The 57,671-nt window shown below is 73.4% G+C and carries 43 protein-coding genes and 3 pseudogenes (1 of these 46 running past the window's edge); 31 read left to right on the top strand and 15 right to left on the bottom strand.

Annotated features, from left to right (window positions below; genetic code table 11):
- Positions 1-392, top strand: the 3' portion of a protein-coding gene (locus OO57_RS27730; RefSeq protein ID WP_033255416.1) for a PH domain-containing protein. Its footprint begins 286 nt before the window's first position; 392 of the gene's 678 nt are visible here — the last part of the coding sequence; the start codon falls outside the window, past its left edge; its stop codon occupies positions 390-392.
- 201 nt (positions 393-593) lie between these two features.
- Here OO57_RS27730 and OO57_RS46980 read toward each other — a convergent pair whose 3' ends face one another.
- Positions 594-1,583 (bottom strand): quinone oxidoreductase family protein, encoded by a 990-nt coding sequence (locus OO57_RS46980; protein WP_033255415.1) that lies wholly within the window; start codon positions 1,581-1,583, stop codon positions 594-596.
- A 102-nt stretch (positions 1,584-1,685) separates the two neighbouring features.
- On the opposite strand from OO57_RS46980, the gene OO57_RS27720 reads away from it, so the two are divergent.
- From OO57_RS27720 to OO57_RS27705, 4 genes are all read left to right on the top strand, one after another.
- Positions 1,686-2,057: an ArsR/SmtB family transcription factor gene (locus tag OO57_RS27720; protein ID WP_033255414.1), complete on the top strand. Its 372-nt coding sequence runs from the start codon at positions 1,686-1,688 to the stop codon at positions 2,055-2,057.
- 451 nt (positions 2,058-2,508) lie between these two features.
- Positions 2,509-6,852: a ricin-type beta-trefoil lectin domain protein gene (locus OO57_RS27715; protein WP_081974010.1), complete on the top strand. Its 4,344-nt coding sequence runs from the start codon at positions 2,509-2,511 to the stop codon at positions 6,850-6,852.
- A gap of 406 nt (positions 6,853-7,258) precedes the next feature.
- Entirely contained in the window at positions 7,259-14,482 is a 7,224-nt protein-coding gene (locus OO57_RS27710) for an RHS repeat-associated core domain-containing protein (RefSeq protein ID WP_081974009.1), read from the top strand.
- A 115-nt stretch (positions 14,483-14,597) separates the two neighbouring features.
- Positions 14,598-15,236, top strand: coding sequence for a hypothetical protein (locus tag OO57_RS27705; protein WP_051778318.1), 639 nt, complete (start codon positions 14,598-14,600; stop codon positions 15,234-15,236).
- A gap of 99 nt (positions 15,237-15,335) precedes the next feature.
- Here the strand turns inward: OO57_RS27705 and OO57_RS27700 are convergent, their stop codons facing one another.
- The 3 genes from OO57_RS27700 to OO57_RS27690 all read right to left on the bottom strand — a co-directional run bounded on the left by OO57_RS27700 (position 15,336) and on the right by OO57_RS27690 (position 18,911).
- Positions 15,336-17,033: a phospho-sugar mutase gene (locus OO57_RS27700; RefSeq protein WP_033255412.1), complete on the bottom strand. Its 1,698-nt coding sequence runs from the start codon at positions 17,031-17,033 to the stop codon at positions 15,336-15,338.
- A gap of 449 nt (positions 17,034-17,482) precedes the next feature.
- Entirely contained in the window at positions 17,483-18,316 is an 834-nt protein-coding gene (locus tag OO57_RS27695; protein WP_033255411.1) for a purine-nucleoside phosphorylase, read from the bottom strand.
- Between the two features lie 157 nt (positions 18,317-18,473).
- Positions 18,474-18,911 (bottom strand): gamma-glutamylcyclotransferase, encoded by a 438-nt coding sequence (locus tag OO57_RS27690; protein ID WP_033255410.1) that lies wholly within the window; start codon positions 18,909-18,911, stop codon positions 18,474-18,476.
- Positions 18,912-19,044: 133 nt separating this feature from the next.
- On the opposite strand from OO57_RS27690, the gene OO57_RS44170 reads away from it, so the two are divergent.
- From OO57_RS44170 to OO57_RS46020, 4 genes and pseudogenes are all read left to right on the top strand, one after another.
- On the top strand, positions 19,045-19,629 hold the full coding sequence (locus OO57_RS44170) for a hypothetical protein (protein WP_158715244.1): 585 nt from the start codon (positions 19,045-19,047) through the stop codon (positions 19,627-19,629).
- A 55-nt stretch (positions 19,630-19,684) separates the two neighbouring features.
- Complete coding sequence (locus OO57_RS27680; protein WP_033255409.1) at positions 19,685-21,139, top strand: NAD(P)H-quinone dehydrogenase; 1,455 nt, start codon at positions 19,685-19,687, stop codon at positions 21,137-21,139.
- Between the two features lie 197 nt (positions 21,140-21,336).
- Positions 21,337-22,176 (top strand): annotated as a pseudogene (locus tag OO57_RS46025) (DeoR/GlpR family DNA-binding transcription regulator); the annotation flags it as partial.
- Between the two features lie 273 nt (positions 22,177-22,449).
- Positions 22,450-23,802 carry a condensation domain-containing protein gene (locus tag OO57_RS46020; RefSeq protein WP_234337530.1) on the top strand — a complete coding sequence of 451 codons (1,353 nt, stop codon included), beginning with the start codon at positions 22,450-22,452 and terminating at the stop codon, positions 23,800-23,802.
- A gap of 56 nt (positions 23,803-23,858) precedes the next feature.
- Here OO57_RS46020 and OO57_RS27670 read toward each other — a convergent pair whose 3' ends face one another.
- Positions 23,859-25,637, bottom strand: coding sequence for an acetyl/propionyl/methylcrotonyl-CoA carboxylase subunit alpha (locus tag OO57_RS27670; protein WP_033255408.1), 1,779 nt, complete (start codon positions 25,635-25,637; stop codon positions 23,859-23,861).
- Positions 25,638-25,854: 217 nt separating this feature from the next.
- A complete protein-coding gene (locus OO57_RS27665; protein ID WP_199811341.1) occupies positions 25,855-26,607 on the bottom strand; it encodes a hypothetical protein in 753 nt (250 codons plus the stop codon).
- A 253-nt stretch (positions 26,608-26,860) separates the two neighbouring features.
- Here OO57_RS27665 and OO57_RS27660 point away from each other — a divergent pair, with 253 nt between their 5' ends.
- Positions 26,861-27,613 carry an alpha/beta hydrolase gene (locus OO57_RS27660; RefSeq protein ID WP_033255406.1) on the top strand — a complete coding sequence of 251 codons (753 nt, stop codon included), beginning with the start codon at positions 26,861-26,863 and terminating at the stop codon, positions 27,611-27,613.
- Here the strand turns inward: OO57_RS27660 and OO57_RS27655 are convergent.
- Both OO57_RS27655 and mmpB read right to left on the bottom strand, forming a co-directional pair.
- On the bottom strand, positions 27,610-28,230 hold the full coding sequence (locus OO57_RS27655; RefSeq protein WP_033255405.1) for a Maf family protein: 621 nt from the start codon (positions 28,228-28,230) through the stop codon (positions 27,610-27,612). The two genes, OO57_RS27660 and OO57_RS27655, sit on opposite strands and share 4 nt — an antisense overlap.
- Positions 28,231-28,256: 26 nt before the next feature.
- A complete protein-coding gene (gene mmpB / locus OO57_RS46975) occupies positions 28,257-28,382 on the bottom strand; it encodes a morphogenic membrane protein MmpB (RefSeq protein WP_267884990.1) in 126 nt (41 codons plus the stop codon).
- 262 nt (positions 28,383-28,644) lie between these two features.
- Between mmpB and OO57_RS27650 the strand changes: the two genes are divergently transcribed.
- Positions 28,645-29,064, top strand: a complete 420-nt coding sequence (locus OO57_RS27650) for a DoxX family protein (RefSeq protein WP_033255404.1) — start codon at positions 28,645-28,647, stop codon at positions 29,062-29,064.
- A gap of 91 nt (positions 29,065-29,155) precedes the next feature.
- Here the strand turns inward: OO57_RS27650 and OO57_RS27645 are convergent, their stop codons facing one another.
- Both OO57_RS27645 and OO57_RS27640 read right to left on the bottom strand, forming a co-directional pair.
- Complete coding sequence (locus OO57_RS27645) at positions 29,156-29,356, bottom strand: acyl-CoA carboxylase subunit epsilon (protein ID WP_033255403.1); 201 nt, start codon at positions 29,354-29,356, stop codon at positions 29,156-29,158.
- Positions 29,357-29,377: 21 nt separating this feature from the next.
- A complete protein-coding gene (locus OO57_RS27640; RefSeq protein WP_033255402.1) occupies positions 29,378-30,967 on the bottom strand; it encodes an acyl-CoA carboxylase subunit beta in 1,590 nt (529 codons plus the stop codon).
- A 200-nt stretch (positions 30,968-31,167) separates the two neighbouring features.
- Here OO57_RS27640 and OO57_RS27635 point away from each other — a divergent pair, with 200 nt between their 5' ends.
- From OO57_RS27635 to OO57_RS46970, 3 genes and pseudogenes are all read left to right on the top strand, one after another.
- Positions 31,168-32,064 carry a biotin--[acetyl-CoA-carboxylase] ligase gene (locus tag OO57_RS27635; RefSeq protein WP_418909914.1) on the top strand — a complete coding sequence of 299 codons (897 nt, stop codon included), beginning with the start codon at positions 31,168-31,170 and terminating at the stop codon, positions 32,062-32,064.
- A gap of 233 nt (positions 32,065-32,297) precedes the next feature.
- Entirely contained in the window at positions 32,298-33,362 is a 1,065-nt protein-coding gene (locus OO57_RS27630; RefSeq protein WP_033255401.1) for an adenylate/guanylate cyclase domain-containing protein, read from the top strand.
- Positions 33,363-33,457: 95 nt separating this feature from the next.
- Positions 33,458-34,672: pseudogene (locus OO57_RS46970) on the top strand (diguanylate cyclase domain-containing protein); the annotation flags it as partial.
- A 577-nt stretch (positions 34,673-35,249) separates the two neighbouring features.
- Here OO57_RS46970 and fdhD read toward each other — a convergent pair.
- A complete protein-coding gene (gene fdhD / locus OO57_RS27620; RefSeq protein ID WP_033255400.1) occupies positions 35,250-36,065 on the bottom strand; it encodes a formate dehydrogenase accessory sulfurtransferase FdhD in 816 nt (271 codons plus the stop codon).
- Between the two features lie 456 nt (positions 36,066-36,521).
- Here fdhD and hutH point away from each other — a divergent pair, with 456 nt between their 5' ends.
- The 9 genes from hutH to hutI all read left to right on the top strand — a co-directional run bounded on the left by hutH (position 36,522) and on the right by hutI (position 45,913).
- On the top strand, positions 36,522-38,084 hold the full coding sequence (gene hutH, locus OO57_RS27615) for a histidine ammonia-lyase (protein ID WP_033255399.1): 1,563 nt from the start codon (positions 36,522-36,524) through the stop codon (positions 38,082-38,084).
- Between the two features lie 179 nt (positions 38,085-38,263).
- Positions 38,264-39,136, top strand: coding sequence for a MurR/RpiR family transcriptional regulator (locus OO57_RS27610; RefSeq protein WP_033255398.1), 873 nt, complete (start codon positions 38,264-38,266; stop codon positions 39,134-39,136).
- A 125-nt stretch (positions 39,137-39,261) separates the two neighbouring features.
- Complete coding sequence (locus OO57_RS27605) at positions 39,262-39,591, top strand: hypothetical protein (RefSeq protein ID WP_158715243.1); 330 nt, start codon at positions 39,262-39,264, stop codon at positions 39,589-39,591.
- 43 nt (positions 39,592-39,634) lie between these two features.
- Positions 39,635-39,907, top strand: coding sequence for a hypothetical protein (locus OO57_RS44165; RefSeq protein WP_158715242.1), 273 nt, complete (start codon positions 39,635-39,637; stop codon positions 39,905-39,907).
- The gene (locus OO57_RS42960) at positions 39,832-40,227 is read left to right on the top strand and encodes a hypothetical protein (protein ID WP_033255396.1); all 396 of its coding nucleotides are present in this window, start codon (positions 39,832-39,834) and stop codon (positions 40,225-40,227) included. Before OO57_RS44165 ends, OO57_RS42960 begins: the two co-directional genes overlap by 76 nt.
- 131 nt (positions 40,228-40,358) lie before the next feature.
- A complete protein-coding gene (hutU, locus tag OO57_RS27595) occupies positions 40,359-42,026 on the top strand; it encodes a urocanate hydratase (RefSeq protein WP_033255395.1) in 1,668 nt (555 codons plus the stop codon).
- Between the two features lie 11 nt (positions 42,027-42,037).
- Positions 42,038-43,225, top strand: coding sequence for an allantoate amidohydrolase (locus OO57_RS27590; RefSeq protein WP_033255427.1), 1,188 nt, complete (start codon positions 42,038-42,040; stop codon positions 43,223-43,225).
- On the top strand, positions 43,210-44,562 hold the full coding sequence (locus tag OO57_RS27585) for a formimidoylglutamate deiminase (protein ID WP_033255394.1): 1,353 nt from the start codon (positions 43,210-43,212) through the stop codon (positions 44,560-44,562). The genes OO57_RS27590 and OO57_RS27585 overlap by 16 nt, the downstream gene beginning before the upstream one ends.
- Positions 44,563-44,746: 184 nt before the next feature.
- Positions 44,747-45,913, top strand: coding sequence for an imidazolonepropionase (hutI, locus tag OO57_RS27580; protein WP_033255393.1), 1,167 nt, complete (start codon positions 44,747-44,749; stop codon positions 45,911-45,913).
- A gap of 47 nt (positions 45,914-45,960) precedes the next feature.
- On the opposite strand, the gene OO57_RS27575 is transcribed toward hutI, so the two are convergent.
- Entirely contained in the window at positions 45,961-47,469 is a 1,509-nt protein-coding gene (locus OO57_RS27575; RefSeq protein WP_033255392.1) for a peptide MFS transporter, read from the bottom strand.
- 316 nt (positions 47,470-47,785) lie between these two features.
- Here OO57_RS27575 and OO57_RS27570 point away from each other — a divergent pair, with 316 nt between their 5' ends.
- The gene (locus tag OO57_RS27570) at positions 47,786-48,460 is read left to right on the top strand and encodes a response regulator transcription factor (protein ID WP_033255391.1); all 675 of its coding nucleotides are present in this window, start codon (positions 47,786-47,788) and stop codon (positions 48,458-48,460) included.
- Between the two features lie 65 nt (positions 48,461-48,525).
- The gene (locus OO57_RS27565) at positions 48,526-49,767 is read left to right on the top strand and encodes an ATP-binding protein (protein WP_033255390.1); all 1,242 of its coding nucleotides are present in this window, start codon (positions 48,526-48,528) and stop codon (positions 49,765-49,767) included.
- Between the two features lie 8 nt (positions 49,768-49,775).
- On the opposite strand, the gene OO57_RS27560 is transcribed toward OO57_RS27565, so the two are convergent.
- Positions 49,776-50,318: a GtrA family protein gene (locus OO57_RS27560; protein WP_033255389.1), complete on the bottom strand. Its 543-nt coding sequence runs from the start codon at positions 50,316-50,318 to the stop codon at positions 49,776-49,778.
- 248 nt (positions 50,319-50,566) lie between these two features.
- Between OO57_RS27560 and OO57_RS27555 the strand changes: the two genes are divergently transcribed.
- Genes OO57_RS27555 through OO57_RS27540 form a run of 4 tightly spaced genes read left to right on the top strand, consistent with a single transcriptional unit; the run spans position 50,567 to position 54,272 of the window.
- A complete protein-coding gene (locus OO57_RS27555) occupies positions 50,567-51,658 on the top strand; it encodes a 5-(carboxyamino)imidazole ribonucleotide synthase (protein ID WP_051778319.1) in 1,092 nt (363 codons plus the stop codon).
- The gene (gene purE / locus OO57_RS27550; RefSeq protein ID WP_033255387.1) at positions 51,655-52,179 is read left to right on the top strand and encodes a 5-(carboxyamino)imidazole ribonucleotide mutase; all 525 of its coding nucleotides are present in this window, start codon (positions 51,655-51,657) and stop codon (positions 52,177-52,179) included. The genes OO57_RS27555 and purE overlap by 4 nt, the downstream gene beginning before the upstream one ends.
- Positions 52,180-52,191: 12 nt before the next feature.
- Positions 52,192-53,385, top strand: a complete 1,194-nt coding sequence (locus OO57_RS27545) for a dipeptidase (protein ID WP_033255386.1) — start codon at positions 52,192-52,194, stop codon at positions 53,383-53,385.
- Entirely contained in the window at positions 53,382-54,272 is an 891-nt protein-coding gene (locus OO57_RS27540; protein WP_234337527.1) for a MerR family transcriptional regulator, read from the top strand. Before OO57_RS27545 ends, OO57_RS27540 begins: the two co-directional genes overlap by 4 nt.
- Positions 54,273-54,289: 17 nt before the next feature.
- Here the strand turns inward: OO57_RS27540 and OO57_RS27535 are convergent, their stop codons facing one another.
- Both OO57_RS27535 and OO57_RS27530 read right to left on the bottom strand, forming a co-directional pair.
- A complete protein-coding gene (locus OO57_RS27535; protein WP_033255385.1) occupies positions 54,290-54,697 on the bottom strand; it encodes a CoA-binding protein in 408 nt (135 codons plus the stop codon).
- Between the two features lie 52 nt (positions 54,698-54,749).
- Positions 54,750-56,093, bottom strand: a complete 1,344-nt coding sequence (locus OO57_RS27530; RefSeq protein ID WP_033255384.1) for a UDP-glucose dehydrogenase family protein — start codon at positions 56,091-56,093, stop codon at positions 54,750-54,752.
- Positions 56,094-56,233: 140 nt separating this feature from the next.
- Between OO57_RS27530 and OO57_RS27525 the strand changes: the two genes are divergently transcribed.
- Positions 56,234-57,436 carry an LCP family protein gene (locus OO57_RS27525; protein ID WP_033255383.1) on the top strand — a complete coding sequence of 401 codons (1,203 nt, stop codon included), beginning with the start codon at positions 56,234-56,236 and terminating at the stop codon, positions 57,434-57,436.
- Between the two features lie 116 nt (positions 57,437-57,552).
- Positions 57,553-57,671: pseudogene (locus OO57_RS42955) on the top strand (acyl-CoA dehydrogenase family protein); the annotation flags it as partial.

Below are 57,671 nucleotides of genomic sequence, written 5' to 3'. Positions count from 1 at the left end.
TCGCGCCCTGGTCCACGGTCGAGGGGCTCAAGGCCGGGTACTCGGTCGAACTCTTCGCCTCCGGGCGCAAGTTCCAGGTCTGGGCGATCCCGGTCTCGATCCGCCAGCGCAAGAAGGCCACCCGCCGGGCGACCCGCGCCACCGCCGAGGGCGACCCCGCGCTGCGCGGTCCCGCCCGCCCCGGCAAGGCCCCGCGCACGCCCCGACCCGACCAGCTCGACCCCACCCGCGCCTGGTCCGACGCGGTCGTCAACGCGCTCCAGGACCAGGCCGAGCGCAACGCGCACAAGCCCTCGGCGGGCGGCGAGCTCCAGGCCACCTGGTGCTGGTGGATCATCGCCCCGACCCTGGCCGGGCTGGTCGCGCTCGTCTCGGTGATCGCGGCGACCTGAGCCCCGCCAGGGGCTCGGGGAACGGCGAGCCCGGATCTGCTGACGGTGCACTGCCGCCCAGCGCATCGGCTTCTGGTTCTGTCCACGGCACGCAGCAGCACGGACACTTCGATGGGCTCCGGCCGTCAGCAGCACGGACCCGCCGTTCCCCGGGCCCCTGAAGGTGCATCCCGCCGTTCGCACCGGGCCCCAACGGTGTTTCTAGAGAGCGACGACGTACTTGCCCTCGCCCTGGCCGGTGGCGAGCAGGTCGTGGGCGGCGGGGACGGCGCTGAGGCCGGGGAGGACGGTCACCGGGGTGTCGAGGATGCCGGTGGCGAGCAGGTCGAGGGCGCGGCGGATCGCGGCGGCGACCTTCGCGGGGGCGCTGGTGAGCAGTCCGTTGTGGCTGAAGCCGGTGAGGGTGGCGTTGGCGGCGAGCAGCCGGGGGAGGGTCGGCAGCGGGTCGGGGGCGCCGCCGCCCGCGTTGCCGAACAGGACGATGCGGCCGCCGGGGGCGAGCAGGTCGAGGTCGAGGTCGACGGCGGCGGTGCCGAGCGGGTCGAGGACGAGGTCGATGCCGCGTCCGTCGTTGGCCGCGCGCAGACGGGCGGCGAGGTCGGCGGGGTCGGTGCCGCGGGCGTGCACCGCGTGGTAGCCGTGGCGCAGGGCGGCGGCGGCCTTCTCGGGGCGTCCGACGGTGCCGAGCAGGCGGCCGCCGCCGAGGTGGGGGAGCAGGCGGGCGACGGCGGTGCCGATGCCGCCGCCGGCGGAGTGGACGAGGACGCTCTCGCCGGGGGCGAAGCGTCCGGCGTCGGTGAGCAGCAGGAGGGTGGTGGCGAGCCCGAGCGGGACGGTGGCGGCGGCCTCCAGCGGGACGCCGGCGGGGACGGGGACGGTGAGGACGGCGTCGGCGACGGCGGTCTCGGCGAGGCCGCCGGCCCGGGTGGCGGCGACCACGGGGGTGCCGACGGCGAGGTGGGTGACGCCCGCGCCGAGGGCGCGGACGGTGCCGGCGACCTCCTTGCCGGGGTGGTGCGGCCAGGCGGCGCCGTAGCCGCCGTCGCCGCGGCGGGCCATCACGTCGACGAAGTTGAGCCCGGCGTGGGCGACGTCGATCGCGACCTGGCCGGGGCCGGGCTCGGGGGCTTCGACGTCGAGGACGTGGCTGTGCTCGGAGCCGCCGGCCTCGGTCATGACGAGTGCGCGCATGGTTCCCCCCTGGGGCGTCTGCATCTACGATGTTCTACGAACGTCGAAATTGATACCACGCTTATTCGAGACCTGTCGAACATCCCTGGAAGGAGGCGTCCCGTGCCCCGTCCCGGTCGCCGCCGCGAGGCGCCGCACTACCCCGACACCGCCGACATCGACCTACTGGACGTGCTGCACGCGCTGGCCGACCCGACCCGGATGACCATCGTGCGGACGCTCAGCGTCGAGCCCGAACGGGCCTGCGGCACCTTCCCGGTGGACGTCGCGCCGTCCACCCTCAGCCACCACTTCAAGGTGCTGCGCGAGGCGGGCGTGATCCGCCACCGCGAGGAGGCCAACCGCCGGCTGACCATGCTGCGCGCGGCCGACCTGGAGGAGCGCTTCCCGGGCCTGCTGTCCACCGTGGTGGCGGCGTACCGGGGCGAAGCGGTCGAGAAGGTCGCAGGCGGGGGCGAAGTGCGTGAGGGGTGAGCGGTCCTGCCGTAGTGGGACAAGTCAGGCGGTCGGCACATATGCGCCGACCGCTTTCTGATGCACGGTCAGTTCGTCCAATGCGCTTGGAAGTGACTTGATCTGACCGTCCATCGGAATCTGACGATGCGTCTCCAATCTTCGCTCCCACCCACTTTCCCGAAGTGCCTTGATCTGTCAACGAACTCATCGTCAATGCAGGTCAGCGGCATTCGGTCGTGCCGCGAAATCGGTTGAAGAAGGCGCCCGAGAGGATTCATTGACGAATATTCGGGGCAATATCGGGCATCTCGTTGCCGGGGCTTGACCCCCTCTTCGTGGAGGCTGCATTGTTCCCGTTCGAATGCCTGCTCATCGAGGGCGGGCAGCTCGGAGGGAGACCGCGCGCGCCATGTCCGATACGACCTCACCGAGACACCGTCCCCGGTGTGCCGGAACCGACCGGAGGGGCGTGCTCGGTCGCGCGACGGTGGCCGCGGCCACGGCGCTCGTGCTCACCGCGCTCTGCTCCCCGGCCGCCCGGGCCGTCGACCAGACGCCCGTGCCGGCGTCCACCGCGGGCGCGGACAGCGCGCAGCCGCAGGCCGAGAGCGAGCAGACCAGGGCGATCCGCTCGGCGCTCCGGCAGGCCCAGGAGACCGGCAAGCAGGTCCGGATCGACTCGATGACCAACGAGACGACCGAGGTCTTCGCCAACCCCGACGGCCGGACGCTGTCCTCGGAGGCCAACGCCCAGGACGTCCGGACCAAGCGCAACGGCACCTGGCAGGAACTCGACGCGAGCCTGCGGGCCAACGCGGACGGCACCGTCACCCCGGCGCTGACCGGCTCCGACCTGGTGCTCTCCGGCGGCGGCAGCGGCCCGCTGGCGAAGATCACCACGGCCGACGGCACCTCGATGGCGATCAGCGCCCCGTTCCCGTTGCCGAAGCCGACCCTGGACGGCCCGACCGCGACCTACGCCTCCGTGCTGCCCGACGTGGACCTGCTGGTGACGGCCCGTCCGGACGGCGGCTGGCGCGACGTGATCGTGGTCAAGACCGCGCAGGCCGCCGCCGACCCGCGGCTGAAGAGCCTGCGCTTCCCGCTGGAGACCACCGGCGTGAAGGCCGACACCGACGAGGCAGGCAACGTCTCGTTCAAGGACGCCCAGGGCAGGACGCGCTTCCACGCGCCGACCCCGTTCCAGTGGGACTCCACCCCCGTCCCCGAGCCTGCCCCCGTGGTCAAGTCCGATGGCGTCCAGGCCAAGTCGCTGTTCGCCGCGCCCGGCGCCGCCGAGGCGGAGGCCGAGGCCGAGTCCTCGAACGCCGAGCGGCCCGGCGCCGCCGCCGCGGTCTCCGAGATCGGGATCTCCGTCAGTGACACCGAGCTGGTGCTGACCCCGGACCCGGCCACCTTCGGCCAGGGCACCGGCCCCTGGTACCTCGACCCCGAGACCAGCGTCGACAAGGGCGCCACGGTCAACGCGCAGGTCCAGGAGAACCACCCCGACACCGCCAACGTCAACACCCTCAGCTCGCTGGGCGTCGGCTACTGCGGTTACTCGGACTGCACCGGCTACGGCCGCTACCGCGCGTACTACCAGATCCCCAGCCCCGACGGCCTGTTCGAGGGCGGCGGCCACGGCACCGCGACCGTCAACCGCGCCACCCTGTCCACCACCGTCGTCGACGCCTCCTCCCCGTCCACCAAGTCGACGCTGAACGTGTACAGCGCCCCGGCCTTCCAGGGCACCACCACCTGGAACAACCAGCCGTGCGGCACCAACGGCAAGATGACCGGCTGCACCTGGGCGTCCAACGCCGACGTCACCGGCACCGGCACCGGCACCATCAGCTGGGACGTCACCTGGTGGATGCAGAAGATCGTCAACGAGAAGACCCCCAACTGGACGATCGGCATCTCGGCCGAGAACGAGACCGACAAGCTGCTGCGCCACCACATCGGCTCCAACGCGCACATCAGCACCGTCTACGACATCACGCCGACGATCTGGTACCCGCGGACCACCCCGATGCCCGGCTTCACCAACGACCCGACCTTCGGCACCCAGGGCAACGACTGCCAGACCCCGGGCGGCAACGCCTGGGACAACGCGGGCTGGGTCGGCGCCAACCAGTACGTCTACCTGAACGCCAGCGCCTGGTCGCCGATCGGCGCCGGCACCACCGTCAACTTCCACATCTGGGACGACAACGACAGCACCTGGCACGCCTACCCCAGCAGCGGCGGGGCCGGCAGCTACGGCAGTGCCACGGCCTCCGTCGACCGGATGACCGACGGCCACCAGTACGGCTGGCTGGCGAACGTCACCGACGGCTCGCTGACCTCCGGTGACACCCCCTGGTGCTACTTCCGGGTCGACAAGACCCCGCCCCGGGTGGGCGTCTCCTCCGCCGACTTCCCGGCCAGCGGCACCATCGGCGCCGTCCCGAAGAAGAAGGCCGGCGAGGACGGCACCCTCACCCTCACCGCCAGCGACCCGGCTCCCGCGTCCGGCCTGCGCGCCTCCGGCCCGGCCTGCATCCGCTGGAGCACCGACCCGACCGCCGTCACCGGCTGGTCCTGCGACGCCACCGGTACGGCCAACAAGGACGGCGTGGTGAAGACCCGGGACCTCAGCGACGCCACCCGCGTCACCGGAACCATCTCCTACCGGCCGCCCCGCTGGGGCACCAACACCCTGTACGTGCAGGCGATGGACGTGGCCGGCAACTACAGCCAGCCGCTGCCCTACACCTTCTACGCCCCCTGGGACGCCAGCAGCGCCGCCGGTGCCCCCGGCGACCTCGACGGCGACGGCCGCGGCGACGTCCTCGCCCCGGACGCCCTCGGCAACCTGCGGGTCATCGGCCTGGACAGCGACATGACCGCCATCCAGGGCGCCCCGGTCGGCCTCGCCCCCGGCGGCACCTCCTGGAAGGGCGACGCCACCACGACCGTCCGCACCACCCACCTCGGCGCCCTGCGCCAGACGCCCACCCCGGTGGACGACACCGTCGCGTGGACCAACGCGGTCTCCGGCACCACGCCCCTGGCCTCCAACCTGTACCTGTACCAGAACAACGGCGACGGCACCTTCAAGGCGCCGGTGCTCCTCGCCAAGCCGGACTACCCCGACTTCGTCGGCGCGGACGGCACTGTCTCCCAGACGGAGCCGGCCAACTGGACCTACGACTGGAGCAAGCTGACCCAGGTGGTCGCGCTCGGCCGTACCAGTGCCCCCGCCGCCAAGGGCGAGACCAGCAAGGTCCCGCAGGACCAGACCGCGCTGCTCACCGTGGAGAACGGCAACCTCTGGCTCTACCGCACCCTGTTCACCAACGACGTGGCGGCTCCGGTCGTCAAGGTCTCGGCCGCGAACTGGGACAACTACGAGCTGATCAACCCCGGCAAGGCCTCCGGCACCGCCCAGCCCACCGTGTGGACCCGGGACAAGGCCGACGGCACCATCCGGGCCTACGACATCAAGCTCGACGCCAACGGCCGCCTGGACTTCGGCAACCTGGTCGACCCGACCAGCAAGGCCCGGACCGTCGGCACCCAGAAGTTCACCGTCGCCGCCTACCCGCAGATCGGCTCCAGCGGCGACGCCACCAAGGACGGCCTGCCCGACCTCTGGGCCCTGGACACCACCAACCGCCTCAAGGTGTGGCCCGGCACCGCCGCCACCGGCTCCACCGTGGTGAACGGCTTCGCCACCACCCCGTACGACCAGGGTGACAGCCGCCGCACGGTCGCCCGGCTGAAGCTCACCAACCCCGGCGGCTCCATCGTCACCGACGTCTACGGCAAGAGCCCGATGACGGCCGGCAGCGCGGTCACCTTCCCGGCCGACACGGTCAACGGCAGGAGCACCACCGTCGCGCACTTCGGCGGCGGTACCGGCGCGGCCGGTGCCAACTCGGTGATCTCCTACGGGGCCGGCCAGACCCAGCAGGTCAAGGTCGACACCTCGAAGTCGTTCACCGTCAGCGTCTGGGCCAAGCCGGCCGGCGTGAGCGGTTCGGTCCTGTCCAGCAAGGGCGCCACCTCCAGCGGGTTCATCCTCTGGCCGGACAAGGACGGCACCTGGCGCTTCGGCATGGCCACCACCGACAACGCCAGCCCGAGCTACCACCAGACGGCGGACGCCAGCACCAGCGCCGCCCGCTACCAGGCGGACCGCTGGGACCGGCTGACCGCCAGCTACAACGCCACCACCGGAGGCATGTCGCTGTACGTCAACGGGGTGCTCGCGGGCAGCAGCTACCACGCCGGCAAGTTCGGCTACAGCGGACCGCTGGTGATCGGCAACTCCCAGGAGGCGGGCGCGCTCTCCGCCGCGTTCAACGGCAACGTCAGCGACGTCGAGGTGTTCGACGTCCCGACCGACCCGAGCACCGCCGCCAGCCGGATCATGGCGAACCTGCCGACCGCCGTCGGCTCCAACAAGTGCCTGGACGCCAACAGCAGCGTGGACGCCAACGGCACCGCGATCCAGCTCTGGGACTGCAACCCGAGCACCGCCCAGCAGGCCACCGCGCAGTCGGACGGCTCCATCAAGGTGCTCACCCGCTGCCTCGACGTGACGGGCGCGGCCACCGGCAACGGCACCAAGATCCAGCTCTGGGACTGCAAGGGCAATGCCGCCCAGCAGTGGCTCTACCGCGCCGACGGCTCGCTCTACAACCCGATGTCCGGCCGCTGCCTGGACATCCCGAACGGCACCCTCACCAACGGGACGCAGCTCCAGATCTGGGACTGCAACCAGACCTACCCGCAGCGCTGGGGCATGGGGGCGATCGCCTGACCGGACCGGCCTGACCAGCCCGGCCGGGGGTGCCACTCGCGCCCCCGGCCCGGCCCACCGCCCCGGAAATCCGCCCGGAATTCGCTGGAGGAATTCCGCCGGGGCGGTATCAGGCGCATCTTCCCCATGGTTTCCCGGGGGGATTTCGAGAAAGTTCTCGGCCGGTCGGGGTCGGCGGTAACAGAATGGTTAAGTTGCCTGTTGGGGGCTGGTGTTGACAGTCCCATGATCTCTAGTTTCGGTGTCGACCATCGCGCATGCAATTCATGGCGTCCTGTTTCCTGACGGGGCGTCTTTTGTGCGTGGTCCCACATAATCTGGGGAGATTCATATGGGGGCACAGCGTGAACGCACCCCGCGCCACCGGTTGAGAGGCCGGTCGAGGGCGCTGGGGTTGCTGACGCTCATGGCAGTGACCGGGTCACTGCTCGGCGCGCCGCCGGCGTTCGCCGAGAAGCCGCCGAAGATCTGGGTGCCGCCGACCACGCCGCTGCAAGAGGCGGACTCGGTGGCCGGGCGCTCGGACGGCGCGGGCGGGACGGCCGCCACCGGCGGCGTGCCGCGGGAGTGGAAGCGCTCGGCGGTGGCTCCGGCGAAGGCCGGCAGCGCGACCGTCGAGGTCGTCGACGTGTCGGCGGACCAGGAGGCGGCGCGCCGCCTGGGTGGCGGGGCCGCTCCGGCGGCCGGCGGCAAGGCCAGGGTCAAGGCCGGCGACCTGCCGGTGTTCCTGACCGACCTGGGCACCGCGAAGGACAAGGCTGCGGGCACGCCCTCGGTCAAGGTCGACCTGCTGGACGAGGGCAAGGCCAAGGCGGCCGGCTCGACCGGTCCGGTGGTCCGGCTGGAAGGGGCCGGCGGCGCCGCCAAGGGCGGCCACAAGCTCCAGGTCTCGCTCGACGTCAAGGCGCTGACCGGCAACGCGATGTGGTCCGACCGGGCCCGGCTGGTGCTGCTGCCCGAGTGCGCGCTCACCACGCCGGACGCCCAGGAGTGCCGCACCAGCACCCCGGTGCCCTCCAGCGTCGACCCGCTGTCGGGCCTGCTGACCGCCGACGTGCAACTGCCCGAGGCACCCGCCGCGGGCACCACCCGCGCCTCGGCCGAGGGCGGCTCGACCAGCGCCGTCGTGCAGGCCGGGTTCGTCCAGCAGACCGCCGCCGCGTCCTCGGGCGCGATGGTGCTGGCCGCGCAGGCCGCCCCGTCCGGCTCCTCGGGCTCGTTCGCGGCGACCGCGATCGCCCCGTCCGCGGCCTGGAGCGCCGGCTCGAACGCCGGCAACTTCACCTACTCGTACACCTTCGACATGCCGACCGCGGTCGGCGGGTCCGCTCCCAGCGTGGTGCTGGGCTACGACTCCTCGTCGGTGGACGGGCGCACCGCGTCGACCAACTCGCAGTCGGGCTGGATCGGTGACGGCTGGGACTACTCGGCCGGCTCCATCTCCCGCTCGTACAAGCCCTGTGCCAAGGCCGGCATCGACATGTCCGGCGACGAGTGCTGGGCCGGGCAGTCGCTCCAGCTCAACCTGGCCGGCCACTCCGGCGTCCTGGTCAAGGACGACACCACCGGCGTGCTGCGGCTGCAGGGCGACGACGGCACCCTGGTCACCCCGCTGACCGGCCTGGCCAACGGGGCCTGGAACGGCGAAGGCTTCAAGGTCACCACCACCGACGGCACCCAGTACTACTTCGGTGCCAACCACCTGCCCGGCGGCGACAACACCGATCCGGCCAGCAACTCGGTCAACACCGTCCCGGTGTACCACCCGCACGCCGGCGACCCGTGCTACAACTCCTCGACCGGCCTGGCCTCCTGGTGCCAGATGGGCTGGCAGTGGAACCTCGACCACATCGTCGACCTGCACGGCAACCTGATCAAGTACAAGTACGCGAAGGAGTCCAACTACTACGCGCGCGGCGGCGGCCAGAACAACGGCACCGGCACCCGCACCGCGTACGACCGGTACTCCAACGTCTCCTCGATCCAGTACGGCCTGCGGCTGTCCGACCAGATCGCCTCCAAGGGCGCGGGCAACCCCGCTTCGAAGATCGACTTCACGACGGCGGAGCGCTGCTTCGCCTCGGGTTCGATCACCTGCAGCGACGCCCAGCGCGTGGTGGCCAACCAGTCCTCCTGGCCCGACACCCCGCTCGACCAGGCCTGCACCGCCTCCGGCACCTGCACCAACTACGGCCCGTCGTTCTGGACCTCCAAGCGCCTGACCGGCATCCAGACCACCGTGTACGTGGGCGGCGCCGCCCGCGTGGTGGACTCCTGGGCGCTCAACCAGGTCTTCTCGGACCCGGGTGACGGCAACGCGCCGACGCTGTGGCTGAGCTCGATCCAGCGCACCGGCAAGAACGGCCAGGCGGACATCGCGCTGCCCGCCGTGTCCTTCACGGCGATGCAGATGGCCAACCGGGTCGACGGCCTGGTCCCGGCGGCCCCGCAGTTCAACCGGCCCCGGATGAAGGAGGTCACCACCGAGACCGGTGGCCGGATCACCGTCAACTACAAGCCCGCCGAGTGCTCCCGCGTCAACAACACCATGCCGGCCTCCGAGGCCGGGAACACCATGGCGTGCATGCCGGTGAAGTGGGTCCCCCCGGGCTCGCAGGCCGGCACCAAGCCGATCGACGACTGGTTCCACAAGTACCTGGTCTCCTCGATCGTCGAGTCCTCGCCGGTCACCAGCTCCACCGTGGCCAAGGAGACCCAGTACGCCTACGGCGGCGGCGCCGCCTGGCACCGCAACGACTCCGAGTTCGCGGACGACGACACCCGCACCTACGACAACTTCCGCGGCTACCAGACCGTCACCACCACGACGGGCTCCGGCTCGGACGGCCCCCGCACCAAGTCGGTCAGCACCTACCTGCGCGGCATGGGCGGCCAGGTCACCGACAGCTGGGGCGAGTCGATCACCGACGCCGAGGAACTGGCCGGATTCGTCCGGGAGACCCAGAACTACGAGTCGGACGCGGCGGGCGCCAAGGTCGTCGGCGGCGAGCTCACCACCCCGTGGCTCTCCAAGATCACCGCGACCCACACCCAGCCCGGCACCCTGCCCAAGGTCACCGCCCGCTACATCAACACGGCCAACGTGAAGAACCGTTCGCTGCTGTCCAACGGCCAGTGGCGGACCACCGAGCGCAGCGCCACCTACGACGAGGACCACGCCGGACGCGTCGTCACCATGGACGTCCTCGGCGACACCACGCTCAGCGGCTACCCGCAGCGCCAGTGCACCTCGATGACGTACGCCTCGGGCAGCAACCCGGCCCTGGTCGAGCTGCCCTCGCGCATCCTCACCCTGGCCGGCGCCTGCGGCCAGACGCCCACCCAGGCCAACACCGTCTCCGACGCGCTGACCATCTACGACGGCCAGGCGCTGGGCACCATCGGCGACAAGGCCGACCAGACCGAGACCCGCGTCCTGGAGTCCTACGGCGCCAACAACACCCCGAACTACCGGGTGACCGCCAAGGCGCAGTTCGACGCCTACGGCCGCCAGGTCTCCACCACCGACCCCAACCGCACCGACACCGCCCACCCCAACGGCGCGACCACCACCACGGCGTACACCCCCGCCACCGGTGAGCTGCCCTCCCAGGTGGACGTCACCAACCCGCTCGGCTGGAAGTCCACCACCGTCGTCGACCCCGCTCGCGGCCTGCCCACCAAGGCGACCGACGAGAACGGCCGCACCACGCTGGAGACCTACGACGCCCTCGGCCGCCTCACCGCGGTCTGGCTGCCCGGCCGCGACCCGAACAGCACGGACGCCCGGAAGACCGCGCCCAACCGGAAGTTCACCTACGCGCTGAACGGCTCGACCTCCCCGTCGGTCGTCACCAGCGAGAGCATCCGCGAGGACCGCACCTACGCCAAGAGCCTGCAGATCTACGACGGCCTCGGCCGCGTCCGCCAGTCGCAGTCGATGCCGGTGCAGGGCCAGGTCGGCCGACTGATCTCCGAGGCGACCTACGACTCGCACGGCTGGCAGATCAAGTCCACCCCGGCGTACCACAACGCCGACTCGGGCCCGATCGCGACCGTGTTCCTGCCGCAGGACTCGCAGGTGCCGACCCAGACCTGGAACGAGTACGACGGCCTCGGCCGGATCACCGCCAGCAAGTTCATCTCCTACGGCCAGGAGCAGTGGCGCAGCACGGCCTCCTACCCGGGCGCCGAGCGCACCGACGCCACCCCGCCGCCCGGCGGCTACGCGACCACCACGATCACCGACGCCACCGGCTCCCCGGTCGAGATCCGGCAGTACAAGGCCGGCACCCCGACCGGCGTCTACGACGCGACGACCTACGGGTACGACGTCGCGGGCAAGCCGCTCTGGATCCAGGACAGCAGCACCCCGGCCCACCGGTGGACGTACACCTACGACCTGCTCGGCCAGCAGACCAGCTCGACCGACCCGGACGCCGGCACGTCGACCATGCTCTACGACAAGGCCGGACACCCCGTCACCACCACCGACGCGCGCGGCAAGTCCACCAGTGTCACCTACGACCTGCTCGGCCGACAGGTCGCCTCGTACGACGGGACCGGCACCACCGACGCGAGCAAGAAGCTCGCCGAGTGGACGTACGACTCCCTGGTCCTGGGCAAGCCCACCAGCACGACCACCTACGCCGACGCCCCCGACGGATCCGGCAAGGTGGCGTACGTCAGCGCGGTCACCGGCTACGACCTCGGCTACCGGCCGACCGGGACGTCGATCACGATCCCGTCGGTGGCCAAGGAAGAGAAGCTGGCCAAGACCTACAGCTGGACGAACAGCTACTCGCTGGTCCTCGGGCTGGCCAGGAGCACCACGCTGCCCGCGGTGGGCGGTCTGGCAGCCGAGACCGTCGGCAACTCCTACGACGTCGACGGCAACTTCCAGACCTCCAGCGGCCTGGACTACTACGTCCAGGACATGCAGTACGACGCGTTCGGCCGCCCCACCCGCACCACGGTGGGCGCGTCCGGCAAGCAGGTCGTCTCCACCCAGCAGTACGACCCGGGCACCGGCAACGTCGTGCAGTCCACCCTGGACAAGCAGACCGCGGCCACCACCCACGTCGACCTCACGAACTACACCTACAACAAGGTGGGTTCGATGACCTCGGCGAAGACCGTCCAGGACGGTACCTCCACCGACCTGCAGTGCTTCACCTACGACTACCTCGGCCGCCTCAGCTCGGCCTGGACCGACAAGGGCACCACCACCACCGCCCCCGCACCCTCCGTGCAGGGCATCGGCAGCTGCACCAACGCCACCGAGCCCACCGCGGCCACCGCCTCGGCCCGGATCGGCGGCCCAGCCCCCTACTGGCAGACCTACTCCTACGACCTGACCGGCAACCGCACCAAGCTGGTCCAGCACGACATCACCGGCGCGGTCGTCAACGACCGGCAGACCGACCAGACCTTCGCCCCCGGCCCCAACACCGCCACCAACGACCCCACCACGGGCGGCGGCACCGGCGGACCCCACGCGCTGCTCACCTCCAAGACCAGCGCGAACGGCACCAGCAAGGTCACCACGTCCACCTACGACGCGACCGGCAACACCACGTCCGTCACGGACACCACCGGGACCAAGACGCTGACCTGGGACAACCAGGGCAAGCTCACCAAGGTCCACGACACCGCGGCCCCGGCCGCCGACACCAGCTACGTCTACGGACCGGACGGTAGCCAGCTGATCCGGCGCGTGGGCGGCAAGACCACCCTCAACCTGGGCACCGACGAGGTCACCCTCGACACCGCCACCGGCAAGACCACCGCCACCCGGTACTACCCGGCTCCGGGCGGCCTGACCATCACCCGAACCGCCGACGACGCCGGCGCCACGGTGCTCTACTACCAGGCGTCCGACCCGCACGGCACCGCCGGCGTCCAACTGGACGCCGCCAACCTGACCGTCGCCCGACGCCCCACCGACCCCTTCGGCAACGCCCGCGGCACCCAGCCCGGCAACGGCGTCTGGGCCGGCGACAAGGGCTTCGTCGGCGGCACCATCGAAGGCACCGGATTCACCAACCTCGGCGCCCGACAATACGACCCGAAGACAGGGCGCTTCCTGTCCGTCGACCCGGTCTTCAACGGCTCGGACCCGCAGTCGTGGAACGCCTACGCCTACGCCGACAACAACCCCGTCGACCACGCCGACCCGGACGGCACCTGCATCCCCGACGACACCGGCCGCTGCATGTCGGCCGCCGGCTGGGACGCCTACGCCGCCGGGAAGACCGGCCTCGACCAGGGCAACGGTGGAAGCGGCAAGGATTCCTCGAGCACCACTCCGGCCTCCAAGGCCGCGCAGGGCGCCAAGAACGAGGCCCTGCGGCAGAAGCAGGCCGCCGACGCGGCGCTCGCCAAGGCCAAGCAGGCCCGCGAGGAACTGGTCAAGCAGATCATCGACGTCGTCGGCGACCTGATCGGCTTCAACGACGCCCGCGACTGCTTCACCAAGGGCGACGTCATGGGCTGCGTCAACACGGCCCTGAACTTCGTTCCGTGGAGCAAGGTCTTCAAGGCCGTCAAGGTCGGCATCAAGGCATTCAAGCTGTGGCGCGAGGGCGAGAAGGCCTACGACGCCATCCGTAGCGCGGAACGCGTGGCCAAGGGAGCCGAGGAAGCGCTCTCCGTCGCCCGCAAGACCGAGAAGGAGGTCGCGGAGGCCGAGGCGCAAGCGGCCAAGGCCGCTGAAGCGGATGCCGCGAAGGCGGTGGAAGCGGATGCCGCGAAGGCGGACAGCGGTGGTTCATGCCCGATCAACGGCAACAGCTTCCCTGCGGGGACGCTGGTCCAACTCGCTGACGGAAGCACCGAGCCGATCAACCAGCTCGAACTCGGCGACCTGGTTCTGGCCACCGATCCGCAGACCGGTGAGACCAGGCCCGAACCGGTCGTGGCCACCATCGTCGGCCACAACGACATCGATTTCACCGATCTGACGGTTCGCGGGAGTTCCGACTCCGAGCTTGAGAAGATCACGTCCACGGCCCACCACGCCTACTGGGACGAGACGTCCCGGAGCTGGGTGGACGCCACCGACGTTCCCGTCGGTCACGAGCTCCGCACGGTCGATGGCACCGATGTCACCGTCATCGCGACCCGGAGCTACGGCACCCCGCCGAGCAGCGCGTACAACCTCACCGTCGCAGACCTCCACACGTACTACGTGCTGGCCGGCGCGACACCTCTGCTGGTCCACAACTGTCCGACCGCAGAGGAAGGCGCCCACGCGAGGGCGTCGGAGAGTGCGGCGCGTTCCTCCAACCCCGGTGGTTCCACCGGGGACGAGGGTGCGACCGGCGGCTTCCTCAGGCTGCAGGGCCACAGCGACCACGACCTGGTGTCGAGCAAGCCGTACCCCGGCTACAAGCCCCCCAAGGGGGCCAAGGAAGGCTGGGAAACCCACGTCGAGGCGCAAGCCGCGGCGCTCATGCACAAATACAAGGACGAGGTGAAGAGCGGGATCCTGATGATCACCCACCCGCGCGGTGTCTGCTACACCTGCCTCGCCACCATCCGGGACATGCTGCCGACGGGATCAACACTCACCGTCTACTTCCAGAGGGGCAGGAAATTCTACAAGGCGGGGACATTCGTGGGGAACTAGCCGACGGCTCGTTTTCATCCGTTGAATCCCTGACCGACGGCCCGCCCGTCTCCCCCGCTTCGGGGGGCGGGCGGGCCCGATCCGATTCCACCCCGCTGTGTGAGAGGATAATTCCGTGGAAAGTAGAATCCCCGACCCCCGTGCGATCCTCGCGGAGACCGATTGGTCCGGCCTTGAGCACGCCTACGGCCCGGCTGCCCCCGAGACCCCCCTGAAGCTGGCCGGACTGCTGTCCGGCGAGCCTGCCGCCGCAGAAGCCGCCCTTGACCACCTGTGGGGAGAGGTCCTCCACCAGGGTTCCCTCTGCTCCGCCACTGCCCCGGTCGCCTGCTACGTCGCCGCGCTGCTGTACGACGCCGGTAGCGGTGAATTCCTGGACCCCAAGCACCGGCGGCGGCTCCTGTCATGGCTGGCCGAATCGGCATACACCGTAAGCGACCACCGGGAGCGGCAGTTGGAAGAGTGGTTCGGGCCGGATCGCACTACCCTTTTCAGGGAGTTTCAGGAAATCCGTCCGAGGATTTTCCTCGGCGTCGCTCCCCATCTGCATTCCCCGGCAGGGGAAGTCCAGGAAGCCGCCCTTCTCGCGGCCGCCCACCTTTTGGACGACCCCAGGCTCCACTCGTACCGCTCCGAAGTCTCGCCGATGATTCGGACGGTCCTGGCCGAAAGCGTTCACGACGGCCACCGGGAAGTCGCTGCCCGGGCCCTCGCGTCCTGGGAGGGGGACGCGGGGGGCGCGCGGAACGAGTAAGCACGGGAAGCGCGACCGCGCCGCCCGCAGGCCGGGCGGCGCCGACCGAGGGCTCGGGGGCCGAAGCCCCCGAGCCCTCGGTGCGGATGCGGCGGCTCGTCAGGCCAGCCCCGCCGCCGTGGCGAAGTCGCGCTTGAGGGCGTCCAGCAGCTCCTGGGCGGTGGCGCGGGCGGCCGGGAGGTCGGCGGGGGTGGCAACCGGGAGGACGGTCTCCAGGTAGCACTTGAGCTTGGGCTCGGTGCCGGAGGGGCGGACGACGACGCGGGCGGAGGTGACGGCGGGGCCGGTGAGGAGGTAGCGGAGGCCGTCGGTCGGGGGGAGGTCGGGGGCGCCGGCGGTGAGGTCGTCGGCGCGGGTGACGGTCAGGCCGGCGAGTTCGACGGGGGGCTTGTCGCGGAGGGTGGTCATCGCGTCGGTGATGACGGTGAGGTCGTCGACGCGGACGGAGAGCTGGTCGGTGGCGTGCAGGCCGTGCGCGAGGGCGAGGTCGTCGAGGAGGTCGGTGAGGGTGCGGCCGTCGCGCTTGAGGCCCGCGGCGAGTTCGGCGATCTGGAGGGCGGCGGTGATGCCGTCCTTGTCGCGGACGCCTTCCGGGTCGACGCAGTAGCCGAGCGCCTCCTCGTAGCCGTAGCGGATGTCCTCGGCGCGGGCGATCCACTTGAAGCCGGTGAGGGTTTCGGCGTAGCCCAGGCCGGCCGCGGCGGCGATCTTGCCGAGCAGGGTGGAGGAGACGATGGTGGTGGCGAAGACGCCGGTGGCGCCCTTGGCGGCGACGGCCGCGCCGAGCAGCGCGCCGACCTCGTCGCCGCGCAGCATCCGCCAGTCGCCGTCGGTGGTGGGGACGGCGACGGCGCAGCGGTCGGCGTCCGGGTCGTTGGCGATCACCAGGTCGGGGCGGGCCGCGCGGGCGGTGGCGAAGGCGAGGTCCATCGCGCCCGGCTCCTCCGGGTTGGGGAACGCGACGGTGGGGAAGTCCGGGTCCGGCTCGGCTTGTTCGGCGACCACGGTCGGTGCGGGGAACCCGGCGGCGGCGAACGCGGCGAGCAGGATGTCGCGGCCGACGCCGTGCAGCGGGGTGTAGACGGTGGTCAGCTCGCGCGGCCCGTCGGCGTCCAGAACGGAGACGGCGCGGGCCAGGTAGGCGGCGAGCACGTCGTCCCCGAGCACCTCCCAGCCGCCCCCCGCGCGCGGGACGTCGGCGAGCGCGCCCAGCGCGTCGATCTCGGCGGCGATGTCGACGTCCGCGGGCGGGACGATCTGCGAACCGTCGCCCAGGTACACCTTGTAGCCGTTGTCCTGCGGCGGGTTGTGGCTGGCGGTCACCACCACGCCGGCCGCCGCGCCCAGCTGCCGGATCGCGAACGCGAGGACGGGCGTGGGCAGTGCGCGGGGCAACAGCGCGGCGCGCAGCCCGGCGCCGACCACCACGGCGGCGGTGTCCAGCGCGAAGTCGTACGACTTGTGCCGGGCGTCGTAGCCGATCACCACCAGGTCGCCGAGTTCCGGGTGCTTGCGGACGTACCCGGCCAGTCCGGCGGCGGCCCGGATCACCACGGCCCGGTTCATCCGCATCGGCCCGGCGCCCAGCTCGCCGCGCAGCCCGGCGGTGCCGAACTGGAGGCGTCCGGCGAAGCGTTCGGCCAGCCGGGACCAGGCGATCCGCTCCTCCGCCTCGGCCTCCGGGCCCTCGGCGGCGGCCAGCAGCGCGGTCAGCTCGGCCCGGGTCTCCGGGTCGGGGTCCTCGGCCAGCCAGGCGCGGGCCCGGTCGAGGAGGTCGTTGGTGGGTGCCTGCGACATGCGGACCGCTCCCTGGGGGTGTGAGGACGAGGGGTGAGAGAGGTGTGAGGACGAGGGCGGAGAGGTACGGAGGGTGCGGACGGGAACGAGGGCGAGGACGTGCGGTGGGGCGCGGTGCGGGGCCGGGCGGCCGGCGCCGGGCCGCTCCGCCGGTCGTCCGGCTCCGGGCCGCTCCGCGCCCGGCGAGCGGCATGGCCGCGGTGCCGCGGGCCCGGTTTCCGTTCGCCCGGCGCCGGCGCCGGCGCCGGTTCCGGTTCTGCGGACCGGCGTGCTCCGGCCGGTCGCCCGGCCGCCCGGTCGCGGGGCCGGCCGTCGTCGCTCCGCCTCCGGCCCCGTCCCGGTGCGGCGGTCCGGCTCCCGCCCCGTCGCCCCGTGCTGCTGCTCGCCACATCACCCGATTCTCCGTCAGGCGGGCGGCGCGGGGCGGGAGTCCGGCCCCCGCCGGGGTGTCAGATCCGCTCCAGGACCTTCGCCAGCAGCGCGCCCATCCGCTCGGCGGAGGCCTTGCCGGCCTCCAGCACCTCGGCGTGGTTGAGGGGCTCGCCGGTGATGCCCGCGGCCAGGTTGGTGACCAGCGAGATGCCGAGCACCTCGGCGCCGGCCTCGCGGGCGGCGATGGCCTCCAGGGTGGTGGACATGCCGACGAGTTCGCCGCCGATCACCCGGGCCATGTTGACCTCGGCCGGGGTCTCGTAGTGCGGGCCGCGGAACTGCACGTAGACGGCCTCGTCGAGGGACGGGTCGATCTCGCGGCAGAGGGTGCGCAGGCGCTTGGAGTACAGGTCGGTGAGGTCGACGAAGTTGGCGCCGACGATCGGGGAGTCCGCGGTCAGGTTGATGTGGTCGCTGATCAGCACCGGCTGGCCGGGGACCCAGCCCTCGCGCAGGCCGCCGCAGCCGTTGGTGAGCACGATCGTCCGGCAGCCCGCCGCGGCGGCGGTGCGCACGCCGTGCACCACGGTGGCCACGCCGTGGCCCTCGTAGTAGTGGTTGCGGCCGAGGAAGACCAGGGCCCGGCGCTCCTCGCCCGCGCCGGGGATCCGCACCGAGCGGATGGTCCCGGCGTGGCCGGCCACCGCGGGGGCGGGGAAGCCGGGCAGGTCGGTGACCGGGAACTCCGCGAGTGTCTCGCCCAGGGCGTCGGCGGCCGGCACCCAGCCGGAGCCCATCACCAGGGCGACGTCGTGGCGCTCGGCGCCGGTGAGTTCGCGCAGCCGGTCGGCGGCGCCCCGGGCGGCGGCGTAGGGGTCGGCGGAGACGACCGTCTGAGGAGATGCGTTCACACGGTCGAGGATAGGTCAAATCTGCCTACGCGCGTAGACAGCACGCCCAGGCCATGCCGGATCGTTACCCGGATTGCGTGGAAGCACGGCATTCGTCCCCGCGGCGGCAAGGGTTCCCGGCGGAACCCACCACGGCCGGCGAGGGGCGGCGCGCCCGTCAGCAGGGGCGGCGGCGCAGGTCCAGCACGTAGTCGTCGGGGGCACCGGCGCTCTCCGCCGCGTCCGCGATCAGGCCCAGGTAGCGGGCGGCGGGCAGCCCGCCCTCGTAGTCGTTCAGCACGTACGTCCAGACCGCGACCTCGCCGTCCAGGGTCTGCGCGCGCAGCTTCACCTTGCGGTAGATGCCGAGCTGCACGCCCTCCCAGCGGTCCAGGCCGTCCGCGTCCATCGGGGCGACGTCGTAGAGCGAGACGAAGACCTGCTCCTTCTCGTCCTCCACCACGGTGGCCAGCGAGCCCTCCCAGCCGAGCTGCTCGCCGCCGAAGGTCAGCCGCCAGCCGGGCAGCCAGCCGGTGCCGCGCAGCGGGGAGTGCGGGGCGCGGCGGGACATCTGCCGGGCGTCGAGGTTGGTGGCGTAGGCGGCGTAGAGCGACATGGCGCCAGCCTACGGGAGCGGGACGGTCCACCGGGCTGCGCGTCCGGAGCGGGCCTACCGTGGAGGGAGGTCTCACCCCGCGGGCGGACCCGTCGGGTCGGGGGCGGGGTGCGCGCCGGACGGGAGCGTCCTGATGCGACAACTACCGGTGGTGGCGGGTGTCCCGGTCGTGGCGGCGGTGCTGCTGGCGACCGCGGTCGGCTGCGGGTCGAACGGCGGCAGCGGCGGGCAGGCGGGAGCCAGCCCGCCGGCTGCGGTGACGGTCACCGCGACGCCGACCCCGACGCCGACGGTCACCGTCACCCCGACCCCGACCCCGACGGTCACCGTCACCCCGCGGACGGTCACCGCCACGCCGAACCCGACCGTCACGCCGAACCCGACCGTCACGGTCACCACCGCGCGGGGCGGCAACCCGACGCTCACCAACGCCACCGCCGTGGTCACCCAGTACTACGAGGACATCACCGACCACGACTACGCCGCGGCCTGGGCGCTGGGCGGGAAGTACATCGGCGGCAGCGACTACGACGGCTGGGTGAAGGGCTACGCCACCACGGCGAGGATCTACCTCGGCACCAGCAGCGAGTTCGGCTCGGGCCAGGTCCGCGCGGTGATCTACGCGGTGCAGACCGACGGCAGCACGAAGACCTACGAGGGCACCTACACGGTGTCCAACGGGCTGCTCGTCGGGGCCTCGATCCGGCAGACCGGCTGACCGGGAGGGGAACAACAACGGCCCCGGCGTGGAATCGGTTCCGGCATGCGGGACAATGGGGCACGTGACTCGGATCGTGATCATCGGTGGCGGACCAGGCGGATACGAGGCGGCCCTCGTGGCCGCCCAGCTCGGCGCGGAGGTGACCGTCGTCGACCGCGACGGTCTGGGCGGATCGGCGGTGCTGACGGACTGCGTGCCGTCGAAGACGCTGATCGCCACCGCCGAGGTGATGACCAGCTTCGACAGCTCCTACGAGGAACTCGGCATCCTGGTCGCGGACGGCACGCCGGACCCGGCCGACCCGGCCCGGGTGGTCGGCGTCGACCTCGGCAAGGTCAACCGGCGCGTGAAGCGCCTGGCGATCGCCCAGTCCCACGACATCACCCAGGCGGTCACCCGCGCCGGGGTCACCGTGCTGCGCGGCCGCGGCCGGCTCGGCACCGGCGGCCAGGCGATCGACGGCTCCCGCGAGGTGCTGGTCGACCTCGCCGACGGCGGCGTCGAGTCGGTGCGCGCCGACGCGGTGCTGATCGCCACCGGCGTCCGCCCGCGCGAGCTGCCCGACGCCCAGCCGGACGGCGAGCGGATCCTCGCCTGGACGCAGGTGTACGACCTGGAGGAGCTGCCGCGCGAGCTGATCGTGGTCGGCTCCGGCGTCACCGGCGCCGAGTTCGCCGGCGCCTACCAGGCGCTCGGCTCGGACGTCACGCTGGTCTCCTCGCGCGACCGGGTGCTCCCCGGCGAGGACCCGGACGCCGCCGAGGTGCTGGAGGACGTGTTCCGCCGCCGCGGCATGAACGTGATGAGCCGCTCCCGCGCGGAGAGCGCCAAGAGGATCGGCGACCGGGTGGAGGTGACCCTGGCCGACGGCAAGGTGATCACCGGCACGCACTGTCTGATGGCGGTCGGCTCCATCCCCAACACCGCGGACCTGGGCCTGGAGGAGGCCGGGGTCGCGGTCAACGACTGGGGCCAGATCAAGGTCGACCGGGTCTCCCGCACCTCCGCCCCCGGCGTGTACGCGGCGGGCGACTGCACCGGCGTCTTCATGCTGGCCTCGGTGGCCGCCATGCAGGGCCGGATCGCGATGTACCACGCGCTCGGCGACGCGGTGCAGCCGCTGAACCTGAAGACCGTGGCGTCCAACGTGTTCACCGACCCGGAGATCGCCACCGTCGGCTACACCCACGCCGACGTGTCCTGCGGGAAGATGGACGCCGTCGAGGTCAAGCTCCCGCTGCGCGGCAACCCGCGCGCCAAGATGCAGGGCATCCGGGACGGCTTCGTGAAGCTGTTCGCCCGCCCCGGCACCGGCATCGTGGTCGGCGGCGTGGTGGTAGCCCCGCGCGCCTCCGAGCTGATCCACTCCATCTCGCTGGCGGTGGACAACAACCTGACGGTGGAGCAGGTCGCGAGCGCCTTCACGGTCTACCCGTCGCTGTCCGGCTCGACCGCCGAGGCGGCCCGCCAGCTGCACATCCGCAAGCGCGAGGGCGCGGGGTCCTAGGGGCGCGCGGGTCCGCAGGAGTGAGCCGGGCGCACCCTGCCCGGCTCACCCGGTCGGCGGGGCGCGCATTGTACGGTCGTGCGCCGTTCCGAGGTGAGCAAATCCCGTTACCAGGTGCAAACGCCTGAAAGCAGACGGTCACTCGGGTTACCGTCGGTCCTGTGTTTGCAGCAGAACGTCGCCAGTTGATCCTCGAGATGGTGCGCGCCAACGGAGCCGTGTCGCTCCGCGAACTGGCCCGCGTCGTCCAGACCTCCGAAGTCACCGTCCGCCGGGACGTCCGGGCGCTGGAGTCCGAAGGGCTGCTCGACCGCCGCCACGGCGGAGCGGTGCTGCCCGGCGGGTTCAGCCGTGACCCGGGCTACCCGCAGAAGACCCACCTCGCCACCGCCGAGAAGAGCGCCATCGCCGACCTCGCCGCGGACATGGTCGAGGAGGGCGACGCCATCGTGGTCGGCGCCGGCACCACCACCCAGGAGCTGGCCCGCCGGCTCGCCCGGGTGCCGGGGCTGACGGTGGTCACCAACTCGCTGCTGGTCGCCCAGGCGCTGGCGCACGCCAACCGGGTCGAGGTGGTGATGACCGGCGGCACCCTGCGCGGCTCCAACTACGCCCTGGTGGGCAGCGGCGCCGAGCAGTCGCTGGCCGGGCTGCGGGTCACCAAGGCGTTCATCTCCGGCAGCGGCCTGACCGCCGAACGCGGCCTGTCCACCGCCAACATGCTCTCCGCCTCGGTGGACCGGGCGCTGGTGCAGGCCGCCAGCGAGGTGATCGTGCTGGCCGACCACACCAAGCTCGGCGCGGACAGCATGTTCCAGACCGTCGCCACCGAGGCGATCACCCGGCTGGTCACCGACGAGCGCACCCTGCTGGACGACCTCACCTCCCGCGAGCAGCACGCGCTCGCCGACTGCGGGGTGCAGGTCTCGGTGGCCTCGCTCGGCCTGGCCGCCGCCGAGTCCGGGGCGCACCAGCAGGCCGCCCGCCGCCCGGCCGGGCCGCCCGGCCTGGCCCCCGGCAGCCCGCTGCCCGGCCAGCCACCGCCCGGCTCCCCGCCGACCACCGCACTGCCCCCGGTTCCCCGCCGACCGCCGCCCGGCTCGCCGGGCGGATCCGCTGACGGGCGGCCCCGCCGACCACCGCCCGGCTCCCCGCCGACCACCGCACTGCCCCCGGTTCCCCGCCGACCGCCGCCCGGCTCGCCGGGCGGATCCGCTGACCCCCGGCCTGCCCGCCCCGCTGACCGGTTCCGGCCCGCCCGTCGCCGACCCCTGGCCGCCCCGACCGCCCCGCTTGTAGCGTCTGCCCCCATGGACGCAGCGAGCGAAACACTCGACCGCACGACCGAACTGACGGTGCGTCGGGCCCGCGGCGGCCGCGGCCCCGCGACCTGGGGCCAGCGCGCCATCCACTCCGCCCTGGTCCGGCTCGGCACCGAGGCGCCCCGCTACAACCTGCGGCTGGCGGCCCCCGTCGGCCCCGGCACGGAGCCGGCGGCGGTGCTCCGCGCCTACGCCGAACTGCTGGACCTGCACGACGCGTTGCGCACCCGGCTGGTCGTGGAGGACGGCGACCTGGTGCAGGTCGTCGACGCGGACGGCGTCCTCCCGGTGGCGCTGCTGCACCGGGACACGCCCGAACGGGCCGCCGCGGACGCCGCGGACCTGGCCGCCGCGTACGCCGCCGAGCCCTTCGACCTGGCCCGCGGCTGGCCGCTGCGGCTGGCCCTGGTGCTGGTCGACGGCCTGGTCCGGCAGGCCGTGATCGTGCTCTCGCACACCGCCGCGGACGGCTGGGGGATGCGCCGGATGGTCCGCGACCTGATGCTGCTGACCGCCGGGCGCACCGCCGGGGAGCTGCGCGCCGAACGGGAGTTCGCCCAGCCGCTGGAGGAGGCCGCCGAGCAGTGCTCGCCGCGCGGCCGCCGCCGGGACGCCGCCGCCCGGCGGCACTGGCGGGAGAAGCTGGCGCTCGGCCCGCGCGCCCTGCTGCCCCGCCCGGCCGCCGAGCCCGACCCGGAGCGGCCCTTCCCGTACGCGCTGCTGCGCTCCCCGGCGCTGGCCGCCGCGCTGCCGGTGGCCGCCGCCCGGCTGCGCAGCAGCGACGCCACGGTGCTGCTGGCCGCCGCCGCCACCGAGTTGGCGCGGCTCGGCGGGCAGCGCGGCTTCCTGTGCCAGGTGGTGGTCGGCAACCGGTTCACCGGGCAGGCCGCCGAGGCCGTCACCACGCTCGCCCAGGAGGGCCTGTTCCACCTCCCGGAGGTCGCCGACGAGTTCGCCGAGACCGTCCGCCGCGCCCACGGCCCGGCGCTCACCGCCTACCGCCACTCCGGTTACGACAAGCCGAAGTTGGACGCCGACCTGGCGGAACTGCGGTCCGCGGGCGTCGAGTTGGCCGACCACTCGGTGTTCTGGAACGACACCCGGGACCCCCTGGCCGCGCTGATGCCCGACGGGACGGAGCAGGCGGCGGCGGTGGAGCGGGAGTTGAGCTTCCCCGACGTGTTCCCGGCCCGCCCGGGGGTGTCCGTCGCGGTGGACGTGGTCATGGTGCCCGGTGCGGTGGAGCTGCGGATGGTGGTGGACGGCGCGCTGCTGGACCGCGAGCAGATGGCGCAGTTCCTGTGCGGCGTCGAGGAGTTGGTGCTGGGCGCGGCCGGGTAGCCGGAAGGGCGGCGGGGTCCGGGGACCCCGCCGCCCTTCCGTCGTGCGTCCGGTGCTCAGACGTCCTTGATCTCGCAGAGCGCGGCGCCGCTGGAGACCGAGGCGCCGACCTCGGCCTTGAGGCCGACGACGGTGCCGGCCTTGTGGGCGTTCAGCGGCTGCTCCATCTTCATCGCCTCCAGGACGACGATCAGCTCGCCCTCGGCGACGACCTGGCCCTCCTCCACGGCGACCTTCACGATGGTGCCCTGCATCGGCGAGGCCAGGGTGTCGCCGGAGACCGCCGAGCCGGCCTTCTTGGCGGTGCCCGCCCGGCGCTTGGCCTTGGCGGCGGACGCACCGGCCGCGGGGGCCGCGGCGACGCCCAGCGAGGACGGCAGCGAGACCTCGATCCGCTTGCCGCCGACCTCGACGACCACGGTCTCCCGGCCCTCGGGCTCCTCGCCGTCGGCACCGGCACCGGCGAACGCCGGGATGGTGTTCTCGAACTCGGTCTCGATCCACCGGGTGAAGACCTTGAACGGCTCGGTGGAGCCGGTCAGTTCGGGGGCGAAGGCGGGGTCGGTCACCACGGCCTGGTGGAACGGGATGGCGGTGGCCATGCCCTCGACCTTGAACTCCTCCAGGGCGCGCCGGGCGCGCTGCAGGGCCTGCTTGCGGTCGGTGCCGGTGACGATCAGCTTGGCCAGCAGGGAGTCCCAGGCGGGGCCGATCACCGAGCCGGACTCGACACCGGCGTCCAGCCGGACGCCCGGGCCGGACGGCGGGGCGAACAGCGTGACGGTGCCGGGCGCGGGCAGGAAGTTGCGGCCCGGGTCCTCGCCGTTGATCCGGAACTCGAAGGAGTGGCCGCGGACCTCCGGGTCGTCGTAGCCGAGCTCCTCGCCGTCCGCGATCCGGAACATCTCGCGGACCAGGTCGAGGCCGGTGACCTCCTCGGAGACCGGGTGCTCGACCTGCAGGCGGGTGTTGACCTCCAGGAAGGAGATCAGGCCGTCCTGGGAGACCAGGAACTCGCAGGTGCCGGCGCCGACGTAGCCCGCCTCGCGCAGGATCGCCTTGGAGGCGCGGTACAGCTCGGCGTTCTGCTCGGGGGTGAGGAACGGCGCGGGCGCCTCCTCGACCAGCTTCTGGTGGCGGCGCTGCAGCGAGCAGTCGCGGGTGGAGACGACCACCACGTTGCCGTGCTGGTCGGCCAGGCACTGGGTCTCCACGTGCCGCGGCTTGTCCAGGTACTGCTCGACGAAGCACTCGCCGCGGCCGAACGCGGCGACCGCCTCGCGGACCGCCGAGTCGTACAGCTCGGGGATCTCGTCCAGCGTGCGGGCGACCTTCAGGCCGCGGCCGCCGCCGCCGAACGCCGCCTTGATGGCGACCGGCAGGCCGTGCACGGCGGCGAAGGCCACCACCTCCTCGGCGCCCGAGACCGGGTCGGCGGTGCCCGCGACCAGCGGGGCGCCGGCGCGCTGGGCGACGTGCCGGGCGGTGACCTTGTCGCCCAGGTCGCGGATGGCCTGCGGCGGCGGGCCGATCCAGGTCAGGCCCGCGTCGATGACGGCCTGCGCGAACTCGGCGTTCTCGGACAGGAAGCCGTACCCGGGGTGGACCGCGTCCGCCCCCGAGTCCGCGGCGGCCCTGAGCACCTTGGCGATGTCCAGGTAGCTGGTGGCGGGGGTGTCGCCGCCCAGCGCGTACGCCTCGTCGGCCGCCCGCACGTGCAGCGCGTCCCGGTCAGGCTCCGCGTACACCGCGACGCTGGCGATACCCGCATCCCGGCAGGCCCGGGCGACGCGGACGGCGATTTCTCCGCGGTTGGCGATGAGCACCTTGCGCACTGTGGCTCCCTTCTCGAACCTCGTCGAGTCTATGGATTGGAGGGCGCTACCGGCGAGTAGTCCCTGGTGGTGAGCGTGCTCACACGCTCGGTGGTCGGACTCCCGTACGGGCGGCGGAGGTTGGCGCCGCGCCGCAGGCAGCGGGGCCGGAGCGCCCGCGCGCCGCGGTGCGGGAGGGTCCGCGGGGTCGGGGTGGCCTTGGCCACACCGGGTCGGTTCAGACGGCCGCCGGCTGGGGGCGGGTGGTCGCCGCGGCCGTCACGTCGGCCTCGAACTCGACCACGTCCGGTCCGTAGGCCCTGGCGTTCACCAGGCGCAGCACCACCGCGAACGCGCCGTCCCGGCCGTGCCTGCGGGCCAGCGTCCGGTGGTGCGAGGCCAGGTAGCGGGCCGCCGCGTGGTTGGACACCGCCGTCTGCCCGGCTATCACGAACACCGGACGGCTGCCCGCGCGCAGGTGCACCCGGGCCAGCAGCACGTACGCCTGCCCGCCCGGCTGCTCCGCGGACGTCCGGAAGGCGTACTCCCGCGGGCCGACCACCAGCGTCGGCACCGGGTGCCCGGCGTCCGGCAGCGGGTCGCGGTAGGAGATCCCGGGCAGCCAGGACGCCAGGTGCGCGGCCGTCCGCTTGTTGCTGGTCGGGCCGCCCACGCAGAACTCGGTCTTGTCGCCCAGCCCCTGCCGGACCTCGTCGTGCCCGGTCAGCGTCGCCTGCGCGCCGCAGCCGCGCACCAGCGCGGCCAGCTCCATCAGCGCGTACACGTCGTCGCGGGCCACGCTCGCCCGGTCCGGCGCACCGGCCTGACGGTTCACCACCAGCAGCGCCTCACCGGCGGCCGGGAGGCCGAAGAAGGCCCGCTCCCGCTCCAGGCGGCGGCGCCGGCGCAGCGACTGGGCCAGCCAGCCGAGCCCGCCGCTGACCGCCGAAGCGACCACCCCCAGAACGACGTTGAGCACACCATCGGTCATCTTCCGCTCCTCGTCGCTCCTCTCCGGCCCGGCTGCGTCAGCCTAACGGGGCCCCGCGGGCAGCGGAGTGGAACTCTGCGACAGATGTGCGGGCCCGGTTCTGTCCGATTCCGCACCCCGGAAGCGGAACACGGCGCTCCATTTCCCGCCGCGCCCCCGCGATAACGGAATGGTCCGGACCATTGACCCCGATCCGCCCGCTCCCTAGCGTCTCAGCCACCACCGCACCGTCCGCACGATTCACGGGGGAAACGTGAAGCGTTCCACGCTGCCCGTCGCGCTGGCCGCGACCGCGCTGCTGCTCACCGCCTGCTCCGGCGGCTCCGGCTCCGGCGGGGCCGCCGCCCCGCCCAGTCCGAGCGTCAACACCTACGGCTGCCTCACCCGGGACCAGGCCGCCGCGGGCGCCTTCACCCTCGACGGCGGCACCGCCGCCGGGAACTACCTGGACGCCTACTACCGCGACTCCGACGCCGGGCACGCCAAGGTCGGCGTGATCTTCTCGCACCAGGCCGAGGGCTCGCTCTGCGAGTGGGCCCCGGACTTCGACCGGTTCACCGGGGCCGGGTACGCGATCCTCGCCGTCACCTGTTCGGGCGACGTCACCGAGGCCATCAAGGCCGCCGAACGCTACTACCAGGGCAAGGGCGTCACCCAGGTCGTCCTGGTCGGCGCCTCCAAGGGCGCCGCCGCCTCGCTGGTCGCGGCCAAGCTCGACAACCCGCTGCCGGTCAAGGCCGTGGTCTCGCTCAGCTCGCCCGAGGCGTACTCGCTGTTCAACGCCGCGCTCGCGGTGACCGTGGTCAGGACGCCCACCTACTTCGCCGCCGAGCAGCTCGACTCCCCGTTCGCCGACGACGCCCGGGCCCTCTACGACGCCTCCGTCGCCGAGGACAAGCGGCTCAAGATCTACCCCGGCAGCAACCACGGCGCCCCGCTGCTCCAGGACGGCGCCCTGCCCGACGTCCTCGGCTACCTGGCCGAGCACGCCCCCGCGGCGGGTTAGGAGGCCGGCGTCCACAGGTCGGTGATGCGCACGTCCAACTCGGCGAGCAGGCGGCGCAGCAGCGGCAGCGACAGCCCGATCACGTTGCCGGGGTCGCCGTCGACGCCCTCCACGAACGGTGCCGAACGGCCGTCCAGGGTGAACGCCCCGGCCACGTGCAGCGGTTCGCCGGAGGCGACGTAGGCGGCGACCTCGGCGTCGTCGGGCGTCCCGAACCGGACGGTGGTGGAGGCGGTCTCGGCCGCCCGCCGCCCGGTCGCGGCGTCGATCACGCAGTGGCCGGTGCGCAGCACGCCCGAACGCCCCCGCATCGACCGCCAGCGGGCCACCGCCTCCGCCGCGTCGGCGGGCTTGCCCAGCGCGACGCCGTCCAGCTCCAGCACCGAGTCGCAGCCGACCACGAGCGGCGGCTCGCCCGGCTCCGCGGCCAGCTCCTGCGCCACCTTCTCCGCCTTGGCCACCGCCAGCACCAGCGCCAGCTCCCCGGGCGTCGCGGCGCTCAGCGCGTCCTCGTCCACCCCGCTCACCCGCACCAGCGGATCCAGGCCCGCCTGCCGCAGCAGGCCCAGCCGGGCGGGGGAGGCGGACGCGAGAACCAGCGGGCGGCGAGCGGTCATGCGGCCAAGCCTAGGGCCGCGCCCGGCTACACCAGCACCAGGGCGGCCCCCGCGAGCACCAGCAGCGCGAGCACCAGGGCCGTCCGCCGCAGCCTGCGCAGCACCTCGCGGGCCTCTTGCGACGGCTCGTCGCGGGGGTCTGACCAGAGCACCTCACCAGCCTGCAACGGGCGGTGCGGGGCGCGCCTGAGTATCCGTACTCAGTCCGCCGCACCGGAATTGGTTCGGGTGCCCGCTTGACGTTCCGGCCCCGGTTCCCTGCAATGGAGCAATTGGATTGTCGGGTCCATGATCGGCGGCGTGCGGGCCGCCGGTCCGCTGCTGCGCCCGACACCATGCCTCCCACATGGTCAGGGCACGCACGCACGCACCTCTCAGGACCACCCCACTGGTTACGACTGAGGAGAAGCCCCCGTGTCCCAGTTCCTCACCACCGCGCGGACCACCACCGCCGCGGCCCGCCCCCACCTCATCGCGCTCCACCGCGCCGTGGTCGGCCTGCTCTTCGCCTGCCACGGCGCCGCCTCGCTGTTCGGCGTCCTCGGCGGGGCCCACGGCGGCGGCACCGTCAAGGCCGGCACCTGGCCCGGCTGGTACGCCGCCGTCATCCAGCTGGCCTGCGGCGTCCTCGTCGCGCTCGGCCTCGGCACCCGGATCGCCGCGCTCGTCGCCTCCGGCTCCATGGCCTACGCCTACTTCACCGTCCACCAGGAGAACGCCCTCTTCCCGCTCCAGAACGGCGGCGAGCCCGCCGTCCTGTTCTGCTGGGCGTTCCTCCTGATCGCGGCCCTCGGACCGGGCAGCTTCGCGCTGACCGGCCGGGGGGAGCCGTAAGGAGCCCCGCCCCGGGCGCGGGGAACGGCTCGCTCCGTGCTGCGCAGCGGCCCCGGTCCGCGCCCTCCGCGCGTCCCTCCCGCTGAAAGGTTCAGCGCGTCCAGAGGCTGGTGCGCCAGGCGTGCGGGCCCGGGGGCGGGAGGGGACGGGGGGTGCGGGTGGTCCAGGCGGTGGCCGGGCCGCGGGCGGGGCCGGTGGCGGCCCGGGTCGCGGCCCGGGATTGGACCACCGCCAGGACGGTGGCCAGCTCCTCGGGGGTCGGCTGCCCGTGCAGCACCTGAATGGGGGTCATGGTGCGGGAGTCCCTTCGGGGTCAGAGCGGGATGTTGCCGTGCTTCTTGGGCGGCAGCGCCTCCCGCTTGCCGCGCAGCGCCCGCAGTCCGCGGACGACGTGCCGCCGGGTCTCGCTGGGCGCGATGACCGCGTCGACGTAGCCGCGCTCGGCGGCCAGGTACGGGTTGAGCAGGGTGTCCTCGTACGAGGCGAGGAGCTCGGTGCGGCGCTCCTCGCCGACGCCCTGGGCCTCGGCGGCCGCGATCTCCCGGCGGTGCAGGATGTTGACCGCGCCCTGGGCGCCCATCACGGCGATCTGGGCGGTCGGCCAGGCCAGGTTGAGGTCGGCGCCGAGGTGCTTGGAGCCCATCACGTCGTACGCGCCGCCGAAGGCCTTGCGGGTGATGACGGTGATCAGCGGCACGGTGGCCTCCGCGTAGGCGAAGATCAGCTTGGCGCCGCGCCGGATGATGCCGTCCCACTCCTGCCCGGTGCCGGGCAGGAAGCCGGGCACGTCGACGAAGGTCAGCACCGGGATGTTGAAGGCGTCGCAGGTCCGCACGAAGCGGGCGGCCTTCTCGCTGGCCGCGATGTCCAGGCAGCCGGCCAGGTCCATCGGCTGGTTGCCGACCACGCCGACCGGGTGGCCCTCGACCCGGCCGAAGCCGACCACGACGTTGCCCGCGTACAGCGGCTGGACCTCCAGGAAGTCGCCGTCGTCCAGGACGCGCTCGACGACCCGGCGGATGTCGTACGGCTGGTTCGCCGAGTCCGGGACGATGGTGTCGAGTTCGAGGTCCTCGGCGGTGACGGAGAGGTCGGCCTCCTCGGGGTAGGCCGGCGGGTCGCTGAGGTTGTTGGAGGGCAGGTACGACAGCAGCGCCTTGACGTACTCGATGGCCTCCTTCTCGTCGGCGGCCAGGTGGTGCGCGTTGCCGGACTTGGTGTTGTGGGTGCGGGCGCCGCCCAGCTCCTCCATGTCGACGGTCTCGCCGGTGACGGTCCTGATCACGTCCGGCCCGGTGATGAACATGTGGGAGGTCTTGTCGGCCATCACCACGAAGTCGGTCACCGCGGGGGAGTAGACCGCGCCGCCCGCGCACGGGCCCATGATCAGCGAGATCTGCGGGATCACGCCGGAGGCGTGCACGTTGCGGCGGAAGATCTCGCCGTACAGGCCGAGCGAGACCACGCCCTCCTGGATCCGGGCGCCGCCGGAGTCGTTGATGCCGATCATCGGGCAGCCGGTCTTCAGCGCGAAGTCCATCACCTTGACGATCTTCTCGCCGAACACCTCGCCCAGCGAGCCGCCGAACACCGTGAAGTCCTGCGCGAACACGGCGACCTGGCGGCCGTCCACGGTGCCGTAGCCGGTGACCACGCCGTCGCCGTACGGGCGGTTCTTCTCCTGGCCGAAGTTGGTGGAGCGGTGCCGGGCGAACTCGTCGAACTCCACGAAGGAGTCCTCGTCCAGCAGTTCGGCGATCCGCTCACGGGCGGTCAGCTTGCCCTTGGCGTGCTGCTTCTCGACCGCCGCGGCCGAGCCGGAGTGCACCGCCTCGTCGATCCGCCGGCGCAGGTCGGCGAGTTTCCCGGCGGTGGTGTGCGGGTCCTGCGGTGCCTGGGTCATTCGGGTGGCTCTCCCTGCGTCCTCGGCCGCCGGCCCGGCGCGCGAGGGTTGCGGGCAGGGCGGCGCTGCGGTCTACCGTTCGGTAGCGTATCCAGGACGGGGGCGTCCGTGTTTATGGCCATCGACACATCGCCCACCTGCCCGTCCTGCGGGACGATGATGCGGCGTGCGCCGACCGCTGCGGAGCCTAGGCTGGCCGGGTGACCACACCCGACAGCCCCCGCCCCCGCCGCTCCGGCCTGCGCGGCTTCGGCCACGACGGCCCCTCCCCGTGGACCGACCTGGAGCGCCCGCCGCTGGACGAACGGGCGCTGCGGCTCGACCTGCTGCGCACCGGGGCGCTGTGGACCTCACTCGATGTGGTGAGCGAGACCGGCTCCACCAACGCCGACCTCGCCGCCCGCGCGAAGGACGGCGCACCCGAGGGCGCCGTCCTGGTCGCCGAGTCGCAGCACGCCGGACGCGGCCGCCTGGACCGCCGCTGGAACGCGCCGCCGCGCTCCGGGCTGTTCCTGTCGCTGCTGCTGCGCCCGCAGGGCGTGCCGGCGGAGCGCTACGGCTGGCTGCCGATCCTGATCGGCACCGCCGTCTCCGCGACCCTCGACCGGGTCGCCGAACTGCGCACCGGCCTGAAGTGGCCCAACGACCTGCAGGCCGTCGTCGACGGGCAGGAGCGCAAGCTCGGCGGCATCCTCACCGAACTCTCCGGCGGCGCCGTGGTGGCCGGGGTCGGCCTGAACGTCTCGCTGCGCGCCGACGAACTGCCCGTCCCCACCGCGACCTCGCTCGCCCTGGCCGGCGCCGCGACCACCGACCGGCCCACCCTGCTGCGCGCCGTGCTGCGCGAGTTCGCCGAACTGTACGGCGAGTGGACCGCCGCCGCGGGCGACCCGCACGCCAGCGGCCTGCTGCCCGCGTACACCGCCCGCTGCACCACGCTGAACCGGCAGGTGCGGGTCCACCTGCCCGGGGAGCGCGAACTGCTCGGCGAGGCCGTCGCGGTGGACGGCGACGGCCGACTGGTGGTGCGCACCCCCGACGGCGCCCGGCACCCCGTCGCCGCCGGGGACGTGGTGCACGTGCGCCCGCAGGACTGAGCGCGGCGGGGCCGGGACCGCGAGGACCGGAGCCCTCCGCTCCGGGAGGGTCCGGTCTCACCCTGCGGGACCGGCCGACCGGCTGCCGGGCGGATGCCCCGGATTACGCGATTCCGTGCGAACATTCCACCTGGCAGCGGTGTGAGGCTCGCCACTACCCCCCGCGGTGGTCGGCTGCCCGCACCTCGGAGACGGCAAGACACAAGTGCGGCCCACCGCACGGGGACGGACCGGTGACAGACAACGGCGGCGGCACGACGGGCTCCGGCAGCGGCGCGACGGACGAGACCACCGTCGCCACCGACCTGGAGCGGCTGATCCTCGACGCGCCGCGCAAGTACACCCCGTACCAGGCCGCGCGCGCCGCCGAGGTCCCGATGGACCTGGCCACCCGGTTCTGGCGCGCCATGGGCTTCCCCGACATCGGCCAGTCCCGCGCGCTCACCGACAACGACGTGATCGCGCTGCGCCGCCTGGCCGGCCTGATCGAGTCCGGGCTGCTCAGCGAACCCATGGCGATCCAGGTCGCCCGCTCCACCGGCCAGACCACCGCCCGGCTGGCCGGCTGGCAGATGGACACCTTCCTCGACAACCTCACCCAGCCCGTCGAACCCGGCATGAGCCGCTCCGACGTCGCCTACCCGCTGGTCGAACTGCTGCTGCCCGAGCTGGAGCAGTTCCTGGTGTACGTCTGGCGCCGCCAGCTCGCCGCCGTCACCGGCCGGGTCGTCCAGGCCGCCGAGGACCACGAGGTCACCTCCGGCCGCCTCGCCGTCGCCTTCGCCGACCTGGTCGGCTTCACCCGGCTCTCCCGCCGCCTGGAGGAGGAGGAACTCGGCGAACTCGTCGAGGGCTTCGAGAACACCTGCTCCGACCTGATCGCCGGACAGGGCGGCCGGGTGGTCAAGACCCTGGGCGACGAGATCCTGTTCGTCTCCGAGGACCCGGCCACCGTCGCCGAGATCGCCCTCTCCCTGGTCGAGACGCTCGCCAAGGAGGACAACATGCCCGCCCTGCGGGTCGGCATGGCCTTCGGCACCGTCACCTCCCGGATGGGCGACGTCTTCGGCACCACCGTCAACCTCGCCTCCCGGCTCACCTCCATCGCCCCCAAGGACGCCGTCCTGGTCGACGGCGAACTCGCCGCCGCGCTCGACCAGCACGGCACCGCGAGCCTCCCCGAGAGCGAACCCGCCCCCGGCCACCGCTTCAACCTCCAGCCGATGTGGCGCCGCCCCGTCCGCGGCCTCGGCCTGGTCGAACCCTGGCTGCTCACCCGGGTGCCCGCCACCGACTGACCACCGCACTTCACCGGAAAACCGCACGCACCGACCTAGGCTGGGTAAAAGGGTCACGCGGGCTAGGGAGAAGGCTTACGGTGAGTGAGGCGACCATGGACGAGCGGGCCTCGTTCGAGGCGGCGGCGCCCGACCTGCGGCTACAGGCCGTGGTGGAGCTCGCCCAGGACATGGCGGGCGCGATGACCCCGCTGGAGGCCGTCCGGGCCGCCGCCGCCCGGGCCGTCTCCGCGCTCGGCGCCACCATGGCCGCCGTCTCCGTCTGGGACCGCGAGTCCGGGCGGCTGCGGGTGCTGGTCAACCACGGCGAACTCGCCCCCGGCGAGGAGGAGATCCCCGAGGACGAGTCGTACCCCGTCGCCGACTTCCCCGAGATCGTCACCTACCTGGAAGAGCACTGGACCACCGGCCGCCTGCCCCGCGCCTGGACCCAGACCGCCGAGGACGTCGGCCCGCACACCGGCCACCCGCCGCACGGCTCCGGCGCGTTCTGCCGCCAGCGCGCCGCCGGACTGCGCCGCCGCGGCCGCGGCTGCTGCCTGGTCGCCCCGATCGTCCTGCACGGCCAGGCCTGGGGCGAGCTCTACCTCGCCCGCGGCACCGGCATGCCGTACTTCACCGGCGCCGACGCCGAGTACGCCACCCTGCTCGCCGCCCAGGTCTCGGCCGGCCTCGCCCAGACCGAACGCGTCGCCGACCTGCGCCGCCTCGCCTTCACCGACGCCCTCACCGGCCTCGCCAACCGCCGCGCCGTCGACGCCCGCCTCGACGCCGCGCTCAAGGCGCACACCCGGGACGGCGCGGTCGTCTCCCTGGTCGTCTGCGACGTCAACGGCCTCAAGCGGGTCAACGACCAGCTCGGCCACGAGATGGGCGACCGCCTCCTCGAACGCTTCGCCCACCAGCTCTCGCTGTCCGCCGCGAAACTCCCCGGCAGCCTGGCCGCCCGCCTCGGCGGCGACGAGTTCTGCCTGCTCGCGGAGGGCCAGTCCGCCGACGAGGTGGTCGCCGTCGCCGAGGAACTCTGCGCCCGCGCCCTGGAGTTGACCGACGGCGAGGGCGTGGCCTGCGGCGTCGCCTCCACCGGCGACTCGATCGGCCCGGTCACCACCCCCGACCGCCTCTTCCGCCTCGCCGACGCCGCCCAGTACCGCGCCAAGGCCGGCCGCGCCGCCCACCCCGTCGTCGCCGGACGCAGCCACGGCCCCGCGTACGCCCCCGACCCGACCGTCCAGCTCGCCGACGCCGCCGACCCCCGGCGCAAGGCCCCCGGCGGGCGCCAGAACGGCGACCGCCGCCGCTTCCGCGGCTCCGCGCACAGCGCCGACCCCGGCCAGCTCGTCACCGCCGTCCTCGCCGCCCTCGACCAGGGCGGCGGCACCCACCCCGCCGACACCCTCGGCCGGCTCGCCCTGGTCGCCGAGACCGCCTCCCGGCTGCTCAACGCCGTCGGCTGGTGGATCTCCTACGTCCCGCCCGGCTCCCCGCTGATGCGCACCGCCCGGCACGCGGTCTACCGGATGACCGGCGGCCCCGCCAGCGCCCGCGCCCAGACCCAGCGCGCCCAGATCGAGGCCCCCGACGCGGTCTTCGACCTCCGCCACTACCCCCTCACCTCCCGCACCGTCACCGGCGGCTCCTTCGCCCTCCGGGCCGGCGCCCCCGGCAACGACGCCGCCGAGGAGGCCGTCATGGTCGTCTCCGGCTACCGCGCGATGGCCGCCGCGGGCGGCTGCAACCCGGCCGGGGGCTGGCTCCTCGAACTCTTCGCCGACGAGTCCACCCTCCCCCTCACCCAGGCCGCCCCCGCCCTGCGGGCCCTGGTCGCGGTCGCCCTGGCGGGCCCCTGCTCACCGCCTCCGGCGTAGCGGCGCGCGTCCGGGGCGCTCAGCCGATCCGGTCGGCCCGGGTGTAGACGTTCGCGGTGCGGTCGCGGAGGAAGCCGACCAGGGTGAGGCCGAGCTCCTCGGCGAGGTCGACGGCGAGGGAGGAGGGGGCGGAGACGGCGGCGAGCAGGGGGAGGCCGGCCAGGGCGGCCTTCTGGGTGAGTTCGAAGGAGGCGCGGCCGGAGACCGCGAGCAGGTGGCCGGTCAGCGGGAGGCGGCCCTCGCGCAGCGCCCAGCCGACCACCTTGTCGACGGCGTTGTGGCGGCCGACGTCCTCGCGGACGCACAGCGGCGTGCCGTCCGCGGTGAAGAGCCCGGCGGCGTGCAGCCCGCCGGTGGTGTCGAAGGCGCGCTGGGCGGCGCGCAGCCGGTCGGGCAGCCCGTACAGGACGGCCGCGGGCACGCGCAGCGGGTCGGGGGCGACGTCCCAGCGGGAGCGGGTGCGGACGGCGTCGACGGTGTCGCGGCCGCAGAGGCCGCACGCGCTGGTGGTGAGCAGGTTGCGGTGGGCGGAGAGCGCGGGGCGGGCGCCGCGGACGGTGGCGTCGACGACGTTGTACGTGTTGGCGCCGTCGGCGTCCGTCCCGGCGCAGTAGCGCAGCGCGGCGAGCTCCTCGGTGGCGCCGACCAGGCCCTCGCCGACCAGGAACCCGGCGACCAGGTCGAAGTCGTGGCCGGGGGTGCGCATGGTGACGGTCAGCGCCTCGCCGCCGATCCGGATCTCCAGCGGCTCCTCGGCGGCGAGGCTGTCGGGCCGCGCGGAGCGCTCCTCCCCGCGCAGCCGCACCACTCGTCGTCGTTCCGTCGCCCGCGCCATGCGTCTCGCACCTCCGCGGGCCAGTCAACCACTCCGTCGGGCCTCCGCGGCGCGCAGCCGGACCGCGGCGCCGGGGACGCCGTGGAGGGTGGCGCCGAACAGCGCCGTCGCGCCCGGGCCGTACGTCCGGCCGAAGCACACGGCGACCGCGAGCGGGACGAGCAGCAGGACGACGAGGCAGGTGCTGCGGAACTCGACCCGGACCCGGCGGGCACAGGGGGCCAGGACGACGGGGGCGGTGCCCCGGGCCCGGCCCGGCCGAGTGCGGTGCCACCGCTGTCGATGCGGAACCGGTTGCGGCCGGGCCCGACCGCCCGGACCGTCAGGATGCCGCTTCCGTCGTCCTCGGTGCCCATCGCCGCCCCTTCGGTCGTATGCGTGTGCGGATCACAGTGGGCCGGTTCGCGACCCTGCTTGTCACATCACCATTCACCTGATGAGATTGTGCATATGGATATGCACAGTGTCGTCGTCCAGGTCGGCAAGGCCGACGTCAGCGCCGAGGACGTCCTCGCCGTCGCCCGCGGCGGGGCCCGGGTCGAGATCGGGCCGGACGCGCTCGCCGAGATGGCCGCGGCCCGGGCCCGGATCGACGCGCTGGCGGCCGAGCCGCGGCCGGTGTACGGGGTCTCGACCGGGTTCGGCGCGCTGGCCGTGCGGCACATCAGCCCGGAGCTGCGGGCCCAGCTGCAGCGCTCGCTGGTGCGCTCGCACGCGGCGGGCATGGGGCCGGTGGTGGAGACCGAGGTGGTCCGGGCCCTGGTGTTCCTGCGGATGAAGACCCTGGCGTCCGGCCGCACCGGCGTGCGCCCGCTGGTCGCCGAGACGATGGCCGCGCTGCTGAACGCCCGGATCACCCCGGTGGTGCGGGAGTTCGGCTCACTGGGCTGCTCCGGCGACCTCGCGCCGCTCTCGCACTGCGCGCTGGCGCTGATGGGCGAGGGCACCGCGTTCGGGCCGGACGGGGTGGAGCGGCCGACCGGCGAACTCCTCACCGAGGCCGGGATCGCCCCCGTCGAACTGCTGGAGAAGGAGGGCCTGGCCCTCATCAACGGCACCGACGGCATGCTCGGCATGCTGGTGATGGCGCTGGCCGACCTGCGTCGCCTGTACGCCACCGCCGACGTCACCGCCGCGATGACGCTGGAGGCGCTGCTGGGCACCGACAAGGTGCTCGCCCCCGAGCTGCACGCCCCGATCCGCCCGCACCCCGGGCAGGCCGCGTCCGCCGCCAACATGCTGGCGGTGCTGCGCGGTTCGGGCCTCACCGGCCACCACCAGGACGACGCGCCGCGGGTGCAGGACGCGTACTCGATCCGCTGCGCCCCGCAGGTCGCGGGCGCCGGACGGGACACCCTGGCGCACGCCGCGCTGGTCGCCGAGCGGGAGCTGGCCGCCTCGGTGGACAACCCGGTGGTGCTCCCGGACGGCCGGGTCGAGTCGAACGGCAACTTCCACGGCGCGCCCGTCGGCTACGTGCTGGACTTCCTGGCGATCGCCGCCGCCGACCTGGCCTCGATCTCCGAGCGGCGCACCGACCGGCTGCTCGACAAGGCCCGCTCGCACGGCCTGCCCGCCTTCCTTGCCGACGACCCGGGCGTGGACTCCGGACTGATGATCGCCCAGTACACCCAGGCCGCGCTGGTCAGCGAGAACAAGCGGCTCGCGGTGCCCGCCTCGGTCGACTCCATCCCGTCCTCGGCGATGCAGGAGGACCACGTCTCGATGGGCTGGTCCGCGGCCCGCAAGCTGCGGCAGTCGGTGGCCAACCTCGGACGCGTGCTGGCGGTGGAACTCGTCGCGGCCGCACGGGCGTTGGAGATCCGGGAGCAGGCCGCCGAGCAGCCGGGCGTGCTCGCCCCGGCGACCGCCGCCGCCGTCGCCGCCGCCCGCGCGGCCGGGGTCGGCGGCCCCGGCCGGGACCGCTTCCTCTCCCCGGACCTGGAGGCCGCCGCCGACCTGGTCGCCTCCGGCGCCCTGCTGGCGGCGGTCGAGGCGGTCACCGGACCGCTCGCCTGACCGCCCGCCCGACCCCTGGCGGGACGGGCGGGCCGCACCCACCGGAGGCGGCCCACCGGCCTCCGGACCCGCCCGTCCCGCCAGTCGATACGCGATTGCCCACCTGCCGGGACTGCGCCACAGTCGTCCCACCGTCGAAGCCACCGGCGACCGCCCAACCGAGCGTGGAGGTACCGCACATGACCGCCCTGGACGAGACCGGCACCACCACCGGGCCCTCCGCCCGGCTGCTCCACCTCTTCGAGGGCCACCGGCTGACGCCGACCCAGCGGCGGATCGCCCACTCCCTGGTCCGGCACGCCACCGAGGCGCCCTTCCTGTCCAGCGTGGAGGTCGCCGAACTCGCCGGGGTCAGCCAGCCCTCGGTGACCAGGTTCGCGGTCGCGCTCGGCTACGACGGCTACCCGGCGCTGCGCAAGCAGCTGCGCGAGCTCGGCGTCGGCGACGGCGGCGCGCCCGAGAGCCACGACGAGGTGGTGCGCAACGAGCACCAGCAGGCCGTGCTGGCCGAGATCGAGCACCTGCGGCACCTCGCCGAACTGCTCGCCGACCCGGCCCCGATCGTCCGGGCCGCCCGGATCCTGGCCGCCTCCCGCCCGCTGCCGGTGCTCGGCCTGCGGGCCGCCTCCGCGCAGGCCCGCGGCTTCTCGTACTTCGCGGGCAAGGTGCACCCCGACGTCCGGCTGCTCGACGAGGGCGGCTCGATGCTCGCCGACCGGCTGGAGCAGGTCGCCGCCGCCGGGGCCACCGCGCTGCTCTGCTTCGCCCTGCCGCGCTACCCGCGCGAGCTGATGGACGCCCTCGCGGTGGCCCGGGAGTGCGGGCTGACGGTGCTCACCGTCGCCGACTCGGCGTTCGCCCCCGTCGCCAAGCTCTCCGACGTGCTGCTGCCCGCCGCCGTCGGCACCGGCCTGGTCTTCGACACCGCCTGCGCGCCGATGATGCTCGGCCGCGTCCTGCTGCAGACCATGTGCGACGAGCTGCCGGGCGCCGAGGCCCGGCTGGAGGCCATCGAGCAGTCCGCGACGGCCCGTCAACTCTTCCTGGACTGACACCCGTTGTTCGCCGAATGACACCTTCGCGCCGGGTTGGCGACGGGTGCTGAGCGGGCATCCCTCTCCGTAGGGAGAACGACAGCTTGGACGGGGGAAGTCCAATGCCACCGCCGATCCACCAGATGAGACTGACCGGACGGCTCGGTTCCGGGGCCGACGAATGGTCCTGCCCGCTCTGCGGCCGCCGCATCGCGCTGCGCCGTCCGCCGCACCCCGAACTGACCGTCCTCGACCCCGGCGACGAGGAGGCCGTGCACATCGGCGTCCTGGAGCCGGGCAGCGACGCGGCCGCCGCCGCCGACCGGGCCGCCGACCGCTACGGCGTCGGCCCCGTCCAGCACATCCCGCGCCCCCCGGGCAGCCCCGGCCGGCCGACCCCCGAACCCGACGCGGCGGACCGCCGCTGGCTGGCCGAGATCGGCATCGACTGGGACGGCGACGAGGCCGCCTGACGGCCCGTCGGGAGCGCTAGGGTGTCCGCCGGAGAGGGGGCGGATGAAGGTTCGAACGATCGCCGGGTGGGGGTGCGCCGGGCTCGCGCTGCTCGCCGAGGCCGCCCTGGCCTGGGGGGACCACGAGACCCGCTCCGGCGGGCGGACGGTGGTGGCCGACACCCTGGGCCGGGCGGACTGGCTGGGCGGCGTCGTCCTGGTGGGGGCCTGGCGGCGGGCCTCCTGCTCGGCGGCCGCCTGGTGCGGAAGTCGGCGAAGGCCGGCCTGGCCCTGCTCGCCGCCCTGGCGGTGTCGGTGGGAGCGATGGGGCTGCTGATCGGCGAGGAACCCGTCCGCTACCCGGAGGAGAGGACCCGCAGCGCCGCTCCCGGCGGCGCCGACCGCGTCCTGACGGTGATCCGCCACGGGACGACCACCACCGAGACCGAGTCGCAGGTCTGGGAGGTCCAGGTCGAGAACGGCTCCGGCTGGTCCGGCCGCCGCTGGACGCTGCTCACGGCGGTCGGCAGGTTCCCGGGCGGCGGCGCCTTCACCGGGGCGCACTGGAGCGGCCCCGACCGGGTCACCGTCAGCACCGACCTGGCGACCGAGGTCTACGACTTCTCCGGCGGCACGCCGGTCCTGCTCCCCTCCTGACCCGAGAGGGCGCGCACCGCGGCGAGTCCCCGGGTTCGCGCCCCGCGCGGGCTCTGGCCGCCGTGGTGCTGTTTGGATATATTCAGTCTCGTAGATCGTGAATGAATTCCATCCGGCAGGGAGGCTGGCCCATGGCAGAGCAGACGAGCGGCCCGCGCGAGGTCCGCGCGGCGCGGGGGAGCGGGCTGAGCGCGCAGGGCTGGCAGCAGGAGGCGGCCCTGCGGATGCTGATGAACAACCTGGACCCGGAGGTCGCCGAGCACCCGTCGAAGCTGGTGGTCTACGGCGGCACCGGCAAGGCGGCCCGGGACTGGCGCTCCTTCGACGCGATGGTGCGCACCCTGGAGGGGCTCAAGCAGGACGAGACCATGCTGGTGCAGTCCGGCCGCCCGGTCGGCGTGATGCAGACCCACGAGTGGGCGCCGCGGGTGCTGATCGCCAACTCCAACCTGGTCGGCGACTGGGCGAACTGGGAGGAGTTCCGCCGCCTGGAGTCGCTCGGCCTCACCATGTACGGCCAGATGACCGCCGGGTCCTGGATCTACATCGGCACCCAGGGCATCCTCCAGGGAACCTACGAGACCTTCGCCGCGGTCGCGAACAAGAAGTTCGGCGGCACCCTGGAGGGCACCGTCACCCTCACCGCCGGCCTCGGCGGCATGGGCGGCGCCCAGCCGCTGGCCGTCACCATGAACGGCGGCGTGGCGATCTGCATCGACTGCGACCCGTCCCGGATCGCCCGCCGGATCGAGCACCGCTACCTCGACGTCGAGGCGTCCGGCCTCGACCACGCCCTGCAGCTGGCCGTCGAGGCCCGTGACAGGCGGCAGCCGCTCTCGATCGGCCTGCTCGGCAACGCCGCCGACCTGCTGCCGCAACTGCTCGCGGCGGACGCCCCGATCGACATCGTCACCGACCAGACCAGCGCCCACGACCCGCTCGCCTACCTGCCGTCCGGCGTCGCCTTCGAGGACATGGCAGCGTACGCGGCCGAGAAGCCCGCCGAGTTCACCGTCCGGGCCCGCGAGTCGATGGCCCGGCACGTGGAGGCGATGGTCGGCTTCCAGGACCGCGGCGCGGAGGTCTTCGACTACGGCAACTCGATCCGCGGCGAGGCCCGACTCGCCGGGTACGAGCGGGCGTTCGACTTCCCCGGGTTCGTCCCCGCGTACATCCGGCCGCTGTTCTGCGAGGGCAAGGGCCCGTTCCGCTGGGCCGCGCTCTCCGGCGACCCGAAGGACATCCACAAGACCGACAAGGCCGTGCTCGACCTCTTCCCGGAGAACGAGTCGCTGCACCGCTGGATCACCATGGCCCAGGAGAAGGTGCACTTCCAGGGCCTGCCCGCGCGGATCTGCTGGCTCGGCTACGGCGAGCGCGACCGGGCGGGCGAGCGGTTCAACGACATGGTGGCCTCGGGCGAGCTGTCCGCGCCGATCGTGATCGGCCGCGACCACCTGGACTGCGGCTCGGTCGCCTCCCCCTACCGGGAGACCGAGGCGATGCTCGACGGCTCCGACGCGATCGCCGACTGGCCGCTGCTCAACGCCATGGTCAACGTGGCCTCCGGCGCCTCCTGGGTGTCCATCCACCACGGCGGCGGCGTCGGCATCGGCCGCTCCATCCACGCCGGGCAGGTCACCGTCGCCGACGGCACCGCGCTGGCCGGGGAGAAGATCCGCCGCGTCCTCACCAACGACCCCGGCATGGGCGTCATCCGGCACGTCGACGCGGGCTACGACCGGGCGGCCGAGGTCGCGGCGGAGCGCGGGGTGCGCGTCCCGATGAACGAGCTGTGAGCTTCGACGCGATGTGGGCGGAGCTGCTCCCCGTGGGCCGCTCCGCCGCCACCGGCGGCTACCGGCGGCACGCCTGGAACTCCGCCGACGCCGAGTGCCGGGCCTGGTTCGAGCAGCAGGCCCGCTCCCGCGGCCTGGCGTACAGGAGCGACCGCAACGGCAACCAGTGGGCCTGGCACGGCGACCCGGCCGCCGGGAACGCCGTCGTCACCGGCTCGCACCTGGACTCCGTCCCCGACGGCGGCGCCTACGACGGCCCGCTCGGAGTGGTCTCCGCCTTCGCCGCGTACGACGAACTGCGGGCCCGCGGCGCCGAGTTCACCCGTCCGCTGGGCATCGTCAACTTCGGCGACGAGGAGGGCGCCCGGTTCGGCGTCGCCTGCGTCGGCTCCCGGCTGGCCACCGGCGTGCTCGACCGGGAGGCCGCGCACGCGCTGCGCGACGCCGACGGCGTCCGGCTGCCCGACGCGATGGAGCGGGCCGGGCACGACCCCGCGCTGATCGGCCCCGACCCCGAACTGCTCGGCCGGATCGGCGCGTTCGTCGAACTCCACGTCGAGCAGGGCCGCTTCCTCACCGAGGGGAGGCCGGTCGGCGTGGCCAGTGCGATCTGGCCGCACGGCCGGTGGCGGTTCGACTTCCACGGCGAGGCCAACCACGCCGGCACCACCCTGCTCGCCGACCGCCGCGACCCGATGCTGACCTACGCCACCACCGTGCTCGCCGCCCGCAAGAAGGCCCGGCTCGCCGGGGCGCTCGCCACCTTCGGCAAGGTCGCCGTCGAGCCCAACGGCACCAACGCCATCGCCTCGCTGGTCCGCGGCTGGCTGGACTCGCGCGCCCCCGACGAGCAGACCCTCGGCCGACTCGTCGCAGGGATCGAGCAGTCGGCGGCCGAGCGCGGCGAACGCGACGGCGTCCGGGTCGAGCTCACCCGCGAGTCGTACACCCCCGTCGTCGACTTCGACGGCCCGCTGCGCGACCGCCTCGCGCAGCTGCTGGACGCCCCCGTCCTGCCCACCGGCGCGGGACACGACGCCGGGGTCCTGGCCGCCGCCGTCCCGACCGCCATGCTGTTCGTGCGCAACCCCAGCGGGGTCTCGCACTCCCCGGCCGAGCACGCCGAACGGGCCGACTGCCACGCCGGGGTCACCGCACTGGCCCGCGTACTGGAGGACCTCGCATGCCGTCCGTCGTGACGTACTGGGCCGAGCACGCCTGGCTGCCGCACCCGAACGGCCCCGCCGTCCAGCCCGAGGTGCGGATCACCGTCGGGCCGGACGGCCGGATCGCCGAGGTCGCCCCCGGCAGCGGGCCCTGCCCCGCCGGGGCCGTCCGGCTGGCCGGGCTCGCCCTGCCCGGGCAGGCCAACGCGCACTCGCACGCCTTCCACCGGGCGCTGCGCTCCACCGTGCAGGTCGGCTCCGGGACGTTCTGGACCTGGCGCGACACCATGTACCGGGCCGCCGCCGCGCTCAACCCCGACCGCTACCTGGCGCTCGCCACCGCCGTGTACGCCGAGATGGCGCTCGCGGGCACCACCGCCGTCGGCGAGTTCCACTACCTGCACCACGGGCCCGACGGCACCCCGTACGCGAACCCGAACGCGATGGGCGAGGCGCTGATCGAGGCCGCCGACCGGGCCGGGATCCGGATCACCCTGCTCGACACCTGCTACCTGTCCTCCGGCTTCGGCGCCGAACCGAACCGGCACCAGCTGCGCTTCTCCGACGGCGACGCGGACGCCTGGGCCGAACGGGCCGCCGCCCTGCGGGGCGCCGAGCACGCCCGGATCGGCGCCGCCGTGCACAGCGTCCGCGCCGTCCCCGCCGGGCAGTTGGGCACCGTCGCGCACTGGGCCGAGGCGCGCCGGGCCCCGCTGCACGTCCACCTCTCCGAGCAGACCGCCGAGAACGACGCCTGCCTCGCCGCGCACGGCGTCACCCCCACCCGGCTGCTCGCCGACCACGGCGTCCTCGGCCCGCGCACCAGCGCCGTGCACGCCACCCACCTCACCGACGAGGACGTCCGGCTGCTCGCCGGCTCCGGCACCACCGTCTGCATGTGCCCCACCACCGAACGGGACCTCGCCGACGGCATCGGCCCGGCCCGGCAGCTCGCCTCCGCGGGCTGCCCGATCAGCCTCGGCTCCGACAGCCACGCCGTCGTCGACCCGTTCGAGGAGGCCCGCGCGCTGGAGCTCGACGAGCGCCTGCGCACCCGCACCCGCGGCCACTGGACCGCCAACGAGCTGCTCCGCGCGGGCACCGCCGACGGCCACGCCTCGCTCGGCTGGCCCGAGGCGGGCCGCCTGGAGGCCGGCGCCCTCGCCGACTTCTGCGTCCTCGCGCTCGACACCGTCCGCACCGTCGGGGCGCCGCCCCGGCTCGGCGCCGAGACCGCGGTCTTCGCGGCGTCCGCCGCCGACGTCCGCCACCTGGTGGTCGGCGGACGGCACGTGGTCAAGGACGGCGTGCACCAGCTCGTCCCGGAGACCGGGCGCGCCCTCGCCGCGGCCATCGGCGCCCTGCGGTAACGGCCCGCCCCCGCCCGACACGCGCGCCCGACACGCACGCCCGACACGCACGCCCGACACGCGCGCCCGACACACGCGCCCGACGCTCCCGCCCGACACGCCCGCCCGACACACACGCCCGACACGCCCGCCCGACACACACGCCCGACACGCCCGCCCGGCCGATCAAGGACAGAGACCCGCCATGAGCACGCTCATCAGCAACATCGGTTCGCTGGTCACCAACGACCCCGCCCTCGGCGAGGGCCCGCTCGGCCTGCTCGCCGACGCCGCCGTGGTGGTGGACGGCGACCGCGTCGCCTGGGTCGGCCCGGGCCCGGCCGCGCCCGCGGCCGACGAGGCGGTGGACGCGGGCGGCCGGGCGCTGCTGCCCGGGTTCGTGGACAGCCACGCGCACCTGGTGTTCGCCGGGGACCGCACCGCCGAGTTCCACGCCCGGATGTCGGGCCGGGCGTACAGCGCGGGCGGGATCCGCACCACCGTCGCCGCGACCCGGGCCGCCTCCGACGCCGAGCTGAACGCCAACCTGACCCGCTACCTGGCCGAGATGCTGCGCCAGGGCACCACCACCGTCGAGGTGAAGTCCGGCTACGGCCTGAGCACCGCGGACGAGGCCCGCTCACTGCGGATCGCCGCGGGCCACACCGAGGAGACCACCTACCTCGGCGCGCACGTGGTCGCCCCCGAGTACGCCGACGACCCGGCCGGGTACGTGGAGCTGGTGACGGGCGAGATGCTCGCCGCGTGCGCGCCCTACGCCCGCTGGGTGGACGTGTTCTGCGAGCGCGGCGCCTTCGACGGCGACCAGGCCCGGGCGGTGCTCACCGCGGGCCTCGCGCAGGGCCTGCAGCCGCGCGTCCACGCCAACCAGCTGGGCCACGGCCCCGGCGTGCAGCTCGCGGTGGAGCTGGGCGCCGCGTCCGCCGACCACTGCACCCACCTGACCGACGCGGACGTCGCCGCGCTGGCCGGGAGCACGACGGTGGCGACCCTGCTGCCGGGCGCCGAGTTCTCCACCCGCGCGCCCTACCCGGACGCCCGGCGGCTGCTGGACGCGGGCGCCGCGGTCGCGCTGTCCACCGACTGCAACCCGGGCTCCAGCTTCACCAGCTCGATGCCGTTCTGCGTGGCCGTCGCGGTCCGCGAGATGGGCATGACCCCCGACGAGGCGGTGCACGCCGCCACCGCGGGCGGCGCGCTCGCGCTGCGCCGCACCGACGTGGGCCGGATCGCCCCCGGCGCCCGGGCGGACCTGCACCTGCTGGACGCGCCCTCGCACGTCCACCTGGCGTACCGCCCGGGCGTCCCGCTGACCGCCGCGGTGTGGCAGGGCGGGGTCCGCCGGCTCTGAAGCGGCGTCAGCGGGAGTCAGCGGGCGTCAGCAGGAGCCAGCGGGCGTCAGCGGGCGTCGCCCATCAGCCGTCCGATCCGGCCGCGGGCGGCGAACAGGCCGACGCCCGCGGCGACCGCCAGCAGGCCCTGGACGGCGAAGTACCAGGTCGAGCCGACCACGTCGTCGCCGAGCAGCAGCTGGGCGAGCGCGGCCACGCAGTCGCCCGCGGTGACGGCGAGGAACCACACGCCCATCATCTGGCTGGCGTACTTGGCGGGCGCCAGCTTGGTGGTGACGGACAGGCCGACCGGGGAGAGGGCCAGCTCGCCGGTGGTCTGGATCAGGTAGACCACGGCCAGCCAGAGCGGCGAGACCGCGGTGCCGCCCGCGGCCGCCGCCATGGCGAGCATCATCACCAGGAAGGACGCGCCGATCATCAGCAGGCCGAAGGCGAACTTCGCGGTGGTGGAGGGGTTGCGGCCGCGCCGGGCGGCGGCGTTCCACAGCCAGGCGAAGACCGGGGCCAGCGCCATGATGTACAGCGGGTTCAGCGACTGGAACCAGCTGGACGGGAAGTCGACGCCGAACAGGCTCCCGGCGGTCTTCTGCTCGGCGAACACGCTCAGCGTGGAGCCGGACTGGTCGTAGATCATCCAGAACACCGCGGCCGCCACGAAGAACCACAGGTAGCCGCCCATCCGGGAGCGCTCCGCCCCGGTCAGGTCGCGGTCCCGGCGGATCCGGGCGAACACCAGGGCGGGGACGGCGAGGCCGGCCAGCGAGAGCGGCCAGATCGCCCAGGAGACGGTGAAGTGCCCGGTGCCGGCCACCACGCCGTAGAACAGCGCGGCGGCGGCCAGCCAGGCCCCGGCCCTGCGCAGCACCGTGCGGCGCTCGTCCCGGCTCATCGGCGAGGCGACGACGTCCGAGCGCGGGCTCAGGTGGCGGCTGCCCAGCAGGTACTGGACCAGGCCGAGCGCTATGCCGACGCCCGCCAGCGCGAAGCCCAGGTGCCAGTTCACCTCCTGCCCGACGGTGCCGATCACCAGCGGGGCGAGGAAGGCGCCGAGGTTGATGCCCATGTAGAAGACGGTGAAGCCGCCGTCGCGGCGCGAGTCGTCGTCCTCGTCGTAGAGCTGGCCGACCATCGTGGAGATGTTGGCCTTGAGTAGGCCGGAGCCGATCGCGATCGGGACGAGGCCGGCGAAGAAGAACGCCTCGCCGGGCACGGCGAGCATGAAGTGCCCGACCATGATGACCAGCCCACCGAGGGCGACGGTGCGCCGGGCGCCGAGCAGCCGGTCGGCGATCCAGCCGCCGGGCAGGGCGAGCAGGTAGACCATGGCGTTGTAGACCGAGTACACGGCGGCGGCGGTGGCCACCGGGAGCTCCAGGCCGCCCTTCGCCGCCGCGGTGGACATGTAGACCACCAGCAGGGCGCGCATGCCGTAGAAGCTGAAGCGCTCCCACGTCTCGGTCATGAAGAGGGTGGCCAGGCCGCGGGGGTGGCCGAGGAAGGTCCGTCCCGGGGTGGGGGAGGGCCGTACCCCGGGCTCCAGGGTGGTCGAAGCCATGCTGATTCCTTGCCTGTTTTCTCGGGTTCCCCACCACTCTAAGTCGCGAGTTCGGCTGCTCACGGAGCGTGAATGGTATGCAGAAGGTAAAGCTCTGCGGCTGTGCATCGTACATTTTGACGCCGCTGGCGGAAGATTGCCTGCGAAACCAAGGGTGATGCGAAGAATGTCCATGAAAGCGCAGTTGCTGCCGAAGCGGGCCCGGAAAGCAAGTTGATCACGGGCTGTGACGGTGTTCACAGCGGCCCGTCCGGGCGTGCCGGGACGGCCGGAGACCCCCTGATCGGCGGCCCTCGCGCGGTCTACCATCGCCCCTATGACCTGTGTGCTGCTGGCCGAGGACGACCCGGCAATCTCCGAACCGCTGGCCCGCGCCCTGCGCCGCGAGGGCTACGAGGTGCTCGTCCGCGAGGACGGACCGACCGCCCTCGGCGCCGGCCTCGGCGAGGACGTCGACCTGATCGTGCTCGACCTCGGGCTCCCCGAGATGGACGGCCTGGAGGTGTGCCGGCGGCTGCGCGCCGACGGCAAGAGCTTCCCGGTCCTGGTGCTCACCGCCCGCGCCGACGAGGTGGACACCGTGGTCGGCCTGGACGCCGGCGCCGACGACTACGTCACCAAGCCGTTCCGGCTGGCCGAACTGCTCGCCCGGGTCCGGGCCCTGCTCCGGCGCGGCAACGTCGACCAGCTGACCACCGGCGCGCACGGCGTGAAGATCGACATCGAGTCGCACCGCGCCTGGCTCGGCGAGGAGGAACTCACCCTCTCCGCCAAGGAGTTCGAGCTGCTGCGGGTCCTGGTCCGGGACGCCGGACGGGTGGTCACCCGCGAGGAGATCATGCGCCAGGTCTGGGACACCACCTGGTGGACCTCCACCAAGACCCTGGACATGCACATCTCCTGGCTGCGCAAGAAGCTCGGCGACGACGCCGCGAACCCCCGCTACATCGCCACCGTGCGGGGCGTCGGCTTCCGCTTCGAGAAGAACTGACCGGACCCGAGCAGCGCTGACCGCAGGCACCGCAGCGAACCGACCCGACCGAAGGACCGCCCGGCGTGAAGCGCAGGATGATCAACTCACTGCTGGGCGTCGTCCTGGTGGTGGTCGCGGTGTTCTGCGTGCCGCTGGCCCTGATCGAGAAGCAGACGATCGTCAACGCCGCCAACGACCGGGTGGACGCGGTGGCGGTCCGGGTGCTCGGCCTGGTCGAGAGCCGGCTCGCCGCGGGCGAGCCGGTCAGCGGCGAGAAGTTCGCCGCCGTGGTCACCGGCGACGACTACCACGTCACCGTGGACATCCCCGGACAGCCGCAGATCGCCCTCGGCCACCCCGTCCGGGGCGACGCGCTGACCGCCACCGAGACCGGCGCCAGCGGGGAGACCGTCACCGCCGCGCAGTCCCGCACCGCGCTCGACCACGAGATCGGCAACATGCTGCTGCTGCTCGGCGTGGTCGCGCTGCTCGCCGTCCAGGCCGCCGTGGCGCTCGCCGTCTGGCAGGCCAAGCGCCTGGCCCGGCCGCTCACCGACCTCGCCGAGACCGCCGAACGGCTCGGCTCCGGCGACCCGAGGCCGCAGGGCCGCCGCTACGGCGTCCCCGAACTCGACCGGATCGCCGAGGTGCTGGACACCAGCGCCGAACGCATCGCCCGGATGCTCACCGCCGAACGCCGCCTCGCCGCCGACGCCTCGCACCAGCTGCGCACCCCCCTCACCGCGCTCTCCATGCGCCTGGAGGAGATCACCGCGCTCGCCGAGGACCCGGACACCGTCCGCGAGGAGGCCGCCATCGGCCTCCAGCAGGTCGAGCGGCTCACCGACGTGGTGCAGCGGCTGCTCACCAACCAGCGCGACCCCAACAACCCCACCGCGGTGACCTTCGGGCTCGACGAGGTGGTCAAGCAGCAGGTCGAGGAGTGGGGCCCCACCCTGCGCGACGGCGGGCGGCGACTGGTCATCGAGGGCCTGCCCGGCGCCCGGGTGGTCGGCACCCCCGGCACCGTCTCCCAGGTGCTCGCCACCCTGATCGAGAACTCGCTGATGCACGGCGCGGGCACCATCACGCTGCGGGTGCGCCGCTCCGGCAGCTCGGTGGTCGCCGAGGTCCAGGACGAGGGGCCGGGCGTCCCCCGGGAGCTCGGCAACCGGGTCTTCGAGCGGGCGGTCAGCGGCCGCAACTCCACCGGCATCGGGCTGGCCGTCGCCCGCGACCTCGCCGAGGCCGACGGCGGACGCCTCGAACTGCTGTCGCTGCGGCCGCCGGTGTTCGCGCTGTTCCTCGCCCGCGGGGACGACTGAACCGCGGGTCAGTTCGCCAGCGCGGGGCGCTCCTCGGCGGCCAGCAGCAGTTCGGCCTCCTGCACCACCGCGGGGGTCTCCTGCACCGCCCCGGGGGCGGCCGGCTCCGGCATCGCCCTGAACACCCAGGTGCGGTAGGAGACGAAGCGGAAGACGGTGGCGACCGCCAGGCCGAGGAACTTGCCGCCCAGCAGTTCCAGCGAGGTGCCCAGGCCGAGCACGTGCTGGGTGAACTCCAGGGTGCCGGTCTCGATCGCCATGCCGATGCCGCTGAACAGCAGGAACAGCGTGATCTCGCGCTTGCGGGAGGCGGCGTCGCGGTCCTTGTAGAGCCAGTAGCGGTAGCCGAGGTAGTTGGAGGCGATCGCCACCGCCGTCGCGCCCACGTTGGAGCGCAGCGGGGCCAGGCCGAGGACGTGGTTGAGGATCCAGAACAGTCCGAAGTTGACCACCACGCCCGAGGCGCCGACCAGGGCGAAGCCCAGGGCTTCCAGCCGCATCCCGCGCATCCGCTGGACCAGGGAGGGACGCGTCTCGATGGTGCTCGTCATCCGGGCTGTCTCCGTCTACGTCTACTTCACATGGTCGGATAAGTAGGTGTCGTGCGATCCGGCCCACCAGGCTACCCGCACTCCGCGAGTGCTCCGGCCGGGACCGGGGCGGGATCCGGGCGCGCACCACCCCCGCGCACGCCGGTGCCGACGCCCCCACCGGCCCGGATATCCTGGAGCGCGTGACTGTAGCGGGCAATGCGAACTTTCCAGTGGTCGGAGTCATCGGCGGCGGGCAGCTCGCCCGCATGATGCACCAGGCGGGCATCCCGCTGGGCATCCGCTTCAAACTCCTCGCCGACACCCCCCAGGAGTCGGCCGCGCAGGTGGTCGGCACCACCGTGCTCGGCGACTACCGCGACCTCGACACGCTGCGGGCCTTCGCCGCCGACTGCGACGTGATCACCTTCGACCACGAGCACGTCCCCACCGAGCACCTGCGCACCCTGCAGGCCGAGGGCATCGCCGTCCGCCCCGGCCCGGACGCCCTGGTCAACGCCCAGGACAAGGGCGTCATGCGGGCCAGGCTCGACTCCATCGGCGTCCCCTGCCCCCGGCACCGCCTGGTCGCCGACCCGGCCGACGTCACCGCCTTCGCCGCCGAGGGCGAGGGCTACCCCGTCGTCCTGAAGACCGTCCGCGGCGGCTACGACGGCAAGGGCGTCTGGGTCGTGAAGGACGAGGCCGAGGCCGCCGCCCCCTTCCTCGCCGGCGTCCCCGTCCTCGCCGAGGAGAAGGTCGACTTCCTGCGCGAGCTCGCCGCCGACGTGGTCCGCTCGCCCAGCGGCCAGGCCGTCGCCTACCCCGTCGTCGAGTCCGTCCAGGAGAACGGCATCTGCGCCGAGGTCACCGCCCCCGCGCCCGACCTCGACCCCGCCCTCTCCGACGAGGCCCAGCAGCTCGCCCTGCGGATCGCCGGGGAGCTCGACATCACCGGCCACCTCGCCGTCGAGCTCTTCCAGACCCGCGACGGCCGCATCCTGGTCAACGAGCTCGCCATGCGCCCGCACAACTCCGGCCACTGGTCCCAGGACGGCGCCGTCACCTCCCAGTTCGAGAACCACCTGCGCGCCGTCCTCGACCTCCCCCTCGGCGACCCCCGCCCCCGCGCCAGGTGGACCGTCATGGTCAACGTCCTCGGCGGCGACTACCCCGACATGTACCGCGCCTTCCTGCACTGCATGGCCCGCGACCCCGGCCTCAAGATCCACATGTACGGAAAGGACGTGAAGCCCGGCCGCAAGGTCGGCCACGTCAACGTCTTCGGGGACGACCTCGAAGACGTCCGCGAGCGCGCCCGCCACGCGGCCGCCTACCTGCGAGGAACGATCACCGAATGACCTCTCCCCTTGTCGGCATCGTGATGGGCTCCGACTCCGACTGGCCCGTGATGGAGGCCGCCGCGCAGGCGCTCGACGAGTTCGAGATCCCGTACGAGGTCGACGTCGTCTCCGCGCACCGGATGCCGCGCGAGATGGTCGCGTACGGCGAGCAGGCGCACGGGCGCGGGCTGAAGGCGATCATCGCCGGGGCCGGCGGGGCGGCGCACCTGCCCGGGATGCTGGCGTCGGTGACGCCGCTGCCGGTGATCGGGGTGCCGGTGCCGCTGCGGTACCTGGACGGGATGGACAGCCTGCTGTCGATCGTCCAGATGCCCGCCGGGGTGCCGGTGGCGACGGTCTCGGTGGCGGGGGCGCGCAACGCGGGGCTGCTCGCGGTGCGGGTGCTGGCCGCGTTCGACGCCGAACTCGCCGAGAAGATGGTCGAGTTCCAGGCCGAGCTGAACAGCCAGGCCACCGAGAAGGGGCGCAAGCTGCGCGCCAAGGTCGCGGGGAACGACTCCTTCGGGTTCGGCAAGTAGTAGAACGGGGGGATGACCCCCGAACTGCTCGACCGCGCCCGGGCCGTCCTGCGCACCACGCCGGTGCTGGACGGCCACAACGACCTGCCCTGGGCGATGCGCGCCCAGGCGGGGTACGACCTCGACGCCGTCGACCTGACGGCCGACCAGAGCCACCGGCTGCACACCGACTTCGGCCGCCTGCGGGCGGGCGGGGTCGGTGCGCAGTTCTGGTCGGTGTACGTGCCGGCCGAGCTGTCGGGGGACGGCGCGGTCAGCGCGACGCTCGAACAGGTCGACTTCGTCAGGGCGATGACCGCCCGCCACCCCGAGCACCTGCGGCTCGCGCTGACCGCCGACGAGGTGGAGGCCGCCCGCGCCGAGGGCCGGATCGCCTCGCTGATGGGCGCCGAGGGCGGGCACAGCATCAACTCCTCGCTGGCCACCCTGCGCGCGCTGTACGAGCTGGGCGTGCGCTACCTGACGCTCACCCACAACTCCAACGTGCCGTGGGCGGACTCCGCGACCGACGAGCCCGTGCACGGCGGGCTGAGCCCGTTCGGCGAGGAGGTGGTGCGGGAGATGAACCGGCTCGGCATGCTGGTCGACCTCTCGCACGTCTCCGCCGACACCATGCGCGACGCGCTGCGGGTCTCCGAGGCGCCGGTGCTCTTCTCGCACTCCTCCGCCCGCGCCGTCTGCGACCACCCGCGCAACGTCCCCGACGACGTGCTGGCCCAGCTGCCCGCCAACGGCGGCGTCGCGATGGTCACCTTCGTGCCGAAGTTCGTGCTGCCCGCCGCCGTCGAGTGGACGCTCGCCGCCGACGAGAACATGCGCGCCCACGGCCTGCACCCGCTGGAGACCACCCCCGCGGCGATGGCCGTGCAGCGCGCCCACGAGGCCGCGCACCCCCGCCCGGTCGCCACCGCCGGGACCGTCGCCGACCACCTCGACCACGTGCGGGAGGTCGCCGGCATCGACCACGTCGGCATCGGCGGCGACTACGACGGCACCGCCTTCACCCCCTCCGGCCTGGAGGACGTCTCCGGGTACCCGGTGCTGGTCGCCGAACTGCTGCGCCGCGGCTGGTCCGAGGCCGACCTCGCCAAGCTGACCTGGCACAACGCGCTGCGGGTGCTGCGCGGCGCCGAGACGGTCGCCACCCGGCTGCGGGCCGGGCGCCGCCCCTCGAACGCCACCCGCGAGCAGGTGGACGGCGCGTGAACCACGGGCTTGACCCCGCCCCTGGGGCAGGCCGCAGCGTTGCCGGTGCGGAGGAGGAACGGCTGCTCACCACCGGTGAGTTCGCCCGCCGCGGCCTGCTGTCGCCGAAGGCGCTGCGGCTGTACGACCGGCAGGGGCTGCTGCCGCCGGACCGGATCGACCCGGACAGCGGCTACCGGTACTACCGGCCGGAGCGGCTGGCCACCGCGCGGCTGATCGTCCGGCTGCGCGGCCTGGACATGCCGCTGGCCGTGGTCGCCGAGGTGCTCGCCCTGCCGGGCCCCGCGGCGGCCGAGCGGGTCGCCGCGTACTGGGCCGCCGTCGAACGGCGGACCGCCTCGCAGCGGACGCTGGCCGACCACCTCCGCGTCCAACTCAGCGGACTCGAAGGGATCGACGAGATGTACCGGATCGAACAGCGCGACGTGCCCGAGCAGTTGGTGCTCACCGAGCAGCGCCGCGCCAAGCCGGAGGAGCTGGACCGCTTCATCCCGGAGGCCACCGCCCGGCTGGAGGCCGTCGCGGCGGCCCACGGCGGCGTGGCGGCCGCCCCGTTCGTGGTCTACCACGGGGACGTCAACGAGGACGCCGACGGCCCGGTGGAGGTCTGCGTCCCGGTCGACCCGGCCCGCGCCGGGGAGCTGACCGCCGCGGGCCCGACCGCCGCGCACCGCACCGAGCCCGCGCACCGGGAGGCGTACACCACGATCACCAAGGCGCAGGTGGAGTACCCGCAGATCCTCAGCGCCTACGACGCGGTGTGCGCCTGGATGGAGCGCACCGGCACCCCGCGCACCGGCCCCGGCCGCGAGGTGTACTTCGCCGACTGGGCCACCGCCGAACCGTCCGACCAGGTCTGCGACATCGCCTTCCCGATCAGCGGCTGACGGGCGGCGGCCGAGGCTCACAGCCCGGGCAGCTCGATCGCCGGGCAGCGGTCCATCACCATGTCCAGCCCGGCCGCGCGGGTGCGCTCGAAGGCGGCCTCGTCGACCACCCCGAGCTGGAACCAGACCGCCTTCGCCCCCTTCTCGACCGCCTGGTCGGCGACCGCCCCGGCCAGCTCGGAGTTGACGAACACGTCCACCACGTCGACCGGGAAGGGGATCTCGGCGAGCGAGGCGTAGCCCTGCTCGCCGAGCACCGCCTCGGCCTTCGGGTGCACCGGCACGATCTGCTTCCCGGCCCGCTGCAGCACCCGGGCCACGCCGTACGCGGCGCGCGCGGTGTTGGTGGACAGGCCGACCACGGCCCAGGTGTCGCCGGAGTCGGTGAGGATCTTCCGGACGGTGGCGTCGTCTCCGTAGCTCATGCCAGGGGCAACGGCGCCACCGCACCGCTCATTCCGGGGCGGCCCGCGCGGCTCACTCCGCCGAGGGCCGCCCCATCGCCCGGTAGGTCCAGCCCGCGGCGCGCCAGGACTCGCCGTCCAGCACGTTGCGGCCGTCGACCAGGCGGCGTTCGGCGACCACCGCGCCGACCTCGGCCGGGTCGAGCTCGCGGAACTCCTGCCACTCGGTGAGGTGCAGCACCACGTGCGCGCCCTCGGCGGCCTCCAGCGGGGTGGCGGCGTAGGAGAGGCTGGGGAACATCTTGCGGGCGTTGTCCATCGCCTTCGGGTCGTAGACCGTGACCTGGGCGCCCTGGAGCTGGATCTGCCCGGCCACGTTCAGCGCGGGCGAGTCCCGGATGTCGTCCGAGTTCGGCTTGAACGCGGCGCCCAGCACCGCGACCCGGCGGCCCAGGAAGCCGCCGCCGCACTGCTCGCGGGCCAGCTCCACCATCCGGGAGCGGCGCCGCATGTTGATCGAGTCGACCTCGCGCAGGAAGGTCAGCGCCTGGTCGGCGCCCAGCTCCCCGGCCCGGGCCATGAACGCCCGGATGTCCTTGGGCAGGCAGCCGCCGCCGAAGCCCAGGCCCGCGTTCAGGAACTTCCGGCCGATCCGCTCGTCGTAGGACAGCGCCTTGGACAGCTGCACCACGTCGGCCCCGGCGCTCTCGCAGACCTCCGCCATCGCGTTGATGAAGGAGATCTTGGTGGCGAGGAAGGAGTTCGCGGCGGCCTTCACCAGCTCGGCGGTCGGGAAGTCGGTCACCACGAACGGCACGCCGTCGGCGATCGGGCCCGCGTACACCTCGCGCAGCAGCTGCTCGGCGCGCTCGCTGCGCACGCCGACCACCAGCCGGTCCGGGTGCAGGGTGTCGCCGACCGCGAAGCCCTCGCGCAGGAACTCCGGGTTCCAGGCCAGTTCGGCCCGCGCGCCGACCGGGGCGAGCGCGGCCAGCCGCTCGGCCAGCCGGTTCGCCGAGCCGACCGGCACCGTCGACTTGCCGACCACCAGCACCGGCCGCTCCAGCAGCGGCGCCAGCGAGTCGAACGCGGAGTCGACGTAGCTCATGTCGGCGGCGAACTCGCCCTTGCGCTGCGGGGTGTTCACGCAGACGAAGTGCACGTCGCCGAAGGCCGCGACCTCCTCCCAGGAGTCGGTGAAGCGCAGCCGCCCGGTCGAACCCTCGTGGCCCGCGACGTGCTTGAGCAGCAGCTCCGACAGCCCCGGCTCGTACATCGGCACCCGGCCCGCGGCGAGCGCCGTCAGCTTGTCCCGGTCGACGTCGAGCCCCAGGACCTCGAACCCGAGCTCCGCCATGCACGCGGCATGCGTCGCGCCCAGGTAGCCGGTGCCGATCACCGTGATGCGGGGAGCCACACGCGTTCCCTTCGGTCCGGGCCGTACCAGGGGGAGCGACGGCCGCAGCCACCGATGGTAGCCGCCCCGCCGAGTGCCGGGGATGCGCGGATTTCACGGTTTCGGCTCGAAGGTCCGTACGAGAGGTTCACAATGCCGCCATGACTTCCAAGGGACGGGGCGACGAGCCGGACGAGGACCCCGGTCCGCTGAGCATCTTCGCGCGCGAGGAGGACGGGCACGGCGACGGCGCGGACGACGGCGGGCAGGGCGGGGGCGAGGGCGCGGAGGGTGCAGACGGGGGCGCGGACGCCGGGACGCCCGCCCCGGCCCGGCGGCGCAGGCGCGGGCGGCGGCTGCTGCTCTGGACGCTGGCGGTGCTGCTGGTGCTGTGCGGCGGGGCGTTCGGCGGCCTGCTGTGGCTCACGAACCACTACGCCTCCTCGGTCGAGCGGATCCCGAACGCCTTCCCGACCGTGCCCGCGTCCGAGCAGCCCCCCGCCGTCCCGCACACCGGCCAGACCTTCCTGCTGGTCGGCCTGGACGCCCGCTCCGACCGGCCCACCACCGGCAAGGACGCCAAGGCCCCGGCCTGGCAGGCGGGTGCGCAGCGCAGCGACACCATGATGCTGATGCACATCTCCGCGGACCGGAAGTCGGTCTCGCTGGTCTCGATCCCGCGCGACACCTGGGTGCCCGTCCCGGGCCACGGCAAGGCGAAGATCAACGCCGCCTACTCCTGGGGCGGCCCGGCGCTGACGATCCAGACCGTCCAGGACCTCACCCGGATCAAGATCGACCACATCGCGGTGATCGACTGGAACGGCTTCCGCGCCCTCACCGACGCCGTCGGCGGCGTCGACATCACCATCCCGCGCACCATCGAGGCCAAGGGCGACGCCCGCGAGTGGCTGGCCGGCACCCACCACATGGACGGCGCCGAGGCCCTGCTCTACGTTCGCGAGCGCCACGGCCTGCCCAACGGCGACCTCGACCGCACCAAGCGCCAGCAGAACTTCCTGCGCGCCCTGATGGTCAGGACCATGAGCTCCGGCACCCTCTCCAGCCCGTCCAAGCTCACCGGCCTGCTCGGCACCATCGGCGACGTCGCCAGCGTCGACGACCGGCTCAGCAACACCGACCTCTACGACCTCGCCTGGAGCCTGCGCGACGTCCGCCCCGACGACGTCCACTTCATGAACGCCCCCTTCGGCGGCTTCGACACCATCGACGGCCAGGCGGTGGTCCTGATGGACGAGGGCGCCGCGGGCGTCCTGTGGAACGCCATGCGCACCGACCGGATGGACGCCTACCTCGCCGAGCACCGCACCAGCACCGACACCCTCGGCCAGGACGTCGACTGACCCCGCCGCCCCCGTCGTCCCCGCCGCCCCCTGTTGTCCCGGTCACCTGCCGCCGGGGCGGCCACGAGCCTAGGATGGGCCCTACTTAACGGTAATTAACGTGAGGGACGGACAACATGGCGGGCAACTCCGGGGCGGACTTCGACCTCTACCGGCTCGGCGAGGAGCACGTGATGCTCCGGGAGTCGGTGCGTGCGCTGGCGGAGGCGAAGATCGCCCCGTTCGCGGCGGCGGT

It is taken from the genome of Kitasatospora phosalacinea, assembly GCF_000717185.1.
In the GTDB taxonomy this organism is placed as follows: domain Bacteria; phylum Actinomycetota; class Actinomycetes; order Streptomycetales; family Streptomycetaceae; genus Kitasatospora; species Kitasatospora phosalacinea_A.
This window is presented reverse-complemented; position numbering and strand designations above follow the sequence as displayed.

What these genes read in the sequence shown, in the direction of transcription:
- purE (WP_033255387.1), top strand. Translation starts at nt 51,655, where the DNA reads ATGACCTCTCCCCTTGTCGGCATCGTGATGGGCTCCGACTCCGACTGG.
- OO57_RS27640 (WP_033255402.1), bottom strand. Translation starts at nt 30,967, where the DNA reads ATGACCCAGGCACCGCAGGACCCGCACACCACCGCCGGGAAACTCGCC.
- OO57_RS46980 (WP_033255415.1), bottom strand. Translation starts at nt 1,583, where the DNA reads ATGCGCGCACTCGTCATGACCGAGGCCGGCGGCTCCGAGCACAGCCAC.
- OO57_RS27605 (WP_158715243.1), top strand. Translation starts at nt 39,262, where the DNA reads ATGAGACTGACCGGACGGCTCGGTTCCGGGGCCGACGAATGGTCCTGC.
- OO57_RS27645 (WP_033255403.1), bottom strand. Translation starts at nt 29,356, where the DNA reads ATGACCCCCATTCAGGTGCTGCACGGGCAGCCGACCCCCGAGGAGCTG.
- OO57_RS27700 (WP_033255412.1), bottom strand. Translation starts at nt 17,033, where the DNA reads ATGTCGCAGGCACCCACCAACGACCTCCTCGACCGGGCCCGCGCCTGG.
- OO57_RS27680 (WP_033255409.1), top strand. Translation starts at nt 19,685, where the DNA reads ATGGGGCACGTGACTCGGATCGTGATCATCGGTGGCGGACCAGGCGGA.
- OO57_RS46020 (WP_234337530.1), top strand. Translation starts at nt 22,450, where the DNA reads ATGGACGCAGCGAGCGAAACACTCGACCGCACGACCGAACTGACGGTG.
- OO57_RS27560 (WP_033255389.1), bottom strand. Translation starts at nt 50,318, where the DNA reads ATGACGAGCACCATCGAGACGCGTCCCTCCCTGGTCCAGCGGATGCGC.
- OO57_RS27525 (WP_033255383.1), top strand. Translation starts at nt 56,234, where the DNA reads ATGACTTCCAAGGGACGGGGCGACGAGCCGGACGAGGACCCCGGTCCG.
- OO57_RS44170 (WP_158715244.1), top strand. Translation starts at nt 19,045, where the DNA reads ATGCGACAACTACCGGTGGTGGCGGGTGTCCCGGTCGTGGCGGCGGTG.
- hutI (WP_033255393.1), top strand. Translation starts at nt 44,747, where the DNA reads ATGAGCACGCTCATCAGCAACATCGGTTCGCTGGTCACCAACGACCCC.
- OO57_RS27555 (WP_051778319.1), top strand. Translation starts at nt 50,567, where the DNA reads ATGATGCACCAGGCGGGCATCCCGCTGGGCATCCGCTTCAAACTCCTC.
- OO57_RS27655 (WP_033255405.1), bottom strand. Translation starts at nt 28,230, where the DNA reads ATGACCGCTCGCCGCCCGCTGGTTCTCGCGTCCGCCTCCCCCGCCCGG.
- OO57_RS27610 (WP_033255398.1), top strand. Translation starts at nt 38,264, where the DNA reads ATGACCGCCCTGGACGAGACCGGCACCACCACCGGGCCCTCCGCCCGG.
- OO57_RS27585 (WP_033255394.1), top strand. Translation starts at nt 43,210, where the DNA reads ATGCCGTCCGTCGTGACGTACTGGGCCGAGCACGCCTGGCTGCCGCAC.
- OO57_RS27535 (WP_033255385.1), bottom strand. Translation starts at nt 54,697, where the DNA reads ATGAGCTACGGAGACGACGCCACCGTCCGGAAGATCCTCACCGACTCC.
- OO57_RS27665 (WP_199811341.1), bottom strand. Translation starts at nt 26,607, where the DNA reads ATGACCGATGGTGTGCTCAACGTCGTTCTGGGGGTGGTCGCTTCGGCG.
- OO57_RS27570 (WP_033255391.1), top strand. Translation starts at nt 47,786, where the DNA reads ATGACCTGTGTGCTGCTGGCCGAGGACGACCCGGCAATCTCCGAACCG.
- OO57_RS27710 (WP_081974009.1), top strand. Translation starts at nt 7,259, where the DNA reads ATGGCAGTGACCGGGTCACTGCTCGGCGCGCCGCCGGCGTTCGCCGAG.
- OO57_RS44165 (WP_158715242.1), top strand. Translation starts at nt 39,635, where the DNA reads ATGAAGGTTCGAACGATCGCCGGGTGGGGGTGCGCCGGGCTCGCGCTG.
- fdhD (WP_033255400.1), bottom strand. Translation starts at nt 36,065, where the DNA reads ATGGCGCGGGCGACGGAACGACGACGAGTGGTGCGGCTGCGCGGGGAG.
- OO57_RS27575 (WP_033255392.1), bottom strand. Translation starts at nt 47,469, where the DNA reads ATGGCTTCGACCACCCTGGAGCCCGGGGTACGGCCCTCCCCCACCCCG.
- hutH (WP_033255399.1), top strand. Translation starts at nt 36,522, where the DNA reads ATGCACAGTGTCGTCGTCCAGGTCGGCAAGGCCGACGTCAGCGCCGAG.
- OO57_RS27590 (WP_033255427.1), top strand. Translation starts at nt 42,038, where the DNA reads ATGTGGGCGGAGCTGCTCCCCGTGGGCCGCTCCGCCGCCACCGGCGGC.
- hutU (WP_033255395.1), top strand. Translation starts at nt 40,359, where the DNA reads ATGGCAGAGCAGACGAGCGGCCCGCGCGAGGTCCGCGCGGCGCGGGGG.
- OO57_RS27690 (WP_033255410.1), bottom strand. Translation starts at nt 18,911, where the DNA reads ATGTCGCTCTACGCCGCCTACGCCACCAACCTCGACGCCCGGCAGATG.
- OO57_RS27545 (WP_033255386.1), top strand. Translation starts at nt 52,192, where the DNA reads ATGACCCCCGAACTGCTCGACCGCGCCCGGGCCGTCCTGCGCACCACG.